At 56.5% G+C, this 57,141-nt stretch carries 56 protein-coding genes (2 of these 56 cut by a window edge); 29 read left to right on the top strand and 27 right to left on the bottom strand.

Annotated elements, in window-relative coordinates:
• From urtB to atzF, 5 genes are all read right to left on the bottom strand, one after another.
• Nucleotides 1-141, bottom strand: the beginning of a protein-coding gene (gene urtB, locus E5C26_RS07235; RefSeq protein ID WP_135315683.1) for an urea ABC transporter permease subunit UrtB. Its footprint begins 1,440 nt before the window's first position; the window shows 141 of its 1,581 coding nt (coding positions 1-141); its start codon is at nt 139-141; its stop codon lies off the left edge, out of view.
• A 246-nt stretch (nt 142-387) separates the two neighbouring features.
• Nucleotides 388-1,656: an urea ABC transporter substrate-binding protein gene (urtA, locus tag E5C26_RS07230; RefSeq protein WP_135315682.1), complete on the bottom strand. Its 1,269-nt coding sequence runs from the start codon at nt 1,654-1,656 to the stop codon at nt 388-390.
• A 45-nt stretch (nt 1,657-1,701) separates the two neighbouring features.
• Nucleotides 1,702-2,412: a GntR family transcriptional regulator gene (locus tag E5C26_RS07225; protein WP_135315681.1), complete on the bottom strand. Its 711-nt coding sequence runs from the start codon at nt 2,410-2,412 to the stop codon at nt 1,702-1,704.
• Nucleotides 2,413-2,463: 51 nt separating this feature from the next.
• On the bottom strand, nt 2,464-6,087 hold the full coding sequence (gene uca / locus E5C26_RS07220) for an urea carboxylase (protein ID WP_135315680.1): 3,624 nt from the start codon (nt 6,085-6,087) through the stop codon (nt 2,464-2,466).
• 2 nt (nt 6,088-6,089) lie between these two features.
• Nucleotides 6,090-7,919: an allophanate hydrolase gene (atzF, locus tag E5C26_RS07215; RefSeq protein WP_135315679.1), complete on the bottom strand. Its 1,830-nt coding sequence runs from the start codon at nt 7,917-7,919 to the stop codon at nt 6,090-6,092.
• Nucleotides 7,920-8,534: 615 nt separating this feature from the next.
• Between atzF and E5C26_RS07210 the strand changes: the two genes are divergently transcribed.
• Both E5C26_RS07210 and E5C26_RS07205 read left to right on the top strand, forming a co-directional pair.
• Nucleotides 8,535-9,146, top strand: a complete 612-nt coding sequence (locus E5C26_RS07210) for a carbonic anhydrase (protein ID WP_135315678.1) — start codon at nt 8,535-8,537, stop codon at nt 9,144-9,146.
• A complete protein-coding gene (locus E5C26_RS07205; protein ID WP_135315677.1) occupies nt 9,143-10,642 on the top strand; it encodes a SulP family inorganic anion transporter in 1,500 nt (499 codons plus the stop codon). The genes E5C26_RS07210 and E5C26_RS07205 overlap by 4 nt, the downstream gene beginning before the upstream one ends.
• A gap of 90 nt (nt 10,643-10,732) precedes the next feature.
• On the opposite strand, the gene E5C26_RS07200 is transcribed toward E5C26_RS07205, so the two are convergent.
• The 6 genes from E5C26_RS07200 to E5C26_RS07175 all read right to left on the bottom strand — a co-directional run bounded on the left by E5C26_RS07200 (nt 10,733) and on the right by E5C26_RS07175 (nt 16,092).
• Entirely contained in the window at nt 10,733-11,200 is a 468-nt protein-coding gene (locus E5C26_RS07200; RefSeq protein ID WP_135315676.1) for a DUF1456 family protein, read from the bottom strand.
• A gap of 103 nt (nt 11,201-11,303) precedes the next feature.
• The gene (phnE, locus tag E5C26_RS07195; RefSeq protein WP_135315675.1) at nt 11,304-12,203 is read right to left on the bottom strand and encodes a phosphonate ABC transporter, permease protein PhnE; all 900 of its coding nucleotides are present in this window, start codon (nt 12,201-12,203) and stop codon (nt 11,304-11,306) included.
• Nucleotides 12,200-13,063 carry a phosphonate ABC transporter, permease protein PhnE gene (gene phnE, locus E5C26_RS07190; protein ID WP_135315674.1) on the bottom strand — a complete coding sequence of 288 codons (864 nt, stop codon included), beginning with the start codon at nt 13,061-13,063 and terminating at the stop codon, nt 12,200-12,202. Before phnE (E5C26_RS07190) ends, phnE (E5C26_RS07195) begins: the two co-directional genes overlap by 4 nt.
• Before the next feature lie 77 nt (nt 13,064-13,140).
• On the bottom strand, nt 13,141-14,073 hold the full coding sequence (gene phnD, locus E5C26_RS07185; protein WP_135315673.1) for a phosphonate ABC transporter substrate-binding protein: 933 nt from the start codon (nt 14,071-14,073) through the stop codon (nt 13,141-13,143).
• A gap of 43 nt (nt 14,074-14,116) precedes the next feature.
• The gene (phnC, locus tag E5C26_RS07180) at nt 14,117-14,950 is read right to left on the bottom strand and encodes a phosphonate ABC transporter ATP-binding protein (RefSeq protein WP_135315672.1); all 834 of its coding nucleotides are present in this window, start codon (nt 14,948-14,950) and stop codon (nt 14,117-14,119) included.
• Between the two features lie 119 nt (nt 14,951-15,069).
• Nucleotides 15,070-16,092, bottom strand: coding sequence for a zinc-binding alcohol dehydrogenase family protein (locus E5C26_RS07175; protein ID WP_167796626.1), 1,023 nt, complete (start codon nt 16,090-16,092; stop codon nt 15,070-15,072).
• Nucleotides 16,093-16,230: 138 nt separating this feature from the next.
• Here E5C26_RS07175 and E5C26_RS07170 point away from each other — a divergent pair, with 138 nt between their 5' ends.
• Together E5C26_RS07170 and E5C26_RS07165 are read left to right on the top strand one after the other, a co-directional pair.
• Nucleotides 16,231-17,136, top strand: coding sequence for a GntR family transcriptional regulator (locus tag E5C26_RS07170; protein ID WP_135315671.1), 906 nt, complete (start codon nt 16,231-16,233; stop codon nt 17,134-17,136).
• Nucleotides 17,137-17,361: 225 nt separating this feature from the next.
• Nucleotides 17,362-18,720 (top strand): MFS transporter, encoded by a 1,359-nt coding sequence (locus E5C26_RS07165; RefSeq protein WP_135315670.1) that lies wholly within the window; start codon nt 17,362-17,364, stop codon nt 18,718-18,720.
• A gap of 24 nt (nt 18,721-18,744) precedes the next feature.
• Here E5C26_RS07165 and trpS read toward each other — a convergent pair whose 3' ends face one another.
• Nucleotides 18,745-19,752, bottom strand: coding sequence for a tryptophan--tRNA ligase (gene trpS, locus E5C26_RS07160; RefSeq protein WP_135315669.1), 1,008 nt, complete (start codon nt 19,750-19,752; stop codon nt 18,745-18,747).
• 182 nt (nt 19,753-19,934) lie between these two features.
• Here trpS and E5C26_RS07155 point away from each other — a divergent pair, with 182 nt between their 5' ends.
• Nucleotides 19,935-21,026 (top strand): NAD(P)-dependent oxidoreductase, encoded by a 1,092-nt coding sequence (locus E5C26_RS07155; protein WP_260516240.1) that lies wholly within the window; start codon nt 19,935-19,937, stop codon nt 21,024-21,026.
• Between the two features lie 46 nt (nt 21,027-21,072).
• Here the strand turns inward: E5C26_RS07155 and E5C26_RS07150 are convergent, their stop codons facing one another.
• The 4 genes from E5C26_RS07150 to E5C26_RS07135 form a co-directional block, all read right to left on the bottom strand.
• Nucleotides 21,073-21,600, bottom strand: a complete 528-nt coding sequence (locus E5C26_RS07150) for a cysteine hydrolase family protein (protein ID WP_135315668.1) — start codon at nt 21,598-21,600, stop codon at nt 21,073-21,075.
• A gap of 27 nt (nt 21,601-21,627) precedes the next feature.
• The gene (locus tag E5C26_RS07145; RefSeq protein ID WP_135315667.1) at nt 21,628-22,731 is read right to left on the bottom strand and encodes a suppressor of fused domain protein; all 1,104 of its coding nucleotides are present in this window, start codon (nt 22,729-22,731) and stop codon (nt 21,628-21,630) included.
• Nucleotides 22,732-22,893: 162 nt separating this feature from the next.
• Nucleotides 22,894-23,766, bottom strand: coding sequence for an oxygenase MpaB family protein (locus tag E5C26_RS07140; protein ID WP_135315666.1), 873 nt, complete (start codon nt 23,764-23,766; stop codon nt 22,894-22,896).
• A 58-nt stretch (nt 23,767-23,824) separates the two neighbouring features.
• The gene (locus E5C26_RS07135) at nt 23,825-24,805 is read right to left on the bottom strand and encodes a quinone oxidoreductase family protein (protein ID WP_135315665.1); all 981 of its coding nucleotides are present in this window, start codon (nt 24,803-24,805) and stop codon (nt 23,825-23,827) included.
• Between the two features lie 120 nt (nt 24,806-24,925).
• Between E5C26_RS07135 and E5C26_RS07130 the strand changes: the two genes are divergently transcribed.
• Together E5C26_RS07130 and E5C26_RS07125 are read left to right on the top strand one after the other, a co-directional pair.
• Nucleotides 24,926-25,816 (top strand): LysR family transcriptional regulator, encoded by an 891-nt coding sequence (locus E5C26_RS07130; RefSeq protein ID WP_135315664.1) that lies wholly within the window; start codon nt 24,926-24,928, stop codon nt 25,814-25,816.
• A gap of 28 nt (nt 25,817-25,844) precedes the next feature.
• Nucleotides 25,845-26,288: an acetyltransferase gene (locus tag E5C26_RS07125; protein ID WP_135315663.1), complete on the top strand. Its 444-nt coding sequence runs from the start codon at nt 25,845-25,847 to the stop codon at nt 26,286-26,288.
• Nucleotides 26,289-26,381: 93 nt separating this feature from the next.
• Here the strand turns inward: E5C26_RS07125 and E5C26_RS07120 are convergent, their stop codons facing one another.
• Nucleotides 26,382-27,026 (bottom strand): TetR/AcrR family transcriptional regulator, encoded by a 645-nt coding sequence (locus tag E5C26_RS07120; protein WP_135315662.1) that lies wholly within the window; start codon nt 27,024-27,026, stop codon nt 26,382-26,384.
• A 175-nt stretch (nt 27,027-27,201) separates the two neighbouring features.
• On the opposite strand from E5C26_RS07120, the gene bhsA (E5C26_RS07115) reads away from it, so the two are divergent.
• Nucleotides 27,202-27,459 carry a multiple stress resistance protein BhsA gene (bhsA, locus tag E5C26_RS07115; protein WP_135315661.1) on the top strand — a complete coding sequence of 86 codons (258 nt, stop codon included), beginning with the start codon at nt 27,202-27,204 and terminating at the stop codon, nt 27,457-27,459.
• A gap of 202 nt (nt 27,460-27,661) precedes the next feature.
• Complete coding sequence (gene bhsA / locus E5C26_RS07110) at nt 27,662-27,919, top strand: multiple stress resistance protein BhsA (RefSeq protein ID WP_012005825.1); 258 nt, start codon at nt 27,662-27,664, stop codon at nt 27,917-27,919.
• 89 nt (nt 27,920-28,008) lie between these two features.
• Here bhsA (E5C26_RS07110) and E5C26_RS07105 read toward each other — a convergent pair whose 3' ends face one another.
• The gene (locus E5C26_RS07105; protein WP_135315660.1) at nt 28,009-28,932 is read right to left on the bottom strand and encodes a bifunctional helix-turn-helix transcriptional regulator/GNAT family N-acetyltransferase; all 924 of its coding nucleotides are present in this window, start codon (nt 28,930-28,932) and stop codon (nt 28,009-28,011) included.
• A 485-nt stretch (nt 28,933-29,417) separates the two neighbouring features.
• Here E5C26_RS07105 and amyA point away from each other — a divergent pair, with 485 nt between their 5' ends.
• Both amyA and E5C26_RS07095 read left to right on the top strand, forming a co-directional pair.
• On the top strand, nt 29,418-30,908 hold the full coding sequence (gene amyA / locus E5C26_RS07100) for an alpha-amylase (RefSeq protein WP_135315659.1): 1,491 nt from the start codon (nt 29,418-29,420) through the stop codon (nt 30,906-30,908).
• Nucleotides 30,909-31,031: 123 nt separating this feature from the next.
• A complete protein-coding gene (locus tag E5C26_RS07095; protein WP_135315658.1) occupies nt 31,032-31,880 on the top strand; it encodes a PA4780 family RIO1-like protein kinase in 849 nt (282 codons plus the stop codon).
• Nucleotides 31,881-31,960: 80 nt separating this feature from the next.
• Here E5C26_RS07095 and lsrG read toward each other — a convergent pair whose 3' ends face one another.
• Nucleotides 31,961-32,254, bottom strand: coding sequence for a (4S)-4-hydroxy-5-phosphonooxypentane-2,3-dione isomerase (gene lsrG / locus E5C26_RS07090; protein ID WP_012005816.1), 294 nt, complete (start codon nt 32,252-32,254; stop codon nt 31,961-31,963).
• Nucleotides 32,255-32,441: 187 nt separating this feature from the next.
• Between lsrG and lsrK the strand changes: the two genes are divergently transcribed.
• The 7 genes from lsrK to E5C26_RS07055 all read left to right on the top strand — a co-directional run bounded on the left by lsrK (nt 32,442) and on the right by E5C26_RS07055 (nt 38,498).
• Nucleotides 32,442-34,007 carry an autoinducer-2 kinase gene (gene lsrK, locus E5C26_RS07085; RefSeq protein ID WP_167796625.1) on the top strand — a complete coding sequence of 522 codons (1,566 nt, stop codon included), beginning with the start codon at nt 32,442-32,444 and terminating at the stop codon, nt 34,005-34,007.
• Nucleotides 34,008-34,242: 235 nt separating this feature from the next.
• A complete protein-coding gene (locus tag E5C26_RS07080) occupies nt 34,243-35,427 on the top strand; it encodes an MFS transporter (RefSeq protein WP_135315657.1) in 1,185 nt (394 codons plus the stop codon).
• Nucleotides 35,428-35,487: 60 nt separating this feature from the next.
• Entirely contained in the window at nt 35,488-36,381 is an 894-nt protein-coding gene (locus tag E5C26_RS07075; protein ID WP_135315656.1) for a LysR family transcriptional regulator, read from the top strand.
• Between the two features lie 52 nt (nt 36,382-36,433).
• Complete coding sequence (locus E5C26_RS07070; RefSeq protein WP_130379667.1) at nt 36,434-36,895, top strand: GNAT family N-acetyltransferase; 462 nt, start codon at nt 36,434-36,436, stop codon at nt 36,893-36,895.
• A gap of 57 nt (nt 36,896-36,952) precedes the next feature.
• Entirely contained in the window at nt 36,953-37,294 is a 342-nt protein-coding gene (gene yajD / locus E5C26_RS07065) for an HNH nuclease YajD (protein ID WP_004942039.1), read from the top strand.
• A gap of 275 nt (nt 37,295-37,569) precedes the next feature.
• On the top strand, nt 37,570-38,205 hold the full coding sequence (locus E5C26_RS07060; protein WP_135315655.1) for an AAA family ATPase: 636 nt from the start codon (nt 37,570-37,572) through the stop codon (nt 38,203-38,205).
• The gene (locus tag E5C26_RS07055) at nt 38,202-38,498 is read left to right on the top strand and encodes a hypothetical protein (RefSeq protein ID WP_012005810.1); all 297 of its coding nucleotides are present in this window, start codon (nt 38,202-38,204) and stop codon (nt 38,496-38,498) included. The genes E5C26_RS07060 and E5C26_RS07055 overlap by 4 nt, the downstream gene beginning before the upstream one ends.
• Before the next feature lie 32 nt (nt 38,499-38,530).
• Here E5C26_RS07055 and E5C26_RS07050 read toward each other — a convergent pair whose 3' ends face one another.
• The 6 genes from E5C26_RS07050 to E5C26_RS07025 all read right to left on the bottom strand — a co-directional run bounded on the left by E5C26_RS07050 (nt 38,531) and on the right by E5C26_RS07025 (nt 45,584).
• On the bottom strand, nt 38,531-39,262 hold the full coding sequence (locus E5C26_RS07050) for a substrate-binding domain-containing protein (protein WP_135315654.1): 732 nt from the start codon (nt 39,260-39,262) through the stop codon (nt 38,531-38,533).
• On the bottom strand, nt 39,255-40,034 hold the full coding sequence (locus E5C26_RS07045) for an ABC transporter ATP-binding protein (RefSeq protein WP_135315653.1): 780 nt from the start codon (nt 40,032-40,034) through the stop codon (nt 39,255-39,257). Before E5C26_RS07045 ends, E5C26_RS07050 begins: the two co-directional genes overlap by 8 nt.
• Nucleotides 40,027-41,025 (bottom strand): FecCD family ABC transporter permease, encoded by a 999-nt coding sequence (locus tag E5C26_RS07040; protein ID WP_135315652.1) that lies wholly within the window; start codon nt 41,023-41,025, stop codon nt 40,027-40,029. Before E5C26_RS07040 ends, E5C26_RS07045 begins: the two co-directional genes overlap by 8 nt.
• Nucleotides 41,022-42,071: an ABC transporter substrate-binding protein gene (locus E5C26_RS07035; RefSeq protein ID WP_135315651.1), complete on the bottom strand. Its 1,050-nt coding sequence runs from the start codon at nt 42,069-42,071 to the stop codon at nt 41,022-41,024. Before E5C26_RS07035 ends, E5C26_RS07040 begins: the two co-directional genes overlap by 4 nt.
• Nucleotides 42,072-42,240: 169 nt before the next feature.
• Nucleotides 42,241-44,538, bottom strand: coding sequence for a beta-glucosidase BglX (gene bglX / locus E5C26_RS07030; RefSeq protein WP_135315650.1), 2,298 nt, complete (start codon nt 44,536-44,538; stop codon nt 42,241-42,243).
• Between the two features lie 116 nt (nt 44,539-44,654).
• Nucleotides 44,655-45,584, bottom strand: coding sequence for a LysR substrate-binding domain-containing protein (locus tag E5C26_RS07025; protein WP_135315649.1), 930 nt, complete (start codon nt 45,582-45,584; stop codon nt 44,655-44,657).
• 117 nt (nt 45,585-45,701) lie between these two features.
• Here E5C26_RS07025 and E5C26_RS07020 point away from each other — a divergent pair, with 117 nt between their 5' ends.
• Nucleotides 45,702-46,856: a pyridoxal phosphate-dependent aminotransferase gene (locus E5C26_RS07020; RefSeq protein ID WP_135315648.1), complete on the top strand. Its 1,155-nt coding sequence runs from the start codon at nt 45,702-45,704 to the stop codon at nt 46,854-46,856.
• A gap of 44 nt (nt 46,857-46,900) precedes the next feature.
• Nucleotides 46,901-47,680, top strand: a complete 780-nt coding sequence (locus E5C26_RS07015) for an ABC transporter substrate-binding protein (protein ID WP_135315647.1) — start codon at nt 46,901-46,903, stop codon at nt 47,678-47,680.
• Nucleotides 47,681-47,958: 278 nt separating this feature from the next.
• On the opposite strand, the gene ddlA is transcribed toward E5C26_RS07015, so the two are convergent.
• Nucleotides 47,959-49,062, bottom strand: a complete 1,104-nt coding sequence (ddlA, locus tag E5C26_RS07010; RefSeq protein ID WP_135315646.1) for a D-alanine--D-alanine ligase — start codon at nt 49,060-49,062, stop codon at nt 47,959-47,961.
• 169 nt (nt 49,063-49,231) lie between these two features.
• Between ddlA and E5C26_RS07005 the strand changes: the two genes are divergently transcribed.
• The 4 genes from E5C26_RS07005 to E5C26_RS06990 all read left to right on the top strand — a co-directional run bounded on the left by E5C26_RS07005 (nt 49,232) and on the right by E5C26_RS06990 (nt 53,200).
• On the top strand, nt 49,232-49,435 hold the full coding sequence (locus tag E5C26_RS07005; RefSeq protein ID WP_006324220.1) for a ParD-like family protein: 204 nt from the start codon (nt 49,232-49,234) through the stop codon (nt 49,433-49,435).
• Nucleotides 49,432-50,226: a type I methionyl aminopeptidase gene (gene map, locus E5C26_RS07000; RefSeq protein WP_135315645.1), complete on the top strand. Its 795-nt coding sequence runs from the start codon at nt 49,432-49,434 to the stop codon at nt 50,224-50,226. Before E5C26_RS07005 ends, map begins: the two co-directional genes overlap by 4 nt.
• Nucleotides 50,227-50,284: 58 nt before the next feature.
• Nucleotides 50,285-51,991, top strand: a complete 1,707-nt coding sequence (dld, locus tag E5C26_RS06995) for a D-lactate dehydrogenase (protein WP_135315644.1) — start codon at nt 50,285-50,287, stop codon at nt 51,989-51,991.
• Between the two features lie 357 nt (nt 51,992-52,348).
• Entirely contained in the window at nt 52,349-53,200 is an 852-nt protein-coding gene (locus tag E5C26_RS06990) for a DMT family transporter (protein ID WP_135315643.1), read from the top strand.
• A 53-nt stretch (nt 53,201-53,253) separates the two neighbouring features.
• On the opposite strand, the gene E5C26_RS06985 is transcribed toward E5C26_RS06990, so the two are convergent.
• Nucleotides 53,254-53,844 carry a Yip1 family protein gene (locus tag E5C26_RS06985; RefSeq protein ID WP_135315642.1) on the bottom strand — a complete coding sequence of 197 codons (591 nt, stop codon included), beginning with the start codon at nt 53,842-53,844 and terminating at the stop codon, nt 53,254-53,256.
• Between the two features lie 205 nt (nt 53,845-54,049).
• Between E5C26_RS06985 and E5C26_RS06980 the strand changes: the two genes are divergently transcribed.
• The 5 genes from E5C26_RS06980 to E5C26_RS06960 all read left to right on the top strand — a co-directional run.
• A complete protein-coding gene (locus E5C26_RS06980; RefSeq protein WP_135315641.1) occupies nt 54,050-54,520 on the top strand; it encodes an acyltransferase in 471 nt (156 codons plus the stop codon).
• Entirely contained in the window at nt 54,517-55,059 is a 543-nt protein-coding gene (locus E5C26_RS06975) for a GNAT family N-acetyltransferase (RefSeq protein ID WP_135315640.1), read from the top strand. Before E5C26_RS06980 ends, E5C26_RS06975 begins: the two co-directional genes overlap by 4 nt.
• A gap of 104 nt (nt 55,060-55,163) precedes the next feature.
• Nucleotides 55,164-56,000 (top strand): DUF1460 domain-containing protein, encoded by an 837-nt coding sequence (locus E5C26_RS06970; RefSeq protein ID WP_135315639.1) that lies wholly within the window; start codon nt 55,164-55,166, stop codon nt 55,998-56,000.
• Between the two features lie 133 nt (nt 56,001-56,133).
• Nucleotides 56,134-56,946: a MetQ/NlpA family lipoprotein gene (locus E5C26_RS06965; protein ID WP_135315638.1), complete on the top strand. Its 813-nt coding sequence runs from the start codon at nt 56,134-56,136 to the stop codon at nt 56,944-56,946.
• A 137-nt stretch (nt 56,947-57,083) separates the two neighbouring features.
• On the top strand, nt 57,084-57,141 hold the beginning of the coding sequence (locus E5C26_RS06960) for a MerR family transcriptional regulator (RefSeq protein ID WP_135315637.1). It continues 971 nt past the right edge of the window; only the first 58 of its 1,029 coding nucleotides appear in the window; the start codon lies at nt 57,084-57,086; the stop codon falls past the right edge of the window.

The raw sequence follows: 57,141 nt of genomic DNA, 5'->3' as shown, positions 1-57,141 counted from the left end.
CGCCCACGCCTGCAATAATTTGGCCTGCTGCGTACGGTTGGCCGCAGCAAAGTCATCGGCCGGCCCCGCCTGCGCGAACATGGGCAGGCAGCACAGCAATAACCACAGATGCCTGAGATGGCTTAAAGATAAAAGTTTCATCAGATGTCTCGTCGCAATAGGGCTTGGCTCAGTCAACCCCCGCCGTAACGGGGGGCCGGGCATGACTTGCCTAATCCTTGTCAGTTAAGGTGATAATGTTCCCTCTCCTTTGGGAGAGGGTTAGGGTGAGGGGATGCACTCCAACACTAGCCCCTCACCCCGGCCCTCTCCCTCGGGAGAGGGGGACGCCCACTTAAACAACGTCATACATTCTTAGAACTTTGCTTAACTGACCGGCATTAGGTATTAGTTGCCGCCTTTTACCGGGCTTTCCGACTTTTTGTCGTTGCCGGCAATGTACGGGCTCCACGGCTGGGCGCGTACCGGAGCATCGGTTTGCCACACCACGTTGAACTGGCCGTTGCCTTCAATTTCGCCAATCATCACCGGTTTGTGCAGATGGTGGTTGGTGGCATCCATGGTCAGGGTAAAGCCCGAAGGGGCGGCAAAGGTCTGCCCGGCCATCGCGGCGCGTACCTTATCAACGTCCGTGGTACCGGCCTTCTCGACCGCCTGCGCCCACATGTGGATACCGACATAGGTGGCTTCCATCGGGTCATTGGTTACTGCGGTGGCGTAGTTCGGCAAGTTGTGCGCCTTGGCATAGGCCCGCCATTCGCTGACGAACTGCTTGTTGGTCGGGTTATCCACCGATTCGAAGTAGTTCCAGGCCGCCAGATTACCCACCAGCGGTTTGGTGTCGATGCCGCGCAGCTCTTCTTCCCCTACCGAGAAGGCGATCACCGGCACATCGGTGGCCTTGATGCCCTGATTGGCCAGCTCTTTGTAGAACGGCACGTTGGAATCACCGTTGATGGTGGAGATCACCGCCGTTTTGCCACCGGCGGAGAATTTCTTGATGTTGGCGACAATGGTCTGGTAGTCGCTGTAGCCAAACGGCGTATAGACCTCTTCGATGTCTTTATCCTGAATGCCTTTCGAGTGCAGGAAGGCGCGCAGGATCTTGTTGGTGGTACGCGGGTAAACGTAGTCGGTACCCAGCAGGAAGAAGCGTTTCGCCGATCCGCCGTCTTCGCTCAGCAGGTATTCCACCGCCGGGATCGCCTGCTGATTAGGCGCCGCACCGGTATAGAACACATTGGGCGACATCTCTTCCCCTTCGTACTGCACCGGGTAGAACAGCAGGCCGTTCAGCTCTTCAAACACCGGTAACACGGATTTACGCGATACCGAAGTCCAGCAGCCAAACACCGCCGCCACCTTGTCCTGACTCAGCAACTGACGCGCCTTTTCGGCGAACAGCGGCCAGTTGGAGGCCGGATCCACCACTACCGGCTCGAGTTTTTTACCCAATACGCCGCCCTTGGCGTTGATGTCATCAATGGTCATCAGCGCCACGTCTTTAAGCGGCGTTTCAGAAATGGCCATGGTGCCGGACAACGAACTCAGGATACCGACCTTGATGGTATCGGCGGCCTGCACGCCCCAGGTCATCCCCATGCCGATCATGGTGGCGGACAGCGCGAAAGCTTTTATAAAGTGACGACGTTGCATATTTCAAACTCCTGATGTGTGTTGGAAAACAGGTTCAAAAAAAACTCACGTGAGACTGTCTGGTGGCTGAAGCCGCGCTTGATGCAACATGTGTAAAGTTATTTTTCTGACCTCAGCCTTACTGACGGCAATATGGTTACTGAGCAGCGTTTGCGCCTCCCCGGTTTGCTGTTGCAGGATCGCCCGCAAAATGGCGGCGTGTTCGTTATAGGTCGCCTCTACCCGACTGCCCTGGGTGAAGTCCAGCCGACGAATGATGCGAATTTTCTCGGTCAGCTCGCGATGAATACGTGCCATTTCGCCGTTGCCCGCCGCCGCCACCAGCGCCATATGGAACTGTTCGTCGTGCAGCGAGACGGTTTTGCCGTCTTCCAGCCGTGGCTCGTCGATCCAGAAACTGCCGAGCGCCTCCAGTTGCAACGGCACTTCATCCATTGGCCGTGTGCACAGCCGTTTGACCGCCTCACACTCCAGCACGATGCGCAGGTCATACAGCTCCTCGAAGTAGGCAAAATCGAACGGTCGCACCTGCCAACCACTGCGAAAATGCACTTCGACGTAGCCCTCGCGCTCCAGCCAAAACAGTGCCTGACGCACCGGCGTACGGCTGACGTCCATGCGCAGCGCCACTTCGTTTTCGCTAAAGCGATCGCCCGGCAGCAGCTGAAAATCAAAAATGTCGTCCTTAAGCTGCAGGTAGATACGCTCCGCCAGCCCCTCCGGCCGCGCCTTGCTGCGGTTATTGGTGATTTGCATCGCATTCCTCTCTGCGGGCGCAGCCTGCCGCGCCCAGACAATTAAACAGGGTTAACTGGCGTGCTCCAGCCACAGCAGGGCGTCACCCGGCCCGACAGGCCGCCCCTGCTGACAACTGATGCGTTTGATGATCCCGGCGCGCGGCGCGGTGACCGCCAGCTCCATTTTCATTGCCTCGACCACGATCAACGGCTGGCCGGCTTCGACCTGCTGCCCCGGCTCCACCAGAATTTTCCACACGCTGCCGTTCAGGTCGGCGCTGACCAGATAGCCATCAACCTCTTCTTCATCATCCTGTGGCGGCAGCAACTGGGCCTCTGCTTCGCCCTCTTCTTCCTGCCAGCGCGTCACCTCATGGCTGAACGCCTGCTGCTGGCGCTGCTGGAAAGCGCTGATGTCTTCGGCGTTGTCCGCCAGGAAACGACTGTATTGGGCAAAATCAAACTCGCTGTCCTCAATGCGTACCTGCGCGCGCCCTTCGCGGAATGCCTCGCGCTGCTCATCCAGCTCCTGTTCGCTGACCGGGTAGAAACGCACCTGATCAAAGAAGTGCAGCAGCCAGGGCTCACCGGCGCTGAACTGCGGGTTCTTGAGGAATTTGTTCCAGATAGGCAATGTGCGTCCGACCAACTGGTAGCCCCCCGGTGAGTCCATGCCATAGATGCACATGTACATGCCACCGATGCCGACCGTGCCTTCGGCGGTATGGGTGCGGGCCGGGTTATATTTGGAACTGAGTAACCGGTGACGCGGGTCAATCGGCACCGCGCAGGGTGCGCCGAGGTAAACATCGCCCAGCCCGAGGATCAGGTAGCTGGCATCAAAGATGATGTCGCGCACCTGCTCACGCGTGCTGAGCCCGTTGATGCGCTGGATAAAATCGACGTTGTTCGGCAACCAGGGCGCGGACGAACGCACCGTCTGTTGATAACGTTCCACCGCCCCCAGGGTGGCGGAGTCTTCAAATGCCATCGGCAGGTAAACCGTGCGCGTCGGCACCTTCAGTTGACTGACATCGCCCAGCGCCTGTTCACGCGCCAGCAGGCGCGCCAATAAATCGGCCTGACCCAGAACGCGGCTGTCATAGCGGATCTGCAGCGATCGCACGCCGGGCGCCAGTTCCTCGACGCCGGGGATCGCGTCCTGCCTGAGCGACTGCATCAGCAGATGAATGCGTAACCGCAACGCCAGATCGAGCACGTTGTCGCCATACTCCAGCAAGATGTAGCCGTCACCGGCCTGGCGATAGACTACCGCCGGGCGGCTGTCGGTCGCCGGCAGTGCCGCCAGGATAGCGGCAGACACCGTGGCACCCGGCGTCAGATCCGGTGCCGGCAAGGTGATGGCCTTCACCGCCGCCAGCGCTTCGATGCTGCCAAGCTGCGCCTGTTCCAGCGATTGCGCCTGTTTGAAGCCGATCGGATGGAAGCGAATGCGATCGCCCGGTTTCACCTGACCGACCTTCCACAGCTCGGCCCTGGCGATAGTCACCGGGCAGACAAAGCCACCCAGGCTCGGCCCGTCGCGGGTGAGGATCACCGGGAAATCGCCGGTGAAGTTAATCGCACCGATGGCGTATTCACAGTCGTGTACGTTGGACGGATGCAGCCCGGCCTCTCCGCCGTCCTGCCGTGCCCACTCAGGCTTTGGCCCGGACAGGCGCACCCCCAAGCGGTTGGAGTTGTAATGCACCTGCCATTCGGCGGCGAAGAAACTGTCGATCGACTCCGGGGTAAAGAAGTCCGGTGCGCCGTGCGGCCCATACAGCACGCCGATGTTCCACAGGTTGCCGTACTCTGGGATCAGGCTTTCATCCATCGCCTGCGGCGCGGCAACCGGTGCCGGAGTGGTGGTCGCGGCCAACGCCGGTTGCGACACCGCCAGCATATCTGCTACCCGCAGAGTGCGCCCGGCGTGACCGCCAAACTGCCCCAGGGCAAAGGTCGAACGGCTACCCAGATACACCGGCACGTCAAAACCGTTTCGCACCGCCAGATAGCTACGGCACCCGTGCCGGGCGCGGCCCATCGTCAGTGTCTGCCCGGCCCGAACCGCTATCGGCTGCCAGTAAGCCAGCGCTTCACCATCCAAATCTGCCGGGCAGTCCGCACCGGTCAGCGCAATAGTGGCGTCGCAATGAAAACGCAGGGTCGGCCCCTGCAGGGTAAACTCCAGCCCGGCGGCGCTGGGGTGGTTGCCGACAATGCGGTTGGCCAGTCGGAAAGCGAAATCGTCCATCGGCCCGGACGGTGGCACGCCGATATCCCAATAGCCGACACGGCCCGGGTAATCCTGCACGCTGCTGTAAGTGCCCGGTTGCAGCACTTCGATGCTACTGGGTTGGAAGCGGAAGCTGTCCAGCATGCGGGTCCAGACGCTGCCGGTCTGGAACGCCGTGGTGGCAATCACCTGCCGCAGGTAATCCAGATTGGTGGCAATGCCATGCAACCGGGTGGCATCCAGCACCACTCGCATTTTCTCCAACGCCTGCCGGCGATCCTCGCCGTGGACTATCAGCTTGGCGATCATCGGGTCGTAAAATGCCGATACTTCACTGCCGGTGGCAACCCAACCGTCAACCCGCACCCCATCCGGGAAATGCACTTCGGTCAATACGCCCGGACTGGGCTGGAAGTTTTTCAGCGGATCCTCGGCATAAATACGCACCTCAATCGACGCGCCCTGCGGTGGACGTTGCAGCGCTGCCCAGTCCAGCGCGTCCCCCGCTGCCACCTGCAACATGCATTCGATCAAGTCCAGCCCGGTGACCATCTCGGTCACCGGATGCTCCACCTGCAGGCGAGTATTGACCTCGAGGAAATAAAATTCATCGCGCGCGCCGTCGTAGATAAACTCCACGGTACCGGCGCTGCGATAATTAACCGATGCCCCCAATGCCACCGCCGCCTGATGCAGCGCCTGACGGGTCGCCGTCGGCAGGTTCGGTGCCGGGGTCTCTTCCACCACTTTTTGGTTGCGGCGCTGCAATGAACAATCGCGTTCGCCGAGTGCCACCACCCAACCCTGACCATCACCAAAGATCTGCACTTCGACATGACGCGCCTGATCGACAAAGCGCTCGATAAAAGCCCCGGAGTCGCGGAAGAACTGCTCACCCAGCCGTTTCACGCTGTCGTAGGCATCGCGCAGTGCGGCTTCGTCATCGCAGCGCGTCAGGCCGATACCGCCACCCCCGGCGGTGCTTTTCAACATCACCGGGTAACCAATCTGTCTGGCGGCGTTGACCGCCTGCTCAACGCTGTCCAGCAGGCCGGTACCCGGCGTCATCGGCACCTGCGCCAGTGCCGCCAGCTCACGCGCCCGATGTTTCAGGCCGAACTCGCGAATTTGCGCCGCTGTCGGGCCGATAAAAGCGATGCCCGCCGCTTCGCAGGCGTCGGCAAACTCAGCGCTCTCGGAAAGGAAGCCGTAACCGGGGTAGACAGCCTGTGCGCCGGTTTCTGCCGCCGCCGCCAGGATCTTGTCGATACACAGGTAACTGTCGCCGGCCTTTTCACCGCCCAGCGCCACCGCCAAATCGGCTTCGGTGACGTGCGGTGCATTGCGGTCGGCGTCGGAGTAAACCGCTACGCTGGTCACTCCCAGGCGTTTCAGGGTGCGGATGGCGCGACAGGCGATTTCGCCACGGTTGGCAATCAGTACGGTAGAAAACATGATCAAGCCCCCTTCAGGCTGGCAACATAATTGCGCCAGCCACCAAATTCAGTGATATCCGTGGCCCCCTGTAGCGCCCAGGGTTCGCAGATAAAGCCTTTCACCCGGCGACCGTCCGCCAGTAACAGCGTGCCGATACCCAGCGGTGCCGGGATCTCCGCCACCAGTTCGCCAAAACGTGCCAGCGGGATCTCCCACAGTTCCACGCCGATTGCAGCCCCCTGCTCGGTTTTGACCAGCCCCGGCTTTGGCGGCTGAGTATTGGCCAGCGCATACAGCCGGTAGCACGGCGCGGTGGTGGTTTGCTCCAGTAAAATCGCGGCACGCTGCGTAAGCTGGAAATTCAGCGGCATTCCGCTGAGGTGAGCGCCCACTACCGCCACCTGCACGTGCTGAGTAGACGGCGTCAGAGCATTCAACGGCGGCAGAGGGCGGCCAGTGGCGCCCAGCGGCAGATCCTGCGCCTGTTGCCAGCGCAAACCGAAGGCCGCCAGCGCCCGATCGTGCCAGGCAGGAGCAACCAGCGTGATACCGGCAGGCAGGCCGTCGTCACGCATCGGCGCAGGCAGTGCCAGTGCGCTCAGATCGGCCAGGTTGGTGAAATTGGTGTAGGTGCCAAACTGCGAGTTGAACAACACCGGCTCCTGCTCCATTTCCGCCAGAGTGCGAATGGTCGGTGAGGTTGGCACCACCAGTGCATCGAAGGGAGCCAGCCGTTGTTCAATCTGCCGCGCCAGCTCGGCACGCAGATATTCCGCTTTGTAGGCGTCGCAGGCGCTGTACTTCAGGCCGTTATTGACGATGCCACGCACCACCGGATTAATCGCCTGCGGGTTGGTACTCAGCATTTTTTCAACCGCCACGGTGCGTTCCGCCACCCAGGGGCCGTAATAGAGCTGCTCCGCCAGTACGCGGAACGGGGTGGAATCGAGGGTTTCCAGCGTTACGCCGCAGCCTTGCAGCTGCTCCAGCGCCCGTTGAAAGGCCTGCTCGGCCTGTGTATCGCCGAAAAACTCGAGCTGCGCCGGTACCGCAAAGCGGGGGGCCGCGGGAAGACTCGCCGGGGCGGTATGGGGATTGATACGGGAATAGGCATCTGCCGGGTCATAGCCACCTGCCAGTTCAGCCACCAGCGCGGCATCCGCCACCGTCAGGGCGAATACCGACACCGTGTCATTGAGCCGACAGGCGGGAACCACGCCACGGTTCGACAGCCAGCCCTTGGTCGGTTTCAGGCCGACAATATTGTTGAATCCGGCCGGGACACGCCCTGAACCTGCAGTATCGGTGCCCAGCGAGAACGGCGTCAGGCCACGCGCTACCACCGAGGCCGAGCCGGAGCTGGAGCCGCCGCTGACATAGCGACGGTCGAAACTGTTCACTACCGCGCCGTGCGGCGAACGGGTGCCTACCAGGCCGGTAGCGAACTGATCAAGATTGGTTTTACCGATCACCAGCGCTCCGGCGGCGCGCAGATTGGCAACCACGGTTGCGTCTGCCGCTGCCAGATAAGCAAATTCCGGGCAGGCGGCGGTCGTCGGCCAGCCACCCACATCGATATTGTCTTTAACCGCAAAAGGCACGCCAAACAGCGGCAGGCGGCTGATATCCCCGGCGACGTCTTCAAGCCGTTGGGCCAGTTGTTGGTACTGCGTCTCCAGTTGTGCAGCACTGGCAAGATACAGCCAGGCATTGTCATCCGCTGGTAAATTGGCCAACAAGGCAACCAGCGTGGAACGCACGCAGGCCATGCGCTCGCCGGCCGGGCGGGTATGATAATGGTGCTGCCATTCGTTGAGGGTGAAACCGCGTAGGCTAACGGACTGAGTCATCGGTAAAATTCCATCTGGTACACAAGATGGGATTCATACAGCAACCGGCGTGCCAATTTTTAATCGGCTGATTTCAATAAATTATAAGAAAAACTTATCTTAAAACAGCAAAAGCCTGCACCAGTCACGAGCAAATAGTGAACAAAAAAGGTGCACTACATCGCTATTATGCCGATACGGAAACATGGGTCTCGTTAATTAACCACAATATTTGTACGTATCTGACAGACCTGGTTTCAACTAATCAGAAATAATTAGCCAGTGGATATGATAAATTATTTATTTACAAAACAATGTACTCCGTCCAAAAACAAGCGAAACCAACAAAAGCACAATAAATTAAATTAGGTGACATAAACATTAATTAAATTTTGAAATATATGAAAAACAAAGAATTAAAAACCAACAAACAGGCGATATATGTTTATAACATAATGGAATTAAAATCCCATACCCAATCAAAACCCCATCAATATAGAAAACTTTACACAACGATTGCTTATCATTCACAGAGGGGTTGGACTAACCTTGGACAGGAATTATTGCTAGTGGCGACGGCCTGAATTTCAGCGCCGAACTTTATCGCGACTTAATACCCTGACCCAAGGAGCTTCCATGACATTGATTAATCATCTGCTGGTTAAAAACCGCAGTTGGGCAACTCAGCAACAATCGCGCGATCCCAATTTTTTCCCGCAGTTGGCACAGGCGCAGAAACCGCACATTCTGTGGATTGGCTGTTCCGACAGTCGGGTCCCGGCCGAAACCATCGTCCGCGCGCAGCCCGGTGAGCTGTTCGTTCACCGTAATATCGCCAACGTGGTCGAAGAGCAGGATGATAATTTGATGAGCGTGGTGCAATACGCCGTCGAAAATCTGGAGGTCGGGGCGATAGTGATTTGCGGGCATTATGGCTGCGGTGGCATCAAAGCTGCCCTGAGTAACCCTAATACCTCCAGTAAGGACTCACTCACCCGCCGCCTCAATTCGCTACGTGCCAAACTGGAGCCGCACTTGCCGGCTGAGACAAATCCCCATGACGACGACCTGAATAAAGTAGCCCACGCCAACGTACAGCTCCAGCTCAATAACCTCAGCAAAACCCAGTTGATTCAACGCGCCTGGCGACACAATGCCGGTTTGACACTGGTCGGCTGCATTTACGATATGCATAACGGATTTTTGAATGTGCTGGAGCAGCGCAACGCTGCCGGGAGGGTCACATGAATCGTGCCGATCTGCGTTTTGACCTGCCCGCCGGGCTGGTAGTCTTTCTGGTCGCCCTGCCGTTGAGTCTGGGCATTGCACAAGCCAGCGGTGTCCCGCCGTTCGTTGGCCTGCTCACCGGGGTGATTGGTGGCATTGTCGTCACGCTACTCAGCCCCTCGCCCTTTTCGGTCAGCGGCCCGGCAGCCGGACTGGTGACCATTGTCACCGGTGCCATGTTGACGCTGGGCGACTTTTCCACCTTCTTATTCGCCCTGCTATTGGCCGGTATATTGCAACTGGCCTTCGGCCTGTTGCGTGGCGGCAAGCTGGCGGCATTGGTCCCTGGAGCCGTGATCCACGGCATGTTGGCCGCCATTGGTATTTTACTGATCCTGCAACAACTGCCATTGGCCATCGGCTATCCGTCTGGGCAGGGTCTGAGCGAAAAGCCTGCCGACACACAGCTGCGCGGGGGAAGTACGTCAGCGGCGGTCATGCTTACGCTGGGTGCGCTGCTACTGATTGTTTTTTGGGGGAAGTCGTCGCTCAAACAACGCCTGCGGCTAACGGCCTTACCCGGCCCGCTGGTCGCCGTGTTGTGGGGCTGTCTGTTTGTCTGGTTGGGTCAGAAGATTTGGCCGGTGGTCGGCACTTTGCCCCGGATAGAGTTACCGGCACTGACCAGCGTTGATGCGTTGCAGGCGCAATTTTCACTGCCCAACTGGCAGGCATGGCGTAATCCGGCGGTTTATCTGGTGGCTGTGACCCTGGCGATTGTTGCCAGCCTGGAAACCCTGCTGAGCCAGGAAGCATTGAAGAAGATGGCACCGATGATGCCAGAGCCTTCGGCCGATAAAGAACTGCGGGCGCAAGGCGTGGGCAACTGCATTAGCGGGCTGCTGGGGGGGTTGCCGATTACCGCGGTCATTGTGCGTAGCTCCGCCAATGTGCAGGCCGGTGCTCGCAGCCGGGTATCCATTCTGCTGCACGGCGTGCTGTTGTTACTCAGCGCCTTGCTGTTCGCCGAGCTGCTCAACACGATTCCGCTGGCCAGCCTGGCTGCAGTGTTGATCTATACCGGTTTTAAACTGGCACACCCGCGTATTTTTATCGACCTGTGGCGTCAGGGCCTGCAACAGTTCGTCCCTTTTGCCGCCACCCTTGGCGGTATTCTGGCGTTTGGCATGCTGGCAGGCATTGCTATCGGCCTGGCGGCGCAACTGCTGTGGAGCCTGTATCAAAGTAACCGTCACGCCCTGCGGCTGACCCGCTACGACGACCATTATCTGCTGCAGTGCCAGCAAAACCTGACCTTCCTCAATAAGGTGCGGCTAAAACATTTATTGGGGCAAATTGAACATAACAGTACGGTGATTATCGACTGCGAAGGGATTCATTATCTGGACGATGATATCCGCGCGATGCTCAATGAATATCGCCAAACGGCAGCGGAAAAACAGATCAGCATCAGTCTGCACCCGCCCACCAATATACTGGCTCGTGATGCTCTCTAAGTTATTGAGTACCCGCTGATGTGCCCGCGAGCGGCATAAAGTAAAAAGGCGTAATCTTTCGATTACGCCTTAATCAACATCACGGTGATTTTATTTCACGCCGCGAATACGCTGCGCCAAACCTTTAAGGAAATAACGCAGCATCTGGTCACCACAAGGACGGAAGTTTTTGGTGCCTTCTTTGCGGAACAGCGCGCTCAATTCGGGCTTGGAAATACGGAAATCAACCGCGGTGAAAATCTCGTGCATGTCGGTGTCTTTCAACTCGAACGCTACGCGCAGCTTTTTCAACACCAGATTGTTGGTGATTGGCAGTTCTACTTCCGGTGCCGGGAACTTGTCATCCTTGCCGCGTTTGAAGAACACCAGGCCGTTCAGGAAGTGCGCCATCACTTCGTCCGGGCAGTTTTCGAAACCTGGCTCACCTTCCTTGATGACGTAAGTGCTCATTGCCGAGACCGCAACGTCGAAATTATCCAGCTTGATAATCTCAACCATTTTCGTGTCGTTGATACCCAGCATGTAGCGCACGCTGCGCAGCACGTCATTGTTGATCATAGAATTGCCTTTAGCTTGTAAACCGGAAGGCGCGCACATTGTAATACCCTATACTGCTGCGCCTTGAATATGTGCGGCAGTATAGGGATCAGAGCGGGGTTTCTCAATCGATTTGGCTTTTTTGCTGATACAGCGGGATATCTTCGCCAATGATGTATTTGTTGCGCAGGATGGATGACACCTTATCCATAATCATCACTACCACCACCAGGATCAGGGTGATAAACATCACCACGTCCCAGTTCCATAAACGCATATTCTCCGCATACACCAGGCCGATCCCCCCGGCTCCGACGAAGCCCAGCACCGCCGCAGATCGGGTGTTGGACTCAATCTGGTACAGGCTGAGCGCCAAAAACGTCGGGAACGACTGAGTAAAGATGCCGTAACGGTGCTTTTGCAGACCGTTGGCACCCACCGCCGTCAGACCGCGGCTGGGGGATTTATCTACCGCTTCGTGCCCTTCGGCATAGAGTTTGCCAAGCAACCCGACGTCCTGCATCACAATAGCCAATACCCCGGCCAACGGCCCCATGCCGACGGCGCGGACGAAAATCAGCCCCCAAATAGCCATGTCGATACCGCGCAGGATATCCAGCAGACGGCGCACCAATACCGAAATCGGCCGCAGCATTGGCGTCGACATCACGTTGCGGGCGGCAAAGAACGACAGCGGCAAGGCAATAAATGAGGCGGTAATAGTGCCGGCAAACACGATGCCGATGGTGATAAATATCTGCTGGAAGTAGTACATAAACGGCCAGTTGACGAAATCATGCCAGACGAACATGCGCATAAAATAACGGCCAAGTTGCTGACAACCGTTAATAAACTGCGGCCAGGAGATACCAAAAAATTGGAAGAAAAATAGATAATACAAAACGATAGCCGCAGCGATGATACCGACAGTACGCAGATAGCGGCGTTGCTGCGAGAAAATCTCCGGGTGCTGCTGTTTGAGCGTTTGCAGCTTTTCCGCCGAGATGGTTGGAGCTGACATCATTTTTTCCCCTCCACGACCCGTTTGCGTAACTCACCAGAGGTGTAATCCAGCAGCGAAACCACCAGAATAATCAGCAACAGCGTCATGCTGACCTGATCGTAGCGATCGAGCTTGATGTTGGTCATCAATTCCTGGCCTATACCGCCCGCCCCCACCAACCCAAGAATGGTCGACTGGCGGAAGTTAACTTCCAGTCGCATAAAGCTGTACGACAGAAACACCGGTTTCACCTGTGGCCACATACCGAAACGCATGCGCTGTAATGGCGTTGCACCGCAGGCTGCCAGCCCACGCACCGGTTTGTTGGAGGCAGTTTCAATCGACTCATAAAACAGTTTGGTCAGGCTGCCGATGGTGTGCAGCGCCAGAGCTAAAAAGCCCGGAATAGCGCCGATACCGAACGCCATCACAAACATCACCGCCCACGCCAGTTCCGGCATGGTACGTAAAAAGGCCACCAGCGTGCGGATCGCCATGCGCAATGTTGCCGGGCTATGGGTATTGTTGGCCGCCAGAAATGCCAGAACGCCCGCCACCAGCACTGACAGAATAGTTGCCGCCAGTGCCAGTTGCAGCGTTTCCCAAATCAACGGCAGTTGAATGTTCAGCCGGTAACCCCAGTAGGCAAACGACCCTTCGGTGTGGCTATCGGCGAACAACAATTTCCAGTGCAGGGTCGGGATGGTTTCTGCCAGATAATCAAAGAAGTGAGGGATCGACAGCCACACGGTGTGCAAATTGAACTCGGCGATATTGCCGGCGCCCAGATAAAGCACCACCAGACCGAGCGACCAGATCAGCGTCTCACGCTTTTGCTTGCTGCGGACTTGCTGGTAATAGTGCGCAAAATCTTTATTCAAAATAGGTTTCCATCTTATGGAACAAGGGGCTCAGCATGCTGAGCCCCTTTGAGTCAATCACGACGTAAAGGCGAGGATTAACGGTCGCCTTTGGTCAGCTCACGCTTCATATCGATGATGTTCTGGTATTCCGCCAGAGTGGTTTCACCGATGTGCTGTTTACCGCCCATCGCCTTGATAAAGCACTGGTGATCGTCCTTATCCAGTTTCTTGATGGCGGTAATGACTTTGGCTTTGAACTCTGCCGGCAGCGCGTTGCTCACCAGGATTGGGCCGTTCGGGATCAGCGGTGACTGCCAGATAATGCGGATCTGTTTCATCAGGTCCGGGTGATCCATACGGATCATGCGGGTGAACGCGCCGCTGGTGTAGCCGGTGTTGTAGTCGCCGATCATTGACGCCCAGGTCACTGCGCCTTCGAACTGACCGTTCAGCACGCCGAGAACGTCCTGCTCATGGCCGCCGGAGAAGGTGACGCTAGAGAAAGCGTTGTTGTATTTGTTGTCTACGGTGCCGCCGAACAGCTTCTTGAACTCCTGGTTCGGGATCAGGAAGCCGGAAGTGGAATCCGGATCGGCGAAGCCCACGGCCTTGCCTTTCAGATCTTCCAGCTTTTTATACGGGCTACCGGCCTTAACAATCACCACCGAGTGGTAACCACGGGACTGGTCGACGTCATCAACCGCGATGCCGACGATATCCACCGCTTTCGGATCCTTGATGTATACCGAGGCGAATGACGATGGCGACATGCTCAACACCAGGTCAATTTTGCCGCCCAGCAAGCCCTGGATCACGCCAGAATAGTCGGAAGAGTTACGCAGCTTGGTGTCGACACTCAGTTCCTTGTCCAGGAACTGTTTCACGCACTGGTTATCCCCGATCTGCTGGGTGGCGTTTTGTCCGCCGAGAATGCCCAGGTTCAGTTCTTTAGGTGCGTCCGCTGCGGTAGCATTAAATACCATCATCGCGCCGGCCATCAGGGTGGTCAGACTCAATACTTTTTTCATTACGATGCCTTGTGTGTATAAGGTAAAAGTGAAAATAAGGGTTTCAATGGATTTGATTGGCTTCCTCGCCATACAGCTGATGCAGTATCCGTTCGTTCAGTTGCGACGGATGACCGTCAAACACGATTTTGCCCTGGGCAATACCAATCACCCGGGTGCAATATTCTTTCACCAGCTCGACCGAGTGCAGATTCACCATCACCGCAATGTCGTTTTCGCTGACTTTTTGCAGCGCATCCATTATGCGGCGGGTATTTTTCGGGTCGAGTGACGCCACCGGCTCATCGGCCAGCAGAATTTTGGGGTTTTGCATCAACGCACGGCAGATCGCCACGCGCTGCATCTGGCCGCCGGACAGATTCTCGGCACGCTGCAACGCATGCGGCAGCATATTGAGCCATTGCAACAGTTCGATGGCGCGGGCGCGATCGGCGTCATCAAACAGTTTGAAGAAGGATTTCAGGGTGGAAGTGTGGCTCAGACGCCCCAACAGCACGTTGGTCATCACGTCCAGCCGCGGTACCAGGCAGAAATCCTGGAAGATCATTCCGCAACGGGCGCGCCACTGGCGCATTTGACGGGCGTTCAGCTGTGCGATGTCCTGTGCCACACCGTCATCTTCAAAGTGCAGCATCTCACCGCAGCTCGAAGGAATGGTGCCATTCAGGGTGTGCAGCAGGGTGGATTTACCGGCGCCGGAACGGCCGATCACCGCCACAAACTCGCCAACGTGCAGGTCGAAGTTGATATCGTCCAATACCCGTTGCTGTGATTTATAAGCTTTGCCCAAACCTTTTACAGATAACACCTTGCGGGATGATAGCGGTTGTTGCCCTGGAAAGTCGGTGGTTGCTAGTTTTAACTGTGCCTGACCCATATGATTTCTCTGGTTTCAGTGGCTAATCATTATGGGCACCTATTAACGAATAACTTTGTGACAACGGGATGATGGTTTTATGGCCGGGAAATGACGAATGCCGCCATTTCCCGCAGGAATTAAAAGCGAATAAGACCTTTAATTAGCTGCTTGTTATTGATCACCTGATCTTCATAATGCTGCGCCAGGCTGTCGAAGTCGAAATGGTGGGACAGCATCATCCGGGCAGTGATCGCCCCTGCCGCCATCAAACGGCCAACCTTGGCGAAATCCTCTTCGGTTGCATTGCGACTGCCCATCAGGGTGGTTTCTTTTTTATGGAACTCGGGGTCCGAGAATTGCAAATCCCCCTTGAACAGGCCAACAAAAACGATGCTGCCGCCGTGACGGATCAGGTTGACGGCATTGTTCATCGCCTGTCGGCTGCCGGTGGCGTCGATCACTTTAGCTGCCAGCATACCGCCAAAGTGGCCACGCAGCCGGGCTTCAAACTGGTCATCCTGCGGGTCGAGCGTCGGCAGTTGTAGCACCTGCTCGACATGCCGCCGCCGTTCGGCGCTGGTATCAACCACCACCACCTGCGCCCCGTCAGCCTTGGCGATCGCCGCCACCCCCAGGCCGATAGGCCCGGCCCCCACCACCAATAACGGATCGTCCGGCGCTATGGCCGCACGGCGAACCGCATGAGCGCTGATGGCAAACGGCTCAATCAGGGCCGCGGCCTCTGGCGCTACATCGTCCACCGCCAACAGGTTGCTGACCGGCACGCTGAGATACTCGCAAAAGCCGCCGTCCTGATGAACGCCAATCACCGAAATATTCTCGCAGCAGTTGGTTTTGCCACTCTGGCAGGCACCGCAATGATGGCAGGCAAGATAGGGCATCACCGTCACGCGCTGCCCTACCTGCCAGCCGGCCGTCTGACTGCCCAGGCTGACAATCTCACCACATATTTCATGGCCCAGGACCCGCGGATAACTAAAGAAAGGTTGCTGACCGGACCAGGCGTGAATATCCGTGCCACAAATGCCCACGGCAATCATTTTGATCACCGCTTCGGCCTGCGCTGGAATAGGTGCCGGGCGCTGCTGATAAATTAATTTCGTTGGTTGCTCGAGAACTAATACTTTCATTGTTTTCATAACCTCCCCTTTATTTATGGGATCGGTTATTAAATAAAAGCGTCGGCAAGCATGAAGTCGGAAGCGAATTCTGTGAAGCAGTACAAAATAAACCGCTTTAAATTGGTTTTAAATAGATAAAAAACATCCGAGGCTCGCATGAGCAGAACCCAGAACCTGCGCCACAACGTGGTTAACCAGATGATTGACGGCATCAACAATAACCACCTGCGCTCGCCGCTGCCGTCCCAGGCCGCGTTGGCCGAAATGTACAATATCAGCCGCACCACGGTGCGCCATACGCTGACGCATTTGTTCCAACGCGGCGTGCTGGAAAAGGTCGGCGACGACTATGTGATTTTACGCCAGCCACAGCCGGAAGACGGCTTCGACTGCCAAAGCCCTTCCCTGGACGAGCAGGGAAAAAGGTTCGAAAAAGCGTTCTACCAGATGATTAATCAGAAACAGCTGCGCGCCGGGGACAGCTTTAGCGAGCTGCAATTGGCGCGCGCGGTCAATGTGAGCCCGGTGGTAGTGCGGGAATTTCTGCTGCACTTCAGCCGTTACAATCTGATCGACAGCGTCAAGCGCGGGCAATGGCGCATGAAACAGTTTGACCAGCGTTATGCCGAACAGCTGTTCGAACTGCGTCAGATGCTGGAAACCCACGCCCTTTCCCACTTTATCAATCTGCCGGCGCATGACCCACGCTGGCTGCAGGCCAAGGAACTGTTGAGCCGCCACCGCCAACTGCGGGAAGGTATCAGCGACAACTATCGCCTGTTTTCCCAGTTGGATCGCGACTTCCACAGTCTGATCCTCTCCGCCGCCAACAACCCTTTTTTCAATCAGTCGCTGGAGATCATTTCGGTGATTTTCCACTTCCATTATCAGTGGGATGAGACCGATCTTAAACAACGCAATATCATTGCCATTGAAGAGCACATGACCATTCTCAGCGCGCTTATTTGCCGTAACGATCAGGAAGCCATCAACGCGCTGCATCGCCATTTGGATACCGCCAAACAGTCGATGATCCGCTCACTCAATCAGTCCATAGCCTGAGCTGCAGGGTGTTTTTTATCGATAAAAAACACCCTGGCGTCATTTAAAACCGATAAAAAGCAGCAAAATACTGGCTGTCGCACGGAACCGTAACAAAACACATCGCCTAAAATATTTCGCCCTCTAGGCTTACTGCCGACCACCTGCTAATACCTTCATCAAGAAACCACCCAGGGGAATACCCGGAATAATAAATATTATTAATGCGAAATTCTGGAGGATGAAATGGAAACAAGTCATACGATTAATACCGGGAAGGAACAGGGTGAACCCTATTCCGATCACATAATTCCGATGCCACCCGAGGGAATGCTGGTTCGTTCGGCCAGAATAAAAAAAATTCAAACCACGGCCATGTTGCTGTTATTTTTGGCCGCCATAATCAACTTTCTTGACCGCAGCTCGCTCTCGGTGGCGAACTCCACCATCCGGCAAGAAATGGGGCTGAGCGGGACCGAAATCGGCTTGCTGCTGTCGGCATTCTCCCTGGCCTATGGCATCGCCCAATTACCCTGCGGCCTGCTGCTGGATCGTAAAGGTCCACGCATCATGCTGGGGATCGGCATGTTTGTCTGGTCGGTGTTCCAGACGTTATCCGGCATGATCCACAGCTTTGCCCAGTTTATTTGGGTGCGTATCGGATTGGGGATCGGCGAAGCCCCCATGAACCCGTGCGGTGTGAAGGTGATCAACGACTGGTTCAATATCAAGGATCGTGGTATGCCGATGGGGATTTTTAATGCCGCATCGACCATTGGGCTGGCGATCAGCCCACCGATCCTCACCGCCATGATGCTGGCCTTCGGTTGGCGCGGCATGTTTATCACCATCGGCGTATTGGGTATCGCACTGTCCATCGGCTGGTACATGCTGTATCGCAACCGACAGGACGTCAACCTGAGCGCTCAGGAACAGGCCTATTTGAATGCCGGTAGCGTCAGCGCCAGGCCAGAACCGATAAATATGCGTGAATGGCGTGCCCTGTTCAGGAACCGTACCATGTGGGGCATGATGATTGGCTTTAGCGGCATTAACTACACCGCCTGGCTGTATCTGGCTTGGCTGCCGGGTTATCTGCAGACCACTTACCATCTGGATCTGAAAAGCACCGGGCTGCTGAGTGCCATTCCGTTCCTGTTTGGCGCCGCCGGTATGCTGTCGAACGGTTTCGTTACCGACTTTTTGGTACGTCGCGGCATGGCACCGCTGAAAAGCCGCAAAATTTGCATCGTCGCCGGTATGTTGCTGTCCGCTTCCTTTACCGCCGTGGTCGCTCAGGCCACCACCACCTACAGCGCGGTGCTGTTGATCGGTATGGCGCTGTTTTGCATTCACTTTGCCGGTACCTCCTGCTGGGGCCTGATCCACGTGGCGGTGAATTCACGCATGACCGCTTCGGTCGGCAGCATTCAAAACTTCGCCAGCTTTATCTTTGCCTCGTTCGCGCCAGTGGTCACCGGTTGGATCCTCGATACCACCCACTCTTTCAACCTGGCGCTCACCCTTTGCTCCTGCTTTACCGTCATCGGTGCGCTGTCGTATATCTTCGTGGTTAAACACCCGATCGTTGACAGCGCAGCCTGACGCCCACTCAACAAGGGCTGGCTTTCAATTCAGGGTAAAGAAATCCAGCCCCAGTGCGGCCTTGACCTGCCCCAGCGTTTGCCGACTGACCAGGTCGGCACGTTGGGTACCCTGGCGCAGAATGCGCAACAGCTCGCCCTTGTCAGCCAGGTATTGCGCCCGACGCGTGCGGATCGGCTCCAGCAGGCTTTGCAGGCAATCTTCCAACAGCCGCTTGATTTTCATGTCACCCAACCCGCCACGGCGATAGTGCGCTTTCAGCTCCGCCACCAGCGCGGCATCGTCACAGAAGGCATCCAGATAGGTGAACACCATGTTGCCCTCCACCCGGCCGGGATCGTTGATATTCAAGTGGCCCGGATCGGTAAACATACTCATCACCGCCTTATGTACCTGATCGGCATCGGCACCCAGGGTGATGGTGTTACCGCGCGATTTCGACATTTTGCCCTGCCCATCCAGCCCCGGCAGACGGCTGACCTTACTCAGCAAGGGCTGGCACTCCGTCAACACTTGCCGCCCGACAATATGGTTAAAACGCCGGACAATTTCGTTGGTTTGCTCCAGCATCGGCAATTGGTCGTCGCCGACCGGCACGTGAGTGGCACCAAAGGCAGTGATATCCGCCGCCTGGCTAACCGGGTAGACCAGAAAGCCGGCTGGCAGGCTGCGAGAAAAGTCTTTTTCAATGATTTCACTTTTCACCGTCGGATTGCGTTCCAGCCGCGCCACGCTGACCAGATTGAGATAATACATCGTCAGTTCGGCCAACGCCGGTAGCGCAGATTGCAGGCAAAGGGTGGTTTTCTGCGGATCTATACCGACCGCCAGATAGTCGGCGACCAGATTAAGCACGTTGGTGCTGATTTTTTGCGGATTGTTGCCGTTATCGGTCAGTCCCTGCAGGTCCGCCACCAACACCGTTTGCTGATGCTGCTGTTGCAGCTCAACGCGCTGGCGCAGTGACCCGACGTAGTGGCCTAAATGCAGGGATCCGGTGGGACGATCGCCGGTCAGAATGGTATAGCTCATTGCCTTGCTCCTGAAAGTAAATACACCGCCGGATCAACGCAATAAAAATGCCGCCAGAACCGGCGGCATTGAAAAGAGGTGTGAATACCCGTGCCGCCTTCAGAAGAGGCGCCACCAGGACTGATTGAGTGTGGATTGCATCGGTATATTCATGCTTTTAAGGTATCCCCCCGGTATGCGGGTTGTCAATCACCGCAGGTTGCCCATTCAGCGCCGGTTCAGCGGCGATACGACAAAAAGCCTCTGTCCGCGGTGAAGCCATACGCCACGCCAACGCCAACGCCAACGTAAAAGGTACCGGCAGACCCGCGCGGTTAAGAAAGCGTTACATTGCGCCATTTGCGTTCCTGGCCCATCGCGTTAGGGTGAAGACATTCAACCTGAAAAAGGAACGCAACATGAAGATCGGATTTGCCGGACTTGGCGGTATGGGCAGCGCGATGGCTGCCAATCTGTTACAAGCAGGCTATACGCTGAAAGTATGGAATCGCTCCCCTCAGGCAGCACAACCGTTGGCCGCCGCCGGAGCCCAGCAGGTACAGCAGGCTGATGAACTGGCCGACGTGAATGTGCTGATCACCATGCTGGCCAATGACGCCGCGACCGAACAGGTGGTGGTGGAAAGCGGGTTGCTGCAGCGACTGCAACCGGGAACCATCCACATCAACATGGCGACGGTCTCGGTGGCGCTGGCCAGGCGACTGGCTGCGCTGCATGCGCAGCACAATATTGGCTATATCGCCGCACCGGTACTGGGGCGGGTAGACGTTGCCGCAGCCGGTAAGCTGAACATTCTGGCGGCAGGCGATGCACAACTGATCGCCAAAGTGCAGCCGCTGTTTGAGGTACTCGGCCAGCAGACCTGGCATTTTGGCGAACAGCCCGAACAGGCCAATATCGTCAAAATCGCCGCCAACTTCACGCTGGCCAGTGCGATTGAGGCGATGGCCGAAGGCAGTGCGCTGGTGCGCAACTACGGCGTTTCCGGCGCGGATTATCTGCAAATGCTCAGCAACACCCTGTTCGCTTCCCCGGCCTACAAGGGTTATGGCGCACTGATTGCCGAACAGAAGTTCGAACCGGCCGGCTTCAAATTAAGCCTGGGTATGAAAGACGTGAGCCTGGCATTGGAGGCCGGTGCCAACAGCCACACCCCCATGCCGTTCGCCAGTGTGTTGAAGGACAACTTCCTTGATGCGGTGGCGCAGGGCGATGCAGATTTGGACTGGTCAGCGCTGGCCAAAGTGGCCGCACGCAGGGCGGGATTGAAATAACGCTCACGGGCCGGGTACATAGACCGGCCCGCTTTTTATCTGGCGATCAGAAGTGAATTTCTGCCGTCGGCAGCGCGTTGATCAACACGCCGAAGCTCTCAATATTCGACAGCGTGGCGTTGTGATGGGCACGGATCTGTAAGCCAGTGGCGTGCGCTTTGTCATGACTGGTATGAGCATCGGCGGCCAGCGTCACCGGGTAGCCTAATCCGGCGGCACGACGGGTGGTGGTATCGACGCAAAACTCGCTGGAATAGCCGCAGACCACCAGGTGTGAAACCCCATTAGCCACCAACAACGGCCCCAGTCCGGTCCGCAGGAAGGAGTCCGGCGTGGTTTTCTCCACCCGATGATCGCCGTCGTTCACCTGCAAACGCGGGTCAATCTGCCAGGCATCGCTGCCGTGTGGCAACTCATCGTCCGGGGTCTGGTGCTGGATAAAAATCACCGGTACTCCGGCCCGACGGGCAGCGCTGCTCAAACTGTTAATACGATCAATCGTCGCTTCAGCATCGGCCGGCGGTGGCGTAAACAACCCTTGCTGCACATCAATAATTAACAGAGCGGACGTCATGATAACTCCCGTGAATTTAATCGGCGATCAGCATAGCGGTTGGCGCGGACGGAAGATATGGTCAACCCCTTGTTCACGCAGCTTATTCACCAGATCGTGACCGCCGTTCGGCGTCGCATGCGCCAGCAGGCGCTCGGCTTCAAATACCGGGCTGGCCCAGAAGATATTCACCGGGTCGCCATACTGTTTCGGCAGGTTCAGGTGTTCATTATAGGGGTAAAATGAGGAGGACAGCACGTAGCCCTCATAACCCTGTGGTGCCACCTCAGATTCCAGAGTATGACCTTCGCCAAACCAGGTAATTTTAGCCCATGGCGTATGGGCGAACCCGGCCAGTGCGCTGGCCATCTGCACCGCGTTCTCCTCGGTCATGTACTGACCGTCGATGGCGATGCCCATTTCCATGCGGCGGTAACGGGAGGCGTCGTCGTTAAACAGGATCTCTACCCACGGCATTGGGCGGATACTGACGCCCATGGTAAGAAAATAGTAGATGCCGTCGCGCTCATGCTGGGTGATGGCCATCGGTGGCCATTTGCCCTGATCGATCGCGTAGTATTTCACCGAAGGGCCAAAATGCTGATCGTAAATCGCCTGATAGTCGTTCTGCATTTTTGGCCATGGATTCCCCTCTTCCCGCTGCCAGCTACGCCAGAACTGGCGGGTGTTTTCCGCCAGCGCATACTGGGTATTGGTGGAAGCGGAACCCAGCGGATAAGCCAATGGGCTTTCCTTGATGCAACTGGCGGAATAGCACACCGAGTGGTCGATATACAGACTCCAGCCGGGGATCACCGCCAGCAGTTGGCCGTAATACCACAGCGCCGCACCGTCGTCGCTCTCCGTCCAGACCACCATCAGCCCTTCCGGGTTCAGTGGCGCTTCCCCCTCCAGATTGCGGCAAAACTCGGCGGCCAGCATCGGTGGCTGTCCCAGTGCCAGCGCCGCGCTGTCTTCCTGCAGCGGCGCGGCCGCCAGGTTACGCAGCCAGCAGGCACGCACCTGGAAACGTTCGCTATTTTCTTCTGAAGGATAAATATAAAAATAGGCAGCCCGACTATCTTGCTGAACCACCGCCACCAGCGTCTGGTTCTCATTACTGACTTCAGCAAGTACGTGTGACTCGTTCATATAACCTCAAATAGGGTCAAGGCGCAGAATAACGCTGCACGCTAAAAAATAGGAATTGGCTTTGGCCCAGTGTAAAGCGCATTAGCGGCTGGATCACCCGTAAAAGTCTCAAAAGTGTCCCTAAACATTGGGTTATTGGTAAGAATTATAGTGCGCGTGGGTTCAGACTGGTCGGCCAATTCGTCGTAGCGCCCGTTGATACGAGCCGTTACGCATTGAGCCACGCAACACTTTACCTACGCCACTGACGCCGACCCGCACCAGTTTTTGCCGCAATACGCCGGGAGAAAAACCAAACTGCTGCTGCGCCCAGTCCGGTAGCAGATCGATGCCCGCCTGCATCACCAATTTGCCAAAAGGTCGTGCCAGCGCGCTCGGCGCCGGGGCCTCCAGCAGAATACGAGCCACTTCCTGCGTGCGTTCATCGCACACCAACTGCGACTGCATTCGCTGCAGGTAATCCTCGACCGCTGCGCAAGACATGGGGATATCACGTGCCCCCAATGCAGCGGCGACTCGCGCCGTCTCGCGGTAATAGCCGTCCTGCTGTTCGCGGGAAAGATGCGGGTTGCGGTAGCGCAAATGGCTGGCTAAAAAGCAGCTGCTTTCCACCACGTGCACCCAGGTGAGCAGGTCGGGATCGCTGGCGGCGTAAGGCCTGCCGTCGCTGCTGATGCCGTTGACCCGCAGGTGAATGGCTTTGACTTTGGCGATCAGCCGTTCGGCCTCGGCGGTGGGGCCAAAGGTGGTGACGGAGACAAACTGGCTGGTGCGGCGCAGGCGGCCAAGCATATCGTCGCGGAAGTTGGAATGATCCCAGACGCCGGCTAGCGCCAACGGGTGCAGCATCTGCAACAGTAAGGCGCTGACGCCCCCGCACAGCATGGTGGTGAAATCACTGTGTACCTGCCAAATGACCGACTGCGGCCCATACAGGCCCGGGTCACCCGGCGGGTTTTCAAAGTCGACATCGCCAAGCGCCAGCCCGGTCAGGCCAATCACCTGTTTTTCTATCGCCGCACGAATCACTTCCATCCTGACTGACCCCCATTATCGCCTGGCGGCCAGTGTAACATGCGGCGGAAGGCTGCTTTTAACTCTGAGGGTCGCGATCGTTCAGCAACACAATCTTGCCGGCAAAGCTGCGATCCTCCAGCCGGCGATGAGCGGCCGCGCCTTCACTGAGCGGGAAGGTTTCGATATGGGGCACGGCAAATTCGCCGTTCTGCCAACTGCTGAACAAACGCTCAGCCCTTTCTCGCCGGGCCTCGGCGCTATTAAGGTAGGTCCAGAGGTCACCACCGACTACGCCTTTGGAATCCATCATCAGACCGTAGGCGGAAATGGCCGGTGCCTCGCCGCCCGCCATGCCGAAGGTGACCACCCGGCCGCCGGGACGCAGCGCGTCAATGCTCTGTTGCAGCGTGATACCCACCGAGTCAAAACCGTACTCAACACCACCATCGGTCAACGCGGCAATTTGCGCGACCCAGTCCTGCTGATAAGTGAAGGCTGCCGCTGCGCCGTTGTTCAGGGCAATCTGCTGCTTGTGCGCCGAAGACACCACGGCGTAAACCTGTGCGCCACGTGCCACCAGCATGCGCGTCAAAATTTGCCCGACACCGCCGGCCGCTGCATGCACTAAAGCGCGATCGCCAACTTTCACCTGTACGCTGTCATTAATCAGGTACTGCGCCGTTAGCCCCTGCAACAGAATCGAGGCGGCTTCGACGTCACTCAGCGCCTGTGGTAGCCGCAGTGCATGCTCCACCGGCACGTTGATTCGCGTGGCGTGACAGAAAGGAACATCGGCGAAACCAATTCGCTCCCCCAACTGCCAACCATCGACCCCTTCACCGACGGCGATAATCGTCCCCACACCTTCGTAACCGCCGATATGAGGCGGGTTGCCGTGCAGCACGTAGTTGCCCTTACGGCGGTAGATATCAGCAAAATTCAGCCCGGCGGCCCCCATGCGCACCTGCACTGCGCCTGCCGGTACCGCTGGCGTCGGCAGCTCAAGGTATTCGAGCACGTCCGGCCCGCCAAAATGTTCAAACGCTAATGCGTGCATGTTGTTGCTCCGGGAAGTTTCCGCCAATAACACACTGACGGTCGATAGATTGATTATCGCAAAGCGCTATAATCAGGAGAAGTGGCCCGCAGAGCATTCAGAAAACACCAGGGGTTTATAATGGATCGATTAACCAGCATGGCGGTGTTTGTGCGAGTGGTGGAAAAAGGCAGCTTTGTCGCCGCCGCCGAGGAGATGGCCATCTCCCCGACCATGGTCGGCAAACACATCCGCTACCTGGAGCAACGACTCAATGCGCCGTTGCTAAACCGTACCACCCGCAGACAGGGGCTGACCGAGACCGGCCGGGTGTTTTACGAACGCTGTCGGCGCCTGCTGGCCGACGCCGATGCCGCCGAAGCCAGCGCACGGGCATTATTGAGCTCCCCCAGCGGCCTGCTGCGCATTAGTGCCCCCGTCACTTTCGGCAACCGCATTCTGACGCCGATCCTTACCGAATTCCTGCAGCACCATCCAGAGGTGGAAGCGGAAGTGGTGCTGTCGGATCGCAAGGTGGATTTAATTGAAGAAGGCTACGAAGCCGCATTTCGTATTGGGCCAGTGGCAGACGACGGCCTGGTGGCCCGCGCCCTGCCTGATTACCGCATGACGCTGGCCGCCTCACCGGACTATCTGGCACAGCAGGGGGTGCCAACGCAGCCAGAGCAACTCAGCGCGCACAGCTGTTTTGGCTTTAGCCAGTGGGACGGCAACCACTTCTGGCGGCTACAGGGGCCGGCAGGAGAAATAAGCGTGCCGGTCAGACCGCGGCTACGGATGGACTCCGGTGAAGGGGTGCGCCGGGCGGCGCTGGCCGGTTTCGGCATTGCACTGCATGCCGGCATGCTGCTGGATGAGGATATTGCCACCGGCAAATTGGTGCAGGTGCTGCCGGACTATTCGCCGTTGTCGCGGCCAATGCATCTGGTCTATCTGCCCGAACGGCGGCAGTCACCCAAGCTGGAAGCTTTTATCGCGCTGACGGTCGCCAGACTCTGGGGACGGGTTTAAAATAAGTTAATCCAGCATAGGAGTTTCTATGATCACTATCCGAGCACGCGCAGCACAAGACAATGTGCAACTGGCGGAGATTTGGCAGCGTTCGGTCCGCGCCACTCACCATTTTCTCACTGAAGAAAACATCACCCAACTCTATCCGTTGGTGCTTAACGACTATTTACCGGCGGTCGACGTCTGGGTTGCGGAAAACCGCTCCGGTCACCCTTGCGGTTTTATCGGCCTAAGCGGCAACAAAGTAGAAATGCTGTTTATCGATGCCGAACAACGGGGCAAAGGCGTCGGCAAGGCGCTGTTGGCGCACGCTGAAACGCTGTATGACGAATTGCAGTTGGATGTTAATGAACAGAACCCGCAGGCCAGCGATTTTTACCGCCACTACGGTTTTGAGATTACCGGCCGCTCGGCACTCGACGGTCAGGGCAATCCCTTCCCATTGCTGCACATGAAGCTCGACAAGCGTTAAAAAAACAGGCGGCCAGGTCCTCCTGGCTGCAGTTTTAGCGCAAAAACCAATAGAGGCCGCAACGCTGCGACCTCTACCCCGCGATGCCTTGCCCTAAACCTTATTGCCCACCTGGCTGAGACGCGGCCACACCAGCATCAATGCATCGAGCAAGCGATATAAATCTTCACGGCTGGCACCTTCTCGCGCCTGAACCGACATGCCTTCAATGCTACAGACGATGAATTTGGCCAACAGCGCGGTATCGGTTTTCGCCAATAACTCGCCCTGCTGTACCTTACGATCAAAGCAGGCGCGCAGGCTGGCTTCATTCGAATGATGTTTTTTACGCAGCATCTCGGCCACCTCATCGGAAGACGAAGACAGCGCCGCAGACGCACAAACCATAAAGCAGCCGGAGGGCGTATCCGGGTCGGTAAACACCTCCGCAGAGGAACGCACATAGGCCTCAACGATTTCCGCTATCGGCAAATCCTGCTCCAGCAGTTGATTGGTACAGGTAGTGTATTTTTGCAGATACCGCTCCACCGCCGCGCGGAACAATCCTTCCTTGTTACCAAACTCGGCATACAGCGTTGGCGCTTTGGCACCGGTAACCTCAACCAGATCGGCCAGCGAGGTTGATTCATAACCGTGCCGCCAGAACAGATCGAGTGCGCTGTCCAGCGCACGGTCGCGATCAAACTGCTTCGGTCTGCCACGCGTTTTTTTGGCGCAGACTTCTTCATTGATACTCATAGACCCTCTCTTATCCCGCCCCGCAGCAGGGCTCACCAATTAAATTAACGATCATTATAAAAAAATATTGCGCTGCCGTCGAGAAGCGATTAACATTTAGTTATCGATCGTTAAGTAATCTTAACGACAGACATTAACAAACCCAGTTTACGCTTCTGATATAGGAATTAACATCATGAAAAACTTGAAAATCACTCTAGCCGCCATCGCCCTTGCCTCTGCATCTTTCGGTAGCTTCGCAGCCGACCTGGTTCACAGCCAACCGGCAGATCAGCAAAAACTCGGTGTGATCACCGTCAGTGGTGCTTCCGATATCAGCTCGCTGGAAGCCGATTTGGCAGCCAAAGCAGATGAAGCTGGTGCAAAATCATTCCGCATCATTGGTGCCGGTGGTAACAACCAACTGCATGGTACCGCTGTAATCTATCAATAACAGTAAGTTAGCTTTAAATAGTCAGAAACGTAATGACCATTATGCTTCTGGTTAACGACGGTAATAAAAAATTAATTAACGAACACTAAAAAAATAGTTGCAAAGCGCCGAACAGGCGTCTAACATTAAATTATCGATCGTTAATTAATTTAACGACCCAATAAAAAACATCGTACAGAATATCGAGATAGGAAATAAGACCATGAAAAACCTGAAAATCACCATCGCTGCCATCGCACTGGCTTCTGCTTCATTCGGTAGTTTCGCCGCCGACCTGGTTAACGCTCAGCCGGCCAATCTGCAAAAAGTCGGTGTGGTTACCGTTAGCGGGGCTTCCGACCTGACCAGCCTGGAAAATCATCTGGCTGCCAAAGCGGATGCCGCAGGTGCCAAATCATTCCAGATCATCTCAACTACCGGCGACAACAAGCTGCACGGTACTGCGATCATCTACAATTAATTGCTGATTCAGCAAGAGTGCAAAGAGGCGGCCTTAGCCGCCTTTTGTTTTATTGCCCCGCCGAAAATCATTCTGCTCCACAGTACTATTCAGTCGTTTTGCAAATCTTTTAGCATATAGATATCGCAGCCGTGGTGGCCGGTATTGCCACGCTTTTCCGTCAGCAAAGTGAAACCCAGCGCATGATATAACCCCAGCGCTTCTTTGAGTTGCTCAGTGGTTTCCAGATAGCAGTAACGGAACCCCGCCGCACGTGCCGCTTTCAGCGCCTGCACTACCATATAGCGCGCCATTCCCAACCCCCGTACACAGGGTTTAAAAAACAGTTTTTGCAATTCACAGTATCCAACATCTCCCCCCTTCAGAGGTGCAATGCCAACGCCCCCCACCAACTTCCCATTCTGTTCCAGTACCCAATACTTACCGCCGTTATCCTGGTAAACACCGGTCAGGCGATCCAGATCGGGATCATGCAGACTGACGCCTTCCATCTTATCCATAGCGTACTCGCGAAATACGCTACAAATAATGCCGGCCATCGCGGCGTCATCACTCTGGGTTATCGGGCGTACCAGCAAACCGGCATCGCGCTGCTTGCGTGCGCTGCGTAATGTCGCAGTCATCTTTTTCATTGCCGCTGTCGTAGCGGCCAATTCATCGTCGTCCAGCTGCGCCAACGCGTCTTGCATAAAACCGTCGGCGTTGGCTTCAATGGCCGCCAGCGTTTTGCGTCCCAATTTGGTCAGTTGATTCAGGTTATGCCGTTTGTCATGCGGATAATCCACCGCCTCAACCATGCCCGCGGCAACCAGGCTGCGCACCGCCCGACTGGCGCTGGCCTTATCGATGCACAGTCGGGCCGCCAGTTCTGTAATGCCAATCGGCAATCCATTGATCTCAATCAGAATGTGGATCTGCAACGGCGAAAATCGGGTCCCGTTACTTTGTTTATTCAACATGCCCAACTCTCTGACCAAATTACGTGACAACGCCCTGAAATCTCTGATGTTCATAGTCAATCTCCCTGTCTGCGTGAGCAGCAAAACCCCGCACTTAGTTGATAGTGTTATCTAAATTCCCACTACCATAGCGGATCTTTGATAAGGGATAAATCCTGCTCAAACAGAACGTTGGCACCAACCGGGCAAATCAGTTGGAGTTAAATTCTGAAAAACAACCAACTCATGAAATAAAAAATCAATTAACCCAGGATGAGCGAACGATAAATCAGTCAAAAAACAGGCGATCGGGAAGATCCGCCAACCCATGAATAACAAACCTGGGTAATGCCTTGTATTTTAATGGACTATTTCGTGCCCGATACCGGCACTTACGTCGGCATTAAGTTACTTTTTGTTACATATACCTGAAGTTCTATCTCTGCCACCCAGCGCCTAAACCGAGTTTCCCTTTTGCCAAAAGTAGCCCATGCTGTAACGGTATGGGGTGGGCCACCGCTCATTCTGCCCCTCTTTCTGGCTCATGGAGACGCTGGCTCATGACGAAAAAAACCACCTTGCTGCAGTTTTTCCATTGGTATTACCCGGATGGCGGTCAGTTATGGCCAGAGGCTGCCGAACGCGCCGCGCACATTGCCGAACTGGGTATCACCGATTTGTGGCTGCCTCCTGCCTATAAAGGGGCTTCGGGCGGCTATTCCGTGGGTTACGACAGCTACGATCTGTTCGATCTGGGTGAGTTCGAGCAGAAAGGCAGCCGCGCCACCAAATACGGCGATAAAGAAACGCTGGCAAATGCCGCGGCTAAGCTGCGCGACAACGGCGTGCGGGTGATTTATGACGTGGTTTTCAATCATAAGCTCGGTGCCGACGAGAAAGAACAGGTGCACGTGTACAAGGCCGATGCCAACAACCGCAACGATATTAACGACCAGGGCTTCGACGCACTGGCCTACACCCGTTTCACCTTCCCCGGCAGGCAAGGCACCTACTCCAAATTCATTTGGGATTACAAATGCTTCGGCGGGGTGGATTACGTTGAACAGCCCGATGAAAAAGGCGTGTTCAAAATCGCCAATGACTACGGTGACGACGGCTGGAACGACCAGGTTGGCGACGAAAAAGGCAATTATGATTATCTGATGGGTGCGGACGTCGAATTCCGCAACACAGCGGTAGTAGAAGAGCTGAAATACTGGGCGCGCTGGCTGCTGGAAACCCTGCCCTGCGACGGTTTCCGTCTGGATGCAGCCAAACACATTCCGGCCTGGTTCTTTAAAGAGTGGGCTGACCACGTGCGTGACAGCGCGCAGCGTGATCTGTTTATCGTCGCCGAATATTGGTCGCACGATCTGGCGGCGCTACAGCAGTATATTGACCTGGTCGAGGGTAAAGTGATGTTGTTCGACGTAGCCTTGCACCTGAAGTTTCATCAGGCATCGAAACAGGGGGACGGCTTCGACATGGCGCAGATGTTCACCGATACCCTGACAGCTGCCGATCCGGCCCATTCGGTCACGCTGGTCGCCAACCACGACACGCAACCGCTACAATCGCTGGAAGCCCCGGTCGAACCCTGGTTCAAGCCACTGGCCTACGCCCTGATCCTGTTGCGCGAACAGGGCGTGCCCTGCGTGTTTTATCCTGACCTGTACGGTGCCAGCTATAAAGATAAAGGCAGCGACGGCCAGGAGTACCAGATTGATATGCCGGTCATCCCTGAGCTGGAAAAGTTGATTCAGGCGCGACAACGCTTTGCCAACGGCGTGCAAACCGATTATTTTGATGATAAAAACTGCGTGGCCTTCAGCCGCAGCGGTACCGCCGACGCCCCCGGTTGTGTAGTGGTGCTCACCAACGGGGCTGAAAGTGGCAAAGCGGTTTCACTGGGCACTGAACTGGCGCATAAAAACTGGCGCGACCTGCTCGGTAACCGTCAGGATGAGGTTACCACCGACGAACAGGGGAATGCCTTTTTCCCGGTTAACGGCGGCAGCGTCAGCGTTTGGGTACTGGCAGAAACCCTGTAGCGGGTGCGCCGTTGCGGCCCTGTGTCGCAGCGGCGGCAAACTAAATTTTGCCTTTCGGGTCTAAATTGAGGTAACACCTTAGCAAACCATTCACACCGGAGCCTAAATAGGGTACAAGGCTGCATGAAAATTCCAAAACGACTCCAGCCATTGGTAGATGATGGTTTAATCGACGACGTCATCCGCCGTTTGAAAAGTGGCAAAGAAGCCGACGTCTTTATCGTGCGCTGCGGCGAAGAGATCCGCTGCGCCAAAGTTTACAAAGAAGCAGACAAGCGTAACTTCAAGCAGGCCGTGAACTATCAGGAAGGCCGCAAAGTGCGTAACAGCCGTGATGCGCGAGCCATGAGCAAAGGGTCGAAATTCGGTCGCCAGCAGCAGGAAGAAGCCTGGCAGAACACCGAGGTCGACGCGCTGTACCTGCTCGCCAAAGCGGGCGTGCGTGTGCCGCAGCCGGATATCTGTCTGGATGGCGTGCTGCTGATGGAACTGATCACCGACGAAGAAGGCCTGGTAGCGCCGCGTCTGAGCGATGTTACCCTGACGCCGGAACAGGCTCGGGCCGATCACGCACTGATGATGAATTATGCAGTACGCATGCTGTGCGCCGGGCTGGTACATGGTGACTTGTCGGAGTTCAACGTGCTGATGGACAAAGATGGGCCAGTGATTATCGATCTGCCGCAGGTAGTAGACGCAGCTGCCAACAACCACGCCAAAAGCATGTTCGAACGTGATATCAACAACATGACGCAGTTTTACGGCCAGTACGCGCCGGAACTGCTGGGCAGCAAATACGCCAAAGAAATCTGGGCGTTGTATCAGGAAGGCAACCTGACGCCGGCCAGCGTGTTGACCGGCAAGTTTGTCGAGAGCAATAAACGCGCCGATGTCGGTTCAGTGCTGGAGGAAATCCAGGCGGCCAGCGAAGAACATCAACGCCAGTTGATGGCCCGCAACGAAGAAGATTAACATCCCCCCGGTCATCTCTCTGTGGCCGGGGTTTATTGAATCCTGAATGACTTTCTGTCGCCGCTTCTTGCTTCCCCGCCCTAACCCGGCATCAGGCCAATAAAGCTGGTTTTCTTGCGTGGCCCGGTCATCAAGGCTTCCAGTTTTTCCACGCATTGCAGATAGTGCGGCGTCTTTTTGTGGGCGGCGACCGCCTGCTCGTCCCGGTAGGCTTCATAGATATAAAAACGCGTCGGGATGGTCTCATCCTGCAACACGTCAAAACGCAGATTACCCGGCTCTTCGATCGCCCCCAGATGATTGGCGCGAAACACCTCAATAAATTCGTCGATTTTGTCCTGTTTAACGTTAATTTCTACCAGAGTGACGTGCATGGTGGCTCCTTGTTTCACCTTGAAGGTCAATGTGCTTTCCAACCATAGGTTTATTCCTGCGGATTTACCCCCCGCAACGGCAATTTTGCAGCACAGTTCACAAATCCTGCCAGCCCCACCCTTTCCCCCACCAGCGCCAGGAGCCCCGCATCTATAGTTAAGATCCCAACCCCAGAGAGAGTGAGCTATGGATAACTATTTGATGGCACTGGACGCAGGCACCGGTAGCATTCGCGCGGTCATCTTCAGTCTGGCAGGCAATCAGATCGCTCAGGGCCAGGCGGAATGGCGACATCTGGCGGTGCCGGGGGTACCCGGCTCGATGGAGTTTGATCTGGCCCACAACTGGCAACTGACCTGTCAGTGCATTCGCCAGGCGCTGCAGAACGCCGGTCTCTCTGGTCAGGCGATCCGTTCCATCGCCTGTTGCTCGATGCGCGAAGGCATAGTGCTTTACGATCGCGACGGCACGCCAATCTGGGCCTGCGCCAACGTCGACGCCCGTGCCAGCGAGGAAGTCAGCGAGTTGAAGGAGCTGCATAACCATAATTTTGAACGTGAGGTGTACCAATATTCCGGCCAAACGCTGGCGTTAAGCGCCATGCCGCGCCTGCTGTGGTTGGCGCATCACCGGCCGGACATTTACCGTCAGGCCGCCACGCTGACCATGATCAGCGACTGGCTGGCGAATATGCTCAGCGGCGAACTGGCTGTCGACCCTTCCAACGCCGGAACCACCGGCATGCTGGATTTGGCCAGCCGTGACTGGCGACCGGCGTTACTCGACATGGCCGGGCTGCGCGCCGATATGCTGTCACCGGTGAAAGAAACCGGCAGCGTACTGGGGCACGTCACCGAACAAGCGGCACAACAAAGTGGCCTGCTGCGCGGTACGCCGGTGGTGATGGGCGGTGGCGATGTACAGTTGGGCAGTCTGGGCTTGGGCGTGGTGCATGCCGGGCAGACTGCGGTATTGGGTGGCACCTTCTGGCAACAAATCGTCAATCTGCCCGAACCGGCGACCGACCCGGAGATGAACATCCGTATCAATCCACATGTGATCCCCGGTATGGCACAGGCAGAGTCGATCAGCTTCTTCACCGGATTGACCATGCGCTGGTTCCGCGATGCGTTTTGCGCAGAAGAAAAGCTGATGGCAGAACGCTTGGGCGTAGATACTTACAGCCTGTTGGAAGAGATGGCAGCTCGTGTCCCGCCAGGGGCCTACGGAGTGATGCCGATTTTCTCCGATGCCATGCATTTCAAGACCTGGTACCACGCCGCACCTTCGTTTATCAACCTGTCGCTCGACCCGGAGCGCTGCAATAAACAAACGCTGTTCCGTGCGCTGGAAGAAAACGCGGCCATTGTGTCAGCCTGCAATCTGGAGCAGATCGCCCGTTTTTCCGGCGTACAGGCCGGTTCGCTGGTGTTCGCCGGTGGTGGTTCGAAAGGCAAGCTGTGGAGCCAGATCCTCAGCGACGTTACCGGTCTTAAAGTACGCGTACCGGTGGTGAAGGAAGCTACTGCGCTGGGCTGCGCGATCGCTGCAGGAGTGGGCGCCGGGCTGTATGAGTCGCTGGCCCAAACCGGTGAACAATTGGTGCGTTGGGAGCATGAGTATCAGCCGGATATGGCCAACCATGAGCTGTATCAGCGGCAAAAAGAGACCTGGCAGCAGGTCTATGCCGACCAGTTAACGCTGGTAGACCATGGCCTGACCACCTCGATGTGGAAAGCGCCGGGATTGTGAATCTGGTTCGGGCGCAGCCTGCTGCGCCTGTCAGATAAGCTTATGCCCATTAAGCATTTGGCCTGCCGATGGGCTGCCAACCGCCGTTAGGCTTGCCTCGCGTGATTATTCCTCCTCAGAAACAGTGTAACCACCGCAAACGGATTTATCCGCCGCAGATGCCTGCGTAAATTGTGATCTCTGTCACTCCGCGCCCGTCGCGCGGTTTACGTATTCACCTGGGATGAGCGGTACTATGCTGAATAATAATGATAAACCTGCACCATCAGCCTGGCTGGCGATTTTCTCGCTGACGGTTGCCTGCTTTGTAATGGTCACTACCGAGTTTTTGCCAATCGGCCTGCTGACCAATATCGCGCCATCGCTGGATGTCAGCACCGGCAGAGCCGGTTTGATGGTGACAGTACCGGGCATCATAGCGGCGATCGCCGCACCGGCGCTGAGCCTGGCGGCCGGTCGACTCGACCGTCGTCTGCTGATGCTGGCGCTCAGCATACTGCTGGCCGTCTCCAATCTGGTCTCCGCGCTAGCGGTTAACTTCCCGATGATGCTGCTGGGCCGGGTATTGCTGGGTATCTGCGTCGGCGGCTTTTGGGCCTTCGCCGCCAACTATGGCCGCCACCTGGTGCCAGAAGCCAGCCAGGGCCGCGCCACCGCGCTGATCCTCAGTGGTATTTCGGTCGGTGCCGTGTGCGGCGTCCCCGCCGGGGCCTTGATTGGTGACCTGTTCAGTTGGCGTGCCGCCTTCTTTGGCAGTGCGGTGCTGGCGATCGGGGTGTTACTGGCGCAGCTGCGCCTTTTGACTTCCGTCCCACCCACTCGCCCAGTCACCGCACGCGATCTGCTGTTGCCGTTGCGCCTGCCAATGGCGCGTACCGGGCTGATTGCCATCGTGCTGTTGTTTATCGGCCACTTCGCCGCCTATACCTACCTGAAACCGCTGCTGCAACAGGTGTTTGTTCTCAGCCCGTCGGCAATTTCGCTGCAACTGCTGGCCTACGGTGCCATTGGCCTGTTGGGTACCTTCCTTGGTGAACGATTGGCCGAACGCAGCCTGCGCGCCACCTTTATCCTGATCACCGCCATGTTGGCCGCCATTCTGATTGTCTCGCCGTTCCTTAGCGGTATCGCCGGGGCCACGCTGATGGTGATGGTGTGGGGGCTGGCGTTTGGTGCCGTGCCGGTCTGCGCTACCAACTGGATGTTCGCCGCCGTACCACAAGCCCCAGAGGCAGGTCAGGCATTGTTGGTCTGCGTGATCCAGATTGCACTGGCCTCCGGTGCGCTACTGGGCGGTGAAGTGGTCGACTGGCAGGGCGTCAGCAGCGCCATGCTGTTTGGCGGCGCGCTCACCCTGTCCGCCGCGCTGGTTTTCGGCCTGACCTTGCGTTCCGGCATGATTGGCGCTAAACAGTCATAATCATTATTCATCCGCAGAAACACACCCCGGCCTCTGCCGGGGTTTTGCACTGAGAGCGCAATGGATCATCATTTACTCGCTATCCGGGTGTTTAACCGCGTGGTCGAAACCGGCGGTTTCACCCGCGCCGCAGACTCGTTGCGGATGCCCAAGGCCACCGTCACCAAGCTGATTCAGAACCTGGAAGATCACCTGCAGACCAAGCTGTTCCAGCGCACTACCCGCAGCGTGTCGGTCACCGCCGAGGGGGAATGCTACTACCAGCGGACGGTCAAGTGGCTGGCGGAGCTGGAGCAAATGGAAGGCAGCATGACCGAGTCGCAAAGTGCGCCTCAGGGTGTGCTGCGCATCGACGCAGGTGGCTCAACGGCGCGGCAGTTGCTGGTACCGGCGCTGCCGGACTTTATCGCGCGCTACCCGCAGATACAGATCGACCTTGGGGTCGGCGATCGGCTGATTGATTTGATTAACGACAGCGCCGACTGCGTGATCCGCAGCGGTCCGCTGGCCGATTCCACTCTGATTGCCCGCCGGCTGTTCGAACTTGAATGGGTCACCTGCGCCACCCCAGCCTATCTGGCGCGCCACGGCACGCCGCAACACCCGTGCGATCTGGAGCTGGGTTTTCCGCTGGCGCACTACCGCCATGCGCTGAACGATCGCATCCAGCCGCTGCACTTTGTCGATCGGGGCAAGGAGATTGATATCCAGCACCGCTATCACGTCAGCGTCAACGAGGGCAATGCCCTACTTGCCGCGGCATTGGCCGGGCTGGGCATTATCCAGACCTTCCGCTTTATGGCGCAGCCACATCTGGACAACGGCGAACTGGTCAGCCTGCTGCAAGACTGGCAACCGCCCTCGGAACAGATGTACGTGGTCTATCCCTCCAATCGCCATCTGAGCGCCAAAATGCGCGTGTTTATCGATTGGGCGATCGAGACCTTCAAATAAGCGAAAACTGCCGCTATAGTTGGCTGCTATTGGGCAAAAAACGAACCGAATTATGCGTATTGAACCACTGTCTGCATATCGCCAACGCATTGATGAACTGGCCGCATTACTGCATCTGGAGTGGCAGGATTTCCCGCCGTGGAGCTGTCGCGAAAAAATCAGCCGTCGTCTTGAACAGCGTTGCGAACCGCAGCATCCTGGCATGACGCTGTTGGCTCTGTCGCCGCAACAAGAGATCCTCGGCACTGCCAGCCTGATCGTTTACGAACTGGCGGATAAGCCGGAGCGAAAATTCTGGATGGGTGAAGTCTTTACTCACCCCCAGCACCGTGGGCAAGGGGTGGCTCGCCGCCTGATCGATCACTGCGTCGCCCACTGCCGCCAGCAACAGATCGCCGAGTTGTATCTCTACACTCCCGATCAACAGTTGCTGTATCAAAAACTGGGCTGGCAACCGGTTGAGTTGCGGGAAGTTTGCGGCGAAGAAGTGACGGTGATGTGCCGCACGCTGTAATCCGGCACGTTGTGGTATTATTTACCCATTATTGTTATCACCCGACAGGTACACACCATGGCATATATCCCAAAAAACTACGCTAGGCTGGAGACCGGCTACCGCGAAAAAGCGCTTAAAATCTTCCCCTGGGTCTGCGGACGTTGCTCACGCGAGTTCGTTTACTCCAACCTGCGCGAACTGACGGTCCACCACATCGATCACGACCACAGCAACAACCCGGAAGACGGCAGCAACTGGGAAATGCTGTGCCTGTATTGTCACGACCATGAGCACTCCAAATACACCGAAGCCGATCAGTACGGCTCCACGGTGATTGCCGGTGAAGACGCACAAAAAGACGTCGGGGTAGCCACCCATAACCCGTTCGCCAATCTGAAATCGATGTTGAAAAAGTAGCCTCCCCTCTCAGCCATCATTAGCAGCTTAATAAGTTATTAAGCTGCTAAATTAAAAAAACTCCCTCCGCACGGCCACTTCCCAGAGCATTCCTACTTGCCCAGCTACTAAGTTATCAGCAAAATAAGCTGTAAAGTTAACCGCATACTGGCTTGGCAAGCCGCCACCGTTGGTGCATATTGTTCAAGCGTTGTTATTGTTAACCTGTTTAATTACCAACCCAATAAGATGTTAACTTAATAAGTTATCAACTTAATAACTTAAGAGATGGCAGCATGATTGTTTTGATTGGCTCGCAAAAAGGTGGCGTAGGGAAATCGACCAAGGCGGTCAATATCGCCGGATATCTGATCCTCAAACAGGGCAAAACCGCTATCATCGTTGATGCTGACGATCAGAAATCAATCATGACCTGGTACAACGACCGCCAGAATATCGAAGGCCTGCCGCATATTCCGGTGGTGGCTGCCTCGGGCAAAATCAAAGAAACCTTACTGGAACTGGATCGCCATTACGATTACGTGATTGTCGATACCGCCGGCCGCGACAGTGCCGAACTGCGTTCCGGCCTGCTGGCCGCCGATCTGTTCCTCTCCCCGCTGCGCCCTTCGCAGATGGATCTGGACACTGTCGGCTATCTGTCGGAAATGTTTGCCACCGCGCAGGAATATAACGAGAAGGTGAAAGGCTACATTGTGCTGAACATGTGCCCGACCAATATCTTTATCAATGAAGCCAACGAAGCGGCTCAGGTGCTCAGCGAATATCCGGAGTTGACGCTGGTCAGCAACCGTCTGTGCGACCGCAAGATTTATCGCGATGCCTGGGGCGAAGCCATCACCGTGCATGAGGCAAATAACCTAAAAGCACAGGCGGAAATCGAAAGCCTGGTGAAGGAGGTGATCCTGTGAAAAAACGCACCCCAAGCCAGCGTATGTCGGAAGACGAATTCATCAACAGCGCCACTTCCCACACTCTGCTGGCTCCCGCCCCGGAAGCCAAACCGCAGGGCCGCAAACGCACCTATAAAGCCATTTCGGTCAGCCTGACCGATAACCACGTCGACGCCATCGATGAAATCATTGTGCAGGCGGCACGTAACGGTGTAGTGCGCATTACCCGCTCCGACATCATCAAGCTGGCGATTGATGGCCTGGCCGAAAAAAGCGAAGACCATCTGCTGCAACTGCTGAAAAAGCTGTAATTAGCTTCATAACCTGCCAGCTTAATAAGCCACTACTCTATTACGTTGGCAGGTAAAAAACCCTGTTCCCGCAGTATCCCCTGCCCCTGCTCCGCCAGAATAAACTCTGCCAAAGGCTGCGCACGCGCATCCAACAGGCACAGGCCGTAGACCGCGTCTATCGCCAGTGGCGTGGGTAACTGACGCACCAACAATTCGGCATAACCCGCCAGCGCTGCACCATAGCTGGCATAGCCGAGGAAAATATCTGCCTGCCCGCTATTGAGCAGGTACTCTGCCGCCAGGCGATCCGCCGGCAGCGGCGCCGAGTCCGCCCCACCTACCAACGCCAAAGCCCGTTGCTGTAAGGCTACCCCCTGCCCCGACGCTAACCGCTCAATGCGCTCGAACAGTTGCTGCGCATAGTCGCCGGAAGGATCAGCGCCCGGCGTTGATGTCGCCACTCGCCAACGTGAGTCCAGTAACACCTCCAGCAACGGCCGTTCGGTCAACCCGGCAATATTACGCACCGTGGCGCACAGACGATTGCGGGCAAAAGGCTCAATCCGTGACGACAATTGCAGACTTACCAATCGCTGCGGATGCGCCAGATTGGCTGAAGCAAAAATATGTGGTCGCTCCCCGGCTTCGATTCGCTGGCGCAGCAGGCCCGCCGGGCCAAACACCGCTTCGACCCTTTCTCCGGTTTGCGCCTGAAACGCGGCCAACAAGGGGCCGAATGCCCCGCACAGGCTACCGGCGGCGAACAACAAGATATTACTCACGCCCACGCTCCCGTTGGCTGCGATACAAAGGCACCAGGGTTTCGAACTGCCGACCGTCAATTTGCAAGGCTACCCGCTCAATCGCTAAATCAAACAGCGGCGACAGGCTCTCGGCCGTCAGCACTCTGGCGCAAGGCCCAATCTGATGCTGTCCTGCATCCCCTAACAACAACGCGCGATCGGCCACCGCATGCGCATGATTGGGTTGATGGGTTGAGAACATCACCGCCATCTGCCGCTCCCGTGCCAAATGTGATATCAGGCTCAACACCCGGTCCTGATGATGCAAGTCCAATGCGGAGGTCGGCTCGTCGAGCATCAACACTTCGCAGCTCATCGCCAGTGCGCGGGCTATCAATACCAACTGCCGCTGTCCACCGGACAGGCTGCCAAATTCACGTTCGGCAAAACCCAGCATATCCAGCGACTGCAACGCTTCTTTCGCCACCCGGTGGTCCTGCGCCGAAGGAGAACGCAGCAGACCCACATAGCGCGCCCGCCCCATCAGCACAATATCCAATACCCGATAAGCAAAGGGGGCAGTGAAATGCTGTGGCACAAAACCGATACCCTTGCCGCGATCGACCTCGCCTTGCTGTAACGGTAAGGTGCCGAGCAGCAGTTGCATCAAAGTACTCTTGCCACGCCCGTTGGGGCCCAGCACCGCCAACACCTCACCGCGCTGTAACTGCAGACTCAACCGGCTAAACAAAGAAGCCTGTCCGGGCCAGCCAAAGCTCAAATCCCTGACCGTCAATAGCGTCTCAGCCATGCCAACCTCTCCGTTGCGCCCGGCGCAACAGCAACGCAAACAGCGGCGCACCAATCAGCGCAGTCAGGATCCCCAAGGGGATTTCGCTGCTGCTCAGGGTACGCGCCAGGTCGTCAATCAACACCATATACAGCGCCCCAAGGCACATAGAGGCAGGCAGCAGGCGGCGATGATCCGGGCCGACCAACAATCGGGCCACATGCGGGATCACCAACCCGACCCAGCCAATGCTGCCACTGACTGCCACCTGTGCCGCGACGATGGCGGCACACAGCGTCAAAATCAACCAACGAGTCCCTTCAACGTTGATGCCCAGCCCTGCGGCGTCTTCATCCCCGAGCGACAACAGATTAATACGCCAGCGCAATGCCATCAGTAACCCACCGGCCAACAACAACGGCAGGAACAACATCAGCAGTTTGTTATCGTCGGCGGTCGCGAAACTGCCCAGCAACCAGAACACGATGCTCGGCAGTTTCTCTTCGGTATCGGCCAGATATTGCAGCAGGCTGACGCAGGCGGAGAAAAAGCCACTGAGGATCACCCCCGCCAGCACCAGCGACAGAATATTGCGCCGGGCGATAGCGCTGGTAATGGCAAAAATCAGCAGCAAGGCCGCCATGCCGAACACGAAAGCGGACAGCAACAGCGCCGCCATCGGCAGGCTGAGTAATATCGCCAGCGTGCCGCCAAAGGCTGCACCGGAAGAGACACCGATAATGTGCGGATCCACCAGCGGGTTGCGAAACACGCCCTGCAGCGCCGCGCCGCACAGGGCCAACGCCGCCCCGGCCCCCATCGCCAGCAACACCCGGGGCACGCGCACCCCGAGGATCACCTGGCGCTGTACTTCATCAATGCCGCCGTGCGGGCCGATCAACGGCTCCAGCAAGATTAGCAAGCTGTGGGTCGCCGACACCGGATAGCGGCCGATCCCCAGTGATAACAGTGCGCAAAGCAACGTCAGCAGGAGCAGCCAGCCCAACCTCATTGCTTGCTCTGACAGCAGCTACTGCGGTAATACTGCCGGTAGTAGGCGTCCACCCGCTGTGGCAAATTAACGTCGCCAAAACGCTGCGGATAGAGTTTTTTCGCCATCCATAATTCGCCCAGCGCCAGCGCCTCCGGCATTGGGTAACCCCAGGCCTTGGCGTATTCCGGCATCAGATAGACACGCTTATTTTTCACCGCATCAATCCCCTGCCACTGCGGCGAAGCGAGGATTTGCTTTACCACCTCGGGATAGCGTTCCTGCACGAAAATCACCGCAGGGTTCCACTTCAGCACGTCCTCAATCGATACCTGTTTGAACCCCTTAATGTCCTTTGCCGCCACGTTGAGCGCCCCGGCATGCTGCATCATCAAACCGGTGTATTTGCCCGAACCGTAAGTGGTTAAGTCCGGGTTGGCCATATAGACCCGCACCCGCTGGTCTTCCGGCAGGTCGCGCAGCCGGTCCGCCACCAGCGCCCGCTGCTGGAATACGTCCTGGATCAGCGCCTCGGCCTGTGGCTGGTGGCCCATGACCCTGCCGATCAGGCGGATGCCATCCTGCAAGCCCAGGTTATAGGCCTGGTCCTCGTCTTTCAGCACCGGGTTAATTTTCCCTGCCTGATCCGCCGCCTCACGGCGCAGTGAAATCGCCACCACCGGGATACCGGCCCTTTCAATCTGGGCAATCATTTCCGGCGGCGCATAGTTGGCCACAAACACCACCTGTGGATGCAGGCTAAGCAGGCTTTCGATATTGACCGAGGTAAGATCGCCCGGCATCGGCATGTTCGCCAACCCAGGGGCCAGGCGCAGATAATTCGACCCCAATTGCTTCTTCCAACTGCTGAGCACGCCAACCACCTGCGGCAGCGCATCGAGCTGCACCAGCAGGTTCAGCGTCTGATGTTGCAACACCACCGCGCGGGTGATGGTATCGGGCAACGTGACCTGTCGGTTGAGTTGATCAGTCACCTGACGGTCCGCCTGCGCGGCACAAGAGAAAAGGACAAAAAGCAGCAACAGCCGTGGGAAGCGTTTCAACATGGAGATTTCCGGTGAGTTATCGTTGTATACAAAATGATATAGCGATAGCCATGGCGAAACAATCAGCGGGATCAACGATTGAGGAAATGAGAGGGGATAAACAAGAAGTGTTGGCATGGCAATGCCAATAAAACCCTCCCCCGCGGTAGCGAGAGAGGGTCATCAGATATTACTTCAGCGTAAAGCTCTGCGCCTGTACGTCGTCGGAATCCAGGCCGACAAACACATTAAACTTGCCCGGTTCCGCGCCCCATTTCAGGCTGGCGTTAAAGAACTTGAGATCCTCTTCGGTAATAGGCAACTCCACCTTCTGCGCCTGCCCCGCTTTCAACATCACCTTTTTAAAGTTACGCAACTCTTTCACCGGGCGGCTGACCGAAGCGGTCACGTCTTGCAGATACAACTGCACCACGGTGGCACCGTCATATTTACCGGTGTTCTTGAGCGTGACGCTGGCGGTCATCTTGCCGTTGCGCTCCATCGTCGGGCTGGAGAGTTTCAGACTCGACAGGCTAAAGCTGGTGTAGCTCAGGCCATAACCAAACGGATACAGCGGGCCGTTCGGTGAGTCGAAGTAGCGGGAGGTGTACTTGCCCGGGTTTTCCTTGCCGAACGGACGGCCGGTATTGAGATGGTTGTAGTACATCGGGATCTGCCCGACCGAACGCGGGAAGGTCATCGGCAGCTTACCCGACGGGTTGTAGTCGCCAAACAGCACGTCGGCTACCGCATTACCGCCCTCGGTGCCGCTGTACCAGGTTTCCAGCATCGCATCCGCCTGTTGGCTTTCCCAGCTCAGCGCCAGCGGGCGGCCATTCATCAGCACCAGCACCAGCGGTTTACCGGTCGCCTTCAGCGCGGCGATCAGGTCACGCTGACTTTGTGGAATGGTGATGTCGGCACGGCTTGAAGCTTCATGCGCCATGCCCTGAGATTCACCCACCACCGCCACCACCACATCGGCTTTCTTCGCCGCCTGCACCGCCTCATCGATCATCTGCTGTGGCGGACGGGTATCAAATACCACCGCCGGCTCATACTCGTTCAAGTAGTCGATAATGCTCTTGTCCTGAGTGACGTTGGCCCCCTTGGCGTAGAGGATTTTCGCCTTGTCGCCCACCGCATGTTCCAGCCCTTCGCGCAGGGTGACCGACTGTTTAATCACCCCGGCTGCCGACCAACTGCCCATGACGTCACGCTGGCTGTCGGCCATCGGCCCGACCAGCGCAATGGTTGCCTGCTTGCTGAGCGGCAGCGTCTGCTTATCATTCTTCAACAGCACCATGGTTTTACGCGCAACTACGCGCGCTTCGGCACGGTGCAAACGGCTTTCGGCATTGGTGTCCTTCGGATCAGAACCGACCGGACCAAGGTGGGTGTAAGGGTCTTTAAACAGCCCCATATCATATTTGGTGTTCAGCACGTCGCGGCAGGCACGATCGATGTCGCTTTCCGATACCAACCCGTCCTTCACCAGCCCCGGCAGATATTGGTCATAATATTCGTCGCTCATGCTCATATCGACGCCGGAGGTGATCGCCAGACGCACCGCATCGCGCGCGTCTGCAGCCACGCCGTGTTTGATCAACTCCTTAATCGCGCCGTGGTCACTGATGGTGATGCCCTTGAAGCCCCACTGGTCGCGCAGCAAATCTTTCAACAGCCACGGGTTAGCGGTAGCCGGAATGCCGTTTATCGAGTTGAGCGAGACCATCACTCCGCCGCTGCCGGCGTCCACCGCGGCCTTATACGGCGGCAGGTAGTCCTGGTACATTCTTAGCGGGCTCATATCGACGGTATTGTAATCGCGGCCGCCCTCGGTGGCACCGTATAGCGCAAAGTGCTTCACGCTGGCCATGATTGAGCCGGGCTTGGACGGGTCGCCGTTTTGATAAGCATCCACCATCACTTTGGCAATTTTGGATACCAGCCAGGTGTCTTCACCAAAACCTTCCGAAACCCGGCCCCAGCGCGGGTCGCGGGTAATATCAACCATCGGCGAGAATGTCATGTTCAGGCCGTCATCACTGGCTTCCTGCGCTGATACCCGGCCACTGAGGGCGATGGCTTCGAGATCAAAACTGGCCGCCAGCCCGAGGCTGATGGGGAACACGGTGCGTTGGCCGTGCACCACGTCGTAGGCAAAGAACAACGGAATTTTCAGGCGGCTGAGCTGCATGGCCTGATCCTGCATGGCGCGGATATCCGGCCGGGTGACGGTATTGAAGATGGCACCAATCTGCCCCTTGCTGATGCCGTCGCGGATCGCCTCTTTCGGGTTATCTGGCCCGACGCTGATTAAGCGCAACTGGCCGATTTTTTCGGCCAGCGTCATCTGTTTCATCAGGTTGGTAACAAAGGCGTCGCGTTGCTGGGCATTAACGCCCTGAATTACGGCGCTTTCCTGCGCAAAAACCGGGCTGATGGCCAGACCGGACAACATACTCACCACACAAAGCCATTTCATATTATTTGATCTCAGGCATGTTCCCGCCGCAGGCGGCGACGGAGATGATTTATCAACGTGAAAAGGCAGTGTGCCATACTCCTTTTCGGCGCAGAAATAATTTGTAATGTTAAAAGTTACAAGCTGTTAGCGGCGGCCGGTCGATAGTTTTGCAGCCGGTTACGGCTTTGCGCCGCTTCATCGCTGAGGAAATTGACCAGCGCGGCTAATGCAGCCGGCACCACCGCCTGTTCAGGATAGACCAAATAGTAGGCCGCGCCGCTGACCACGCTGAGCGGGAATGGCGTGACGATACGCTGCGCCTGAATATCTTCTTCCAGCAGGCACAGGTCGCCGATGGCGATGCCAAACCCCTGTAACGCGGCACTCATCGCCAGGTCGAGCGTATCGAAATGCTGCGCCTTGCCGGATGGCAACGCATCGCTCCCCGCCGCCTTCAGCCACAACAGCCAGTCGCGGCGATCGCGCGTGGGGTGCAGCAGGGTTTTATCCGCCAAATCAGCCGGCCTCGGCGGGCGTGACAAGTCGGGCAGGTACGACGGCGTGCAGACCGGCGTGAGAATTTCATCGAACAGATGATGCGTCCTGAGCTTTTTACCCTGTGGCTGCCCGAATACCACCGCGGCATCAAAATGTTCTGCGCCAAAATCCAGCCCATGCGACACCGAGGCGGTCAGCTCAATATGCATTTCCGGCCGTTCATTTTGCAGCCGGATAATGCGCGGCAACACCCAGCGCATGGCGCAGGTCGGGCACTTGATGCGCAGAGTACCCGGTTGCGCTCCCACTCGCGCCAGTGCTTCGTCCAACTGCCCCAGCGCCTGCTGTACCGGTGCCAACAGCATCGCGCCTTGCGGGGTCAGCGTCAGACCGCGTGCCCGGCGACTGAACAGCGGATAACCCAGATGCTGTTCCAGCCCGAGGATCTGCCGACTGACCGCGCCCTGCGTCAGATGCAGGCTCTGGGCGGCGTGGGTAAAATTGAGCCGTTGCGCCACCACCACGAAGGTTTTCAACACGTCGAGCGAAGGTAAGGATGTTGACATAACGGCCTCTCAAGCCATGATTTGAACGCATGGCTAGTATGACAAACTTTCCCTTGTTGGCCCACCCTCGGTGATGCTTAATCAAACGATACCTCCCCCACTTCCCTGGAGCCACTCATGCAGAGCGCCTGCTCACACAGCTCGAAGTTGCCGGATGTCGGCACCACTATTTTCACCGTTATCGGCCAGCTCAGCGCTGAACATCAGGCATTGAACCTGTCGCAGGGCGCGCCGAACTTCGCCTGTGAACCGCAATTGGTCGAAGCGGTAGCGCAAGCCATGCGCAGCGGTCATAACCAGTACGCACCGATGAGTGGCGTGGCAACATTACGCGCTGCATTGGCGGATAAAGTTGAACGTTTGTATGGCGCCCGCTATGACGCTGACGAAGAAATCACGGTTATTGCCAGTGCCAGTGAAGGATTGTATTCCGCCATCAGCGCGCTGGTGCATGCGGGCGATGAGGTGATTTATTTCGAACCGGCGTTCGACAGCTATGCGCCGATTGTCCGTCTGCAAGGCGCCACGCCGGTCGCCATCAAACTGTCGCTGCAGGATCTGCAAATTGACTGGGACGAAGTCGCCGCCGCCATTAACAGCAAAACGCGGATGATCATCGTCAACAGCCCGCACAACCCGACCGGCAGCGTGTTTGGCGAGCATGACATCGAACGGCTGACCGCCCTGACGCGCAACACCGATATCGTCATCCTGTCCGACGAGGTTTATGAACACGTGGTGTTCGACGGCGATATTCACCACAGCATGGCCCGCCACCCACAGTTGGCCGAACGCAGCGTGATTGTGTCGTCGTTTGGCAAAACCTATCACGTGACCGGCTGGCGCGTCGGTTACTGCATGGCACCGGCAGCGTTGATGGACGAAATCCGTAAAGTGCACCAGTTTATGGTGTTCTCCGCCGATACGCCGATGCAGTATGCCTTCGCCGAGGCGCTGGGCAATCCGCAAAGTTATCTGGGTCTGGCAGACTTCTATCAACAAAAACGTGATTTACTGGCGAGCGCGCTGCAGGATTCGCGCTTTGAATTACTCCCCAGCCGTGGCAGTTTCTTTATGCTGGCCCGCTTTAGCGGCTTCAGTAGTGAAAGCGACAACGATTTTGCGGTGCGTCTGATCCGTGAAGCCAAAGTCGCGACTATCCCGCTGTCGGCGTTTTACAGCGACGGCACCAATACCGGCATCATTCGACTGAGTTTTTCAAAAGACAATGAGACCCTGCTGGAGGGCGCACGCCGTCTGTGTCAGGTATAACGCATTCATTTTTTTGCTTTGACCATGGGAAAAGGGCTCCAACTATGACATCACTGAAAACGTTGATCGCCGCAGGCTGCCTGCTGGCCGCCGGTTCCACGCTGGCGGCGGAAAACACGATGCGCTTCGGGCTGGAAGCGCTGTATCCCCCGTTCGAATCCAAAGCCGCCAGCGGCAAGCTCGAAGGCTTTGATATCGATCTGGGCAACGCGGTTTGTGCCGCCGCACAGTTAAAATGCAGTTGGGTCGAGACTTCGTTCGACAGCCTGATCCCGGCGTTGAAAGCGCGCAAGTTCGACGCCATCAACTCGGCGATGAACGTCACCGACCAGCGCCGCCAGGCAATTGACTTTACCGATTCAATCTATCAGGTGCCGAATCGCCTGATCGCCAAGGCCGACAGCGGGCTGCTGCCTAACGCCACCTCACTGGCGGGCAAACACGTCGGCGTGCTGCAAGGCTCGATTCAGGAAACTTACGCCAAGGTCCACTGGGCACCGCAAGGCGTAGATGTGGTGTCCTATCAGGATCAGAACCAGGCTTATCTTGACCTGACCGCCGGGCGGCTCGACGCAACGTTGGTGATGGCACCGTCAGGGCAAAGCGGCTTCCTGGCGCACCCGGACGGTAAGGGCTTCGCCTTTGTCGGCGATGCAGTCAGCGACGACAAAATCCTCGGTGAGGGCATTGCCTTCGGCCTGCGCAAAGGGGATGACGCGCTGAAGAAAAAGCTGAATGAGGCGATTGTCAAAGTGAAGCAGCAAGGCACCGTGAGCGAACTGGCGAAGAAGTATTTTGGCGATATTGATGTGACGGTGAAGTAAGAAATCAGCTTCAAAAAAGAGCTGAGTTGTTTCATGGTAGGGGCGCTGCATGCTGCGCCCTATCGCATAATCAATGAGTTAAATCGGGTCGAACATGTTCGACCCCTACCGGTTTAGCCTTTACGCGAGTTTGTCACCAGACTAATCTGCGCAATTTGTAATCAAACAAAACACCGGGTGCACTGAAAGGCGGATGACAAATACATGCAGTACTGCTCTCTTTCAGAGCCGAAAATAGAAGAACCAGGCCACCAACCTGGTTCTTTTTTTATGCCCACTTACCGATCAAACACCGAACTGTTCAGCGCGCGATCCTGCTGATGGCGTTCCAGCGCCAGCTCAATCAGGCGAGTGATCAATTGGCTGTAGCTGACGCCGCTGGCGGCCCAGAGTTTGGGGTACATGCTGATATTGGTGAAGCCTGGCAGCGTGTTGATTTCGTTGATCACCACGTTGTTATCCGGCGTCAGGAAAACATCGACGCGCGCCAGTCCGAAACACTCCAGCGCCCGAAAGGCTTTTAGCGCCACGTCGCGGATTTTATCGCTCACCTCCGGCTCAATCGCCGCCGGCACTATCACCTGAGCACCCTGCTCATTGATGTATTTGGTGTCGTAAGAATAGAAGGCGTCGCTCAGCACGATTTCGCCACACAGGCTGGCCTGGGGTTCGTCGTTGCCCAATACCGCGCACTCTATTTCACGGCCGACAATCGCCGACTCCACCAGCACCTTATGATCGAAGCTGAACGCCAGCGCCACCGCAGCCTCAAAACCAGCGCGATCCTGTACCTTGCTGACGCCGACCGAAGAGCCCTGGTTAGCCGGTTTAACAAACAGCGGCAGCCCCAAACGTTCGCTGAGCTGCTCAAAACTGAATTTGGCGCGGTTGCTGCGGGTCAGCGTCACAAAGGGCGCGACCGCCAGCCCGGCGTCACGCAATAGGCGTTTGGTCACGTCTTTATCCATGCTGACCGCCGACCCCAGCACGCCGGCACCAACGAACGGCAGATTAGCCATTCGCAGCAACCCCTGCAGCGAACCGTCCTCGCCCAAGGTGCCGTGTACGATCGGGAACACGACATCGAGCTGACCCAGCGCACCAGCGTTGCCTGATTCGATCAGTTGCTGTTTCTCCTGGCCGGGGATCAGCGCCACATTTTTATTTGAGCGGTTCAGCGCGATCAGCGCCGGGTTTTCCGCATTCAGCAGGTAATTGGACGCATCGTTGATGTGCCATTGCCCCTGCTTGTCGATCCCCAGCAACGTGACGTCAAACTTCTCTTTGTCGATTGCATCCACAATGTTTTTTGCCGACTGCAGCGAAACTTCATGCTCCGCCGATTTACCGCCAAAGATCACCCCAACACGTAATTTGCTCACGCCTTAAATCCTTCTGAAAAATCAGTGCAAAAAAGTCGTTTATCACAATAAACGCATTGCCGGGCGGCGACAATCATTGTGATCCAGAATCTTCCCATGCCACAGAAAGCACAATTCGCAACACCCAAACCATATACACTTCGTATATAAACCGCTTATGGAGCAGCCTATGGGCATTGTGAAAATTTCTGACGCGCTGCATGACGATCTGCGCCTCGCCAGTTTGACGATGACGCGGTCGATCAACGCGCAGGCGGAGTACTGGATCAAGATTGGCATGTTGGCGGAGTTCCATCCGGAACTGACCTATCCCCAACTGGTAAAAAAAATGATGAAAGATAACGCGCTGACGTTAAAGGAGATTGTCGGGTGAAAGAGATTGTGATCAAAACACCGGAACAGATTGCCAAAATGCGCCACTCTGGCGCCCTGCTGGCGCAGGTGTTTGCTATGCTCGATGAGGTGATTGTCGAAGGTATTTCCACTATGGAGATCAACGACCGCGCCGAGGCCTTTATTGTCAATGAGCTGAAATCGCGCCCGGCCAGCAAAGGGCAGTACGATTTCCCTTATGTGCTTAATACCTCAATTGATGATGTGATCTGTCACGGCATTCCGTCGGTCAGCAAAATCTTGCGTTCCGGCATGATTGTTAACGTCGACATTACGCTGGAAAACGACGGCTATATCGCCGACTCCAGCAAGATGTACTGCATCGGCCAGACCACGCCGGTAGCCAAACGACTGGTGAACAACGTGTATGAATCATTGTGGCAAGGCATCCGGGCAGTAAAACCGGGAGCGACGCTGGGTGATATCGGCCACGCTATTCAGCAACACGCCGAACAGGCTGGCTACAGTATTGTGCGTGAGTACTGCGGTCACGGTATCGGCCGGGATATGCACGAAGAGCCGGCGGTGCTGCACTTTGGCCAACCGGGCACCGGTATGGTCTTGCAGGAAGGCATGGTATTTACCATCGAGCCCATGATTAACCAGGGCGACCACCGGATTAAACAGAAGAAAGACGGTTGGACGGTGGTGACCCGCGACAAAAAGCTGTCGGCACAATGGGAACACACCGTGGCAGTCACCGCCGACGGCGTGGAGATCCTGACGCTGCGGGACGAAGAGCGCCAGGCCGGCTTTGCAGAACGCTATTAAGTCACCAGGCTAGTAACCCAATAAGTTAGTAAGTTAATTTATTCGAAGGGAGATCGGCATGACGCAGTCCAACCAGGCATTTCTCAATCAGCTTAAAAACATCGTCGGTGGCCCGCAGTTGCTGACCGGCGAACGCAGCACCGAACGCTACCGCAAAGGCTTTCGCTCCGGCGTTGGCCAGGCACTGGCGGTGGTGTTCCCGACCAGCCTGTTGCAGCTCTGGCAACTGCTGGAGGCCTGCGTCGCTGCCGACAAAATTGTCATCATGCAGGCAGCCAACACCGGCCTGACCGAAGGTTCGACCCCCAGCGGCAATGACTATGACCGCGATGTCGTCATTATCAGCACCCTGCGGCTCAATCACGTGCAGGTGCTCGATAACGGCAAACAGGTGGTCGGTTTCCCCGGCAGTACCCTTAATCAGTTGGAAAAATTGCTCAAACCTTATGGCCGCGAGCCACATTCGGTGATCGGTTCTTCCTGCATCGGCGCGTCGGTGATCGGTGGTGTGTGCAATAACTCCGGCGGCTCGCTGGTCAAGCGCGGCCCGGCCTACACCGAGATGGCGCTGTACGCCCAGTTGGGTGAAGACGGTCAGCTGCGGTTGGTGAATCATTTGGGGATTAAGCTTGGCGATACGCCGGAGGAGATCCTCACTCGGTTGGAGAAAGGTGACTATCGCCCGGAGGATGTCGAGCACGGCGAACTGCGCGCTTCCGACAACGAATACGCCAGCCGGGTACGCGACGTCGATGCCGATACGCCCTCGCGGTTTAATGCCGACAAGCGCCGCCTGTTTGAGGCTTCCGGCTGCGCCGGTAAGCTGGCGGTGTTTGCCGTGCGGCTGGACACCTTCGAGAAAGAAGGCAAGGAGCAGGTGTTTTATATCGGCACCAACAGCACTGCCGTGTTGACCGAACTGCGCCGCCACATGCTGAGCCAGTTCGACAACCTGCCGGTGGCCGGCGAGTACATGCATCGGGATATTTTTGATATTGCCGAAGTGTACGGCAAAGACACCTTTATGATGATCGACAAGCTCGGCACCGACCAGATGCCCAGCTTCTTCACCCTGAAAGGCCGTATGGATGCCAGCCTCAACAAGCTACCGCTATTGCCACACAACCTGACCGACCGGCTGATGCAAGGCCTGAGCCACCTGGCCCCCAGCCATCTGCCGAAGCGCATGAAAGATTACCGCGAACGTTTTGAACATCACCTGCTGTTAAAAATGGCCGGTCCGGGCGTTGAAGAAGCGCAGCAGTACCTGAACACCTACTTTGCCCAGGCCGACGGCGAATTCTTCGTCTGTACCCCGGACGAGGGCAAGAAAGCCTTCCTGCATCGCTTTGCCGCCGCCGGTGCCGCCGTGCGTTACCATGCGGTGCATGCCGACAAGGTAGAGGATATTCTGGCGCTGGATATCGCCTTGCGCCGTAACGACACCGACTGGTTCGAAACCCTGCCGCCGGAAATCGACAGCCAACTGGTGCACAAACTGTATTACGGCCATTTTATGTGCCACGTATTCCACCAGGATTATGTGGTGAAAAAAGGCGTCGACAGCCACGCATTGAAAGAGAAAATGCTGGCGATCCTCGACCAGCGCGGCGCGGAGTATCCGGCAGAGCATAACGTCGGCCACCTCTACCCGGCCAAGCCCGATCTACAGGCGTTTTACCGCGCCTCTGATCCGACCAACAGCTTTAACCCAGGCCTGGGTAAAACCAGTAAGCGGAAAAACTGGGCCGCCCCTAACCGATAAGAGGGGGGTCTCCCGGCTTGGGCCGGGAGACTTGTTAATTTTATGTTGCGCAGCCCACAAAATTTCACTATCTTTGAAAATTTAATCACTCCCTGCGTTCAGGAATACCCATGACTCAGTTTGCGCACATCAAAGATCCTGCGAACACTCCCATTGCGGTCATCGTTCTGCTGTGCGCATCCTCTGCCCCACCCGCTGTTTTCTCTGTCGTCTCTGCGGTAGCGGCTTACCCGCCACGCTCTGTGGTTGTGCGTTAAGCCAAACCGACTTATCACCTCCAGCGTTATTTGATGTGCGTTCGGACGTAGTCCGTCGCGCGTGCTGGAGCTTGTTATTTTCACGACAGGTGAAAACCAAATGCGATTTATTTCTCAATGGGCCACTACCGGCCTGGCCACGCTATTCGTCCTGCTCTGGAGCAGCGGCGCTATTTTCTCTCGCTGGGGCCTGGAGCATGCCTCCGCCTTTGCCTTTTTATTCTTCCGCTGCGCTATCGCGCTGGCACTGCTATTGGCGATCGGCCTGTGGCAACGGCAATACTTGCCCGCCCCCGGTACCCGCCGTCGTGTCGCGCTGATCGGGCTGCTGATGATCGGCAGTTATCAGATATGTTATCTGCTGGCGCTGGAACAAGGCATTACGCCCGGCGTATTGGCGACGTTGCTTGGCGTTCAACCGATACTCACCCAGTTTATTACCGAACGTCGCTGTTCCGGGCTGCGCGGCCTTGGGCTGCTGCTGGCGATGGCCGGGCTGACATTGGTGGTCTATCAAAGCCTGATGATTGCCCACTTTTCGCTGGTCGGCATGCTGTGCGCCTTTGTCGCGCTGGGCTGCATGACCGCCGGTACGCTGCTGCAAAAAGGCCTGACCCAACCGCCGCTGGCCGTATTGCCGTTGCAGTACGCGGTCGGGCTGCTAATGTGTACGCTGGTGTTGCCGTTTGAGCCACTGCAGGTCGATTGGGGGCTGGCATTTATCGTGCCGCTGCTGTGGATGGCGGTAGTGATTTCGGTGTTGGCGACCTTTTTGCTGTACCGGCTAATTCAACACGGCAATCTGGTACAGGTCACCAGCCTGTTCTACCTGATCCCGGCGGTGACCGCGCTGCTGGATTACCTGCTGCTCGGCCATGCGCTGGCGGCCATCAGCATGCTGGGCATGGCAGCCATTTTACTTGGTGTGATGCTGGTATTTCGTCAGCCCTGAATAGCAAAAGCCCCCCACGCCGGAGCGGCGTGAGGGGCGATATCAAAACAGAGTTAGAATAACCAGGAACCATACCCCCACAGCAGTACCGTTACCCCCAGCAGCAACTCAAGCAACAAGATGCCGATGGCAAAGGTAGAGCTGGAGAAGATAAATCCTTCTTTACTGTCGATACTCAGGAAGTGCGGTATGCCCAGATTCAGCAGATAACCCGAATAACACAGACCAATCACACCGACAAACAGACACAGCCACACCACCGGATACAGCGCCACAATGCCGCTGAGGAACATCGGGGTCGCGACATAGCCGGCAAACACCATGCAGCGGTGCAGGCTCGGACGCACTTCGTAACGCCGCGCCATCCAGTGAATGACTTTCCCCATGATGGCCACGCCCGCCAGCATCAGCAGGTAAAACGCGACTGCGGTATAGGATGCGGTGAACATATCGAGCCGGATAGCATGCCCTTCGCCTGAGAGCCAACCCAGTTGGGTGGTACCGATAAAGGCGCAAATAACCGGGATCAACGCCAGCAGCAGTACATGGTGAGTGTAAAGGTGCGAGACGCTTTCGTTCTCGCTTTTGATGTGTTCGAACTCGGTGCTTGGATGCGCCAGCAGTCCCCAAACATGACTAACCATGAGACACCTCCTCCATCGCCGTAGGTCGCGCTCGGCGAACGAATTTACCCCTCTGACGGATAACTGACCGTAAGAGGATTTGCGGCCACGGGGCTCTCTCCCCTGTACTGATTATAGTCTTTTGCTGAAAAAACGTTCGGAAAGCACAGACGTGCCGACGGTTTGTTTTATAATTCCCTCCTGCGTCACTGCCGTGAGGAATGTCATGTCATCCGCCATTCGTGTTCTTCAGGCCGGTATTGTCGATGTCGACGCCGGTCAAAATGTTACCGTCGTTCAGCCCTGTAATCTGTATGGCTGTCGACTCGGCGATGGGGTGTTCGTCGGGCCCTTTGTCGAAATTCAAAAAAACGTCAGCATTGGCGCCCGCAGTAAAATTCAGTCGCACAGCTTTATCTGTGAATATGTCACCATTGGCGCAGACTGCTTTATCGGCCACAACGTCACCTTCGCCAACGATCTGTTTAAAGATGGTGCGCCCAATGCCGATGCAACGAGCTGGGGCCGCACGCAAATTGGTGATGGTGTTTCCATCGGCTCCGGTGCCACGGTGCTGGCGGTGGACATCTGCAGCGGCGCGGTAATCGGTGCCGGTTCGGTAGTCACCAAAAATATCACCCGTAAGGGGATCTATGCCGGTAACCCGGCGCGTTTGCTGAGGGAGCTTGCCCCATGAGCCAGGCTATCCAAATTGCCCCGGTCAGCCGTTTACCCGACGGCTACCTGACCGGTTGCGACTTTAGCTTTCACATCACCCACTACGCCCAGCCGATTTTTGATGCGCCGATCGACAACTGGCCGTTGCTGCCGGTAACTCCCTTTCGCAAAAACTACCCGTTGGCCCCGTTCGTCAACGATGAAAGCGACACCTTTCTGGCCCGTCATCGCGGCGAGCCGGTCGGCCATATCACGCTGAGCAATAACTGGAACGGCTATGCGCTGATTGAAGAAATCGTGGTCAGCGCCCACGTGCGCCGCCTGGGTGTCGCCAGCGCATTGCTGGAAACCGCCCGGCACTGGGCGCAGCGCCACGAAACCGCCGGGCTGATGTTGGAAACGCAAAACACCAACCTGCCCGCCTGCCGCTGTTATCAGCGCTTTGGTTTTATCCTCGGCGGCATCGACCATCTGCTGTATCGCGCTCAACCGGATATCGCCGATCACGAAATCGCCCTGTTCTGGTACCTGCCGTTTAACAGTGAAATCGGTTATTAAGTGTTAACCGAACGTTGAGGCTATGTTTAAGCATTGCCCCTCCAGACGATAGTGAGAGCTGTTATCATTTTCACCATCACGAGCCAAAACCATCGGAGGGGAAAATGTACAAGGTTGTTTCATTGATATTGGCTATTGCGCTCAGCGGCTGTGCAGATAAAATTCCCGTTGGGCAAACGCCTGAACCCATTACTACCCCATCCGCAGATCTCAAGGCCAGCATGGATAACCAGACGTTAAACAAACTCAATCAGCTTCTCGCCCTGCGCGCCGCCACACCCGCAGAGCAGCAGCAGGACAGCGGCTACATGATCGATTTGCTGTCCCGGCCCTTCCTCGGAACGCCTTACGTGGCCAACATGCTGATTGGCTCGCAGGATACGCCGGAAAAACGGGTGATCGACTTCCGTGGTTTGGACTGTTTTACCTATATCGATTACGTCGATGCCCTGCGCCAGGCGAGCAGCCAGACAGATTTTGTCCAGCGGCTGACCCACATCCGCTATGCCAGCGGCGAAATCAGCTTCCTGCAACGCAAGCATTTCTTCAGCGATTGGTCACACCAGGCCCAAACCAACGTCACGGATATCACCGCCACACTCAGCCCGCATACGGTAACGCTGGTGAAAAACCTGAATGAAAAATCAGACGGCAGCAGCTATCTGCCGGGGCTGAAAAACGTTCAGCGCAGCATCACCTACCTGCCCAGCGATTTTATTGACGACAAGGTGCTGGCCCAGTTGCACACCGGCGATTACATCGGCATTTACACCCATTTGGCCGGGCTGGACGTCACCCATACCGGCATCTATATCATGACCGAAAACGGCCCGGTGCTGCGTAACGCCTCTTCACGCAAAGAAAATATGCAGGTGGTGGACTCGCCCTTTATGGATTACGTACTGGCCACGCCGGGCATCGTGGTATTTCGCGCCAAATAAGGGCGCGCAATAAAACTTCCTGTTATTAGCTATACGCGTTTGTGCTGAGCAAGCGTTTGACTTCTCTGCGGGTTCGGGCTTAGCTAACAGCACAAAACCAACTGATTTCATTGTTTTTTTCAGGGAGAAGTCGATGACCAAAAACTGGCGTTTTACCCCACTGCTGGCGGCCTTCGCCGCCGTACTGGCGCTGCAAGGCTGCGACCAAAAAGCCGATCAGAATCATATCAAGGTCGGGGTCATCAATGGCGCAGAACAGGATGTGGCGGAGGTCGCCAAACAGGTGGCTAAAGAGAAGTACGGTCTGGAGGTAGAACTGGTCGGTTTCAGCGGTTCGCTGCTGCCCAACGACGCTACCGATAAAGGCGAGCTGGATGCTAACGTCTTCCAGCACCGGCCGTTCCTCGAACAGCAGAATAAAGATCACGGCTACAAGCTGGTGGCAGTGGGAAATACCTTCGTGTTCCCGATGGCCGGCTATTCGAAAAAAATCAAATCGCTGAAAGAACTGCAGGACGGTGCGGTGATTGCCATCCCGTTGGATCCCACCAACCTTGGCCGCGCACTGCTGCTGCTGGAGAAAAGCGGTCTGATTACGCTCAAACCGGGCAAAGGCTTGCTGCCAACCTCACTGGATATCAGCGCCAACCCACATAACTACAAGATTATGGAGCTGGAGGGCGCGCAACTGCCGCAGGTGCTGGATGACCCAAAAGTCACTGTGGCCGTCATCAGCACCACCTACATCAACCAGACCGGTCTGACGCCAACCAAAGACGGCATCTTTATCGAAGACAAGAATTCGCCGTACACCAACATCATCGTGGCGCGTGAAGACAACAAGGATGCACCGAACGTGCAGAACTTCATCAAGGCCTACGAGTCGGATGAAGTGGCCAAAGCCGCCGAGAAAATCTTCAACGGCGGTGCGGTAAAAGCCTGGTAATCAATCCATTAATTTCAATTGCGGGTTCCATTAATGGAGCCCGTAACTTCCCTCGAAAATATCCTCATTTCCCCTATTGACCCTCACGTCACGTCAGGCTTTAGCATCCCTGCACGCACAAGGGAGGAGCACACCACATGCTATTGAAAGTTGGCGAACTGGCCCGCCGTTCCGGCATCACCGTCAGGACGCTGC

The organism is Serratia proteamaculans, from assembly GCF_004684015.1.
Taxonomy (GTDB): Bacteria; Pseudomonadota; Gammaproteobacteria; order Enterobacterales; family Enterobacteriaceae; genus Serratia; species Serratia proteamaculans_F.
Note: the sequence above shows the minus strand (reverse complement) of the source record. Positions and strands in the feature narration are given on the sequence as shown.

Bases quoted from the DNA above. Each gene is read 5' to 3' on its own strand.
- urtA (WP_135315682.1), bottom strand. From the start codon at position 1,656: ATGCAACGTCGTCACTTTATAAAAGCTTTCGCGCTGTCCGCCACCATG.
- E5C26_RS07225 (WP_135315681.1), bottom strand. From the start codon at position 2,412: ATGCAAATCACCAATAACCGCAGCAAGGCGCGGCCGGAGGGGCTGGCG.
- uca (WP_135315680.1), bottom strand. From the start codon at position 6,087: ATGTTTTCTACCGTACTGATTGCCAACCGTGGCGAAATCGCCTGTCGC.
- atzF (WP_135315679.1), bottom strand. From the start codon at position 7,919: ATGACTCAGTCCGTTAGCCTACGCGGTTTCACCCTCAACGAATGGCAG.
- E5C26_RS07210 (WP_135315678.1), top strand. From the start codon at position 8,535: ATGACATTGATTAATCATCTGCTGGTTAAAAACCGCAGTTGGGCAACT.
- E5C26_RS07205 (WP_135315677.1), top strand. From the start codon at position 9,143: ATGAATCGTGCCGATCTGCGTTTTGACCTGCCCGCCGGGCTGGTAGTC.
- E5C26_RS07200 (WP_135315676.1), bottom strand. From the start codon at position 11,200: ATGATCAACAATGACGTGCTGCGCAGCGTGCGCTACATGCTGGGTATC.
- phnE (WP_135315675.1), bottom strand. From the start codon at position 12,203: ATGATGTCAGCTCCAACCATCTCGGCGGAAAAGCTGCAAACGCTCAAA.
- phnD (WP_135315673.1), bottom strand. From the start codon at position 14,073: ATGAAAAAAGTATTGAGTCTGACCACCCTGATGGCCGGCGCGATGATG.
- phnC (WP_135315672.1), bottom strand. From the start codon at position 14,950: ATGGGTCAGGCACAGTTAAAACTAGCAACCACCGACTTTCCAGGGCAA.
- E5C26_RS07175 (WP_167796626.1), bottom strand. From the start codon at position 16,092: ATGAAAACAATGAAAGTATTAGTTCTCGAGCAACCAACGAAATTAATT.
- E5C26_RS07170 (WP_135315671.1), top strand. From the start codon at position 16,231: ATGAGCAGAACCCAGAACCTGCGCCACAACGTGGTTAACCAGATGATT.
- E5C26_RS07165 (WP_135315670.1), top strand. From the start codon at position 17,362: ATGGAAACAAGTCATACGATTAATACCGGGAAGGAACAGGGTGAACCC.
- trpS (WP_135315669.1), bottom strand. From the start codon at position 19,752: ATGAGCTATACCATTCTGACCGGCGATCGTCCCACCGGATCCCTGCAT.
- E5C26_RS07150 (WP_135315668.1), bottom strand. From the start codon at position 21,600: ATGACGTCCGCTCTGTTAATTATTGATGTGCAGCAAGGGTTGTTTACG.
- E5C26_RS07145 (WP_135315667.1), bottom strand. From the start codon at position 22,731: ATGAACGAGTCACACGTACTTGCTGAAGTCAGTAATGAGAACCAGACG.
- E5C26_RS07140 (WP_135315666.1), bottom strand. From the start codon at position 23,766: ATGGAAGTGATTCGTGCGGCGATAGAAAAACAGGTGATTGGCCTGACC.
- E5C26_RS07135 (WP_135315665.1), bottom strand. From the start codon at position 24,805: ATGCACGCATTAGCGTTTGAACATTTTGGCGGGCCGGACGTGCTCGAA.
- E5C26_RS07130 (WP_135315664.1), top strand. From the start codon at position 24,926: ATGGATCGATTAACCAGCATGGCGGTGTTTGTGCGAGTGGTGGAAAAA.
- E5C26_RS07125 (WP_135315663.1), top strand. From the start codon at position 25,845: ATGATCACTATCCGAGCACGCGCAGCACAAGACAATGTGCAACTGGCG.
- E5C26_RS07120 (WP_135315662.1), bottom strand. From the start codon at position 27,026: ATGAGTATCAATGAAGAAGTCTGCGCCAAAAAAACGCGTGGCAGACCG.
- bhsA (WP_135315661.1), top strand. From the start codon at position 27,202: ATGAAAAACTTGAAAATCACTCTAGCCGCCATCGCCCTTGCCTCTGCA.
- bhsA (WP_012005825.1), top strand. From the start codon at position 27,662: ATGAAAAACCTGAAAATCACCATCGCTGCCATCGCACTGGCTTCTGCT.
- E5C26_RS07105 (WP_135315660.1), bottom strand. From the start codon at position 28,932: ATGAACATCAGAGATTTCAGGGCGTTGTCACGTAATTTGGTCAGAGAG.
- amyA (WP_135315659.1), top strand. From the start codon at position 29,418: ATGACGAAAAAAACCACCTTGCTGCAGTTTTTCCATTGGTATTACCCG.
- E5C26_RS07095 (WP_135315658.1), top strand. From the start codon at position 31,032: ATGAAAATTCCAAAACGACTCCAGCCATTGGTAGATGATGGTTTAATC.
- lsrG (WP_012005816.1), bottom strand. From the start codon at position 32,254: ATGCACGTCACTCTGGTAGAAATTAACGTTAAACAGGACAAAATCGAC.
- lsrK (WP_167796625.1), top strand. From the start codon at position 32,442: ATGGATAACTATTTGATGGCACTGGACGCAGGCACCGGTAGCATTCGC.
- E5C26_RS07080 (WP_135315657.1), top strand. From the start codon at position 34,243: ATGCTGAATAATAATGATAAACCTGCACCATCAGCCTGGCTGGCGATT.
- E5C26_RS07075 (WP_135315656.1), top strand. From the start codon at position 35,488: ATGGATCATCATTTACTCGCTATCCGGGTGTTTAACCGCGTGGTCGAA.
- E5C26_RS07070 (WP_130379667.1), top strand. From the start codon at position 36,434: ATGCGTATTGAACCACTGTCTGCATATCGCCAACGCATTGATGAACTG.
- yajD (WP_004942039.1), top strand. From the start codon at position 36,953: ATGGCATATATCCCAAAAAACTACGCTAGGCTGGAGACCGGCTACCGC.
- E5C26_RS07060 (WP_135315655.1), top strand. From the start codon at position 37,570: ATGATTGTTTTGATTGGCTCGCAAAAAGGTGGCGTAGGGAAATCGACC.
- E5C26_RS07045 (WP_135315653.1), bottom strand. From the start codon at position 40,034: ATGGCTGAGACGCTATTGACGGTCAGGGATTTGAGCTTTGGCTGGCCC.
- E5C26_RS07040 (WP_135315652.1), bottom strand. From the start codon at position 41,025: ATGAGGTTGGGCTGGCTGCTCCTGCTGACGTTGCTTTGCGCACTGTTA.
- E5C26_RS07035 (WP_135315651.1), bottom strand. From the start codon at position 42,071: ATGTTGAAACGCTTCCCACGGCTGTTGCTGCTTTTTGTCCTTTTCTCT.
- bglX (WP_135315650.1), bottom strand. From the start codon at position 44,538: ATGAAATGGCTTTGTGTGGTGAGTATGTTGTCCGGTCTGGCCATCAGC.
- E5C26_RS07025 (WP_135315649.1), bottom strand. From the start codon at position 45,584: ATGTCAACATCCTTACCTTCGCTCGACGTGTTGAAAACCTTCGTGGTG.
- E5C26_RS07020 (WP_135315648.1), top strand. From the start codon at position 45,702: ATGCAGAGCGCCTGCTCACACAGCTCGAAGTTGCCGGATGTCGGCACC.
- E5C26_RS07015 (WP_135315647.1), top strand. From the start codon at position 46,901: ATGACATCACTGAAAACGTTGATCGCCGCAGGCTGCCTGCTGGCCGCC.
- E5C26_RS07005 (WP_006324220.1), top strand. From the start codon at position 49,232: ATGGGCATTGTGAAAATTTCTGACGCGCTGCATGACGATCTGCGCCTC.
- dld (WP_135315644.1), top strand. From the start codon at position 50,285: ATGACGCAGTCCAACCAGGCATTTCTCAATCAGCTTAAAAACATCGTC.
- E5C26_RS06990 (WP_135315643.1), top strand. From the start codon at position 52,349: ATGCGATTTATTTCTCAATGGGCCACTACCGGCCTGGCCACGCTATTC.
- E5C26_RS06985 (WP_135315642.1), bottom strand. From the start codon at position 53,844: ATGGTTAGTCATGTTTGGGGACTGCTGGCGCATCCAAGCACCGAGTTC.
- E5C26_RS06980 (WP_135315641.1), top strand. From the start codon at position 54,050: ATGTCATCCGCCATTCGTGTTCTTCAGGCCGGTATTGTCGATGTCGAC.
- E5C26_RS06975 (WP_135315640.1), top strand. From the start codon at position 54,517: ATGAGCCAGGCTATCCAAATTGCCCCGGTCAGCCGTTTACCCGACGGC.
- E5C26_RS06970 (WP_135315639.1), top strand. From the start codon at position 55,164: ATGTACAAGGTTGTTTCATTGATATTGGCTATTGCGCTCAGCGGCTGT.
- E5C26_RS06965 (WP_135315638.1), top strand. From the start codon at position 56,134: ATGACCAAAAACTGGCGTTTTACCCCACTGCTGGCGGCCTTCGCCGCC.